At 54.4% G+C, this 56,672-nt stretch carries 56 protein-coding genes (2 of these 56 cut by a window edge); 22 read left to right on the top strand and 34 right to left on the bottom strand.

Annotated elements, in window-relative coordinates; genetic code table 11:
- Both LF95_RS00270 and LF95_RS00275 read left to right on the top strand, forming a co-directional pair.
- Window positions 1–1,065, top strand: the 3' portion of a protein-coding gene (locus LF95_RS00270) for an MFS transporter (RefSeq protein ID WP_073953155.1). It extends 357 nt beyond the left edge of the window; the window shows 1,065 of its 1,422 coding nt (coding positions 358–1,422); its start codon lies off the left edge, out of view; it ends in the stop codon at window positions 1,063–1,065.
- Between the two features lie 30 nt (window positions 1,066–1,095).
- Window positions 1,096–1,650, top strand: a complete 555-nt coding sequence (locus LF95_RS00275; RefSeq protein WP_073953156.1) for a DUF3833 domain-containing protein — start codon at window positions 1,096–1,098, stop codon at window positions 1,648–1,650.
- Here the strand turns inward: LF95_RS00275 and LF95_RS00280 are convergent.
- The 3 genes from LF95_RS00280 to LF95_RS00290 are packed head-to-tail and all read right to left on the bottom strand — an operon-like array spanning window position 1,616 to window position 3,680.
- Entirely contained in the window at window positions 1,616–2,068 is a 453-nt protein-coding gene (locus LF95_RS00280) for a nuclear transport factor 2 family protein (RefSeq protein WP_073953157.1), read from the bottom strand. The two genes, LF95_RS00275 and LF95_RS00280, sit on opposite strands and share 35 nt — an antisense overlap.
- Complete coding sequence (locus LF95_RS00285; protein ID WP_073953158.1) at window positions 2,065–2,841, bottom strand: SDR family NAD(P)-dependent oxidoreductase; 777 nt, start codon at window positions 2,839–2,841, stop codon at window positions 2,065–2,067. Before LF95_RS00285 ends, LF95_RS00280 begins: the two co-directional genes overlap by 4 nt.
- Window positions 2,838–3,680 (bottom strand): DUF6134 family protein, encoded by an 843-nt coding sequence (locus LF95_RS00290; RefSeq protein ID WP_252509606.1) that lies wholly within the window; start codon window positions 3,678–3,680, stop codon window positions 2,838–2,840. The genes LF95_RS00285 and LF95_RS00290 overlap by 4 nt, the downstream gene beginning before the upstream one ends.
- 276 nt (window positions 3,681–3,956) lie before the next feature.
- Here LF95_RS00290 and LF95_RS00295 point away from each other — a divergent pair, with 276 nt between their 5' ends.
- Window positions 3,957–4,748 (top strand): RluA family pseudouridine synthase, encoded by a 792-nt coding sequence (locus LF95_RS00295; protein ID WP_073953159.1) that lies wholly within the window; start codon window positions 3,957–3,959, stop codon window positions 4,746–4,748.
- On the opposite strand, the gene LF95_RS00300 is transcribed toward LF95_RS00295, so the two are convergent.
- Window positions 4,674–5,600 carry an AEC family transporter gene (locus LF95_RS00300; RefSeq protein WP_073953160.1) on the bottom strand — a complete coding sequence of 309 codons (927 nt, stop codon included), beginning with the start codon at window positions 5,598–5,600 and terminating at the stop codon, window positions 4,674–4,676. The two genes, LF95_RS00295 and LF95_RS00300, sit on opposite strands and share 75 nt — an antisense overlap.
- Before the next feature lie 68 nt (window positions 5,601–5,668).
- The gene (locus tag LF95_RS00305; protein ID WP_073953161.1) at window positions 5,669–6,115 is read right to left on the bottom strand and encodes a methylglyoxal synthase; all 447 of its coding nucleotides are present in this window, start codon (window positions 6,113–6,115) and stop codon (window positions 5,669–5,671) included.
- Between the two features lie 150 nt (window positions 6,116–6,265).
- On the opposite strand from LF95_RS00305, the gene LF95_RS00310 reads away from it, so the two are divergent.
- Window positions 6,266–7,498 (top strand): glycosyl hydrolase family 8, encoded by a 1,233-nt coding sequence (locus LF95_RS00310; protein WP_073953162.1) that lies wholly within the window; start codon window positions 6,266–6,268, stop codon window positions 7,496–7,498.
- 41 nt (window positions 7,499–7,539) lie between these two features.
- Here the strand turns inward: LF95_RS00310 and LF95_RS00315 are convergent, their stop codons facing one another.
- Window positions 7,540–8,478, bottom strand: coding sequence for a LysR family transcriptional regulator (locus tag LF95_RS00315; RefSeq protein ID WP_073953163.1), 939 nt, complete (start codon window positions 8,476–8,478; stop codon window positions 7,540–7,542).
- Window positions 8,479–8,610: 132 nt separating this feature from the next.
- Here LF95_RS00315 and dctP point away from each other — a divergent pair, with 132 nt between their 5' ends.
- From dctP to LF95_RS00345, 6 genes are all read left to right on the top strand, one after another.
- Window positions 8,611–9,624, top strand: a complete 1,014-nt coding sequence (gene dctP, locus LF95_RS00320; protein WP_073953164.1) for a TRAP transporter substrate-binding protein DctP — start codon at window positions 8,611–8,613, stop codon at window positions 9,622–9,624.
- 32 nt (window positions 9,625–9,656) lie between these two features.
- Complete coding sequence (locus tag LF95_RS00325) at window positions 9,657–10,169, top strand: TRAP transporter small permease (protein WP_073953165.1); 513 nt, start codon at window positions 9,657–9,659, stop codon at window positions 10,167–10,169.
- A gap of 14 nt (window positions 10,170–10,183) precedes the next feature.
- A complete protein-coding gene (locus tag LF95_RS00330) occupies window positions 10,184–11,464 on the top strand; it encodes a TRAP transporter large permease (protein ID WP_083607430.1) in 1,281 nt (426 codons plus the stop codon).
- Window positions 11,465–11,480: 16 nt separating this feature from the next.
- Window positions 11,481–11,834, top strand: a complete 354-nt coding sequence (locus tag LF95_RS00335) for a hypothetical protein (protein ID WP_143181900.1) — start codon at window positions 11,481–11,483, stop codon at window positions 11,832–11,834.
- A complete protein-coding gene (locus tag LF95_RS00340) occupies window positions 11,831–12,820 on the top strand; it encodes an alpha/beta hydrolase (protein WP_073953167.1) in 990 nt (329 codons plus the stop codon). Before LF95_RS00335 ends, LF95_RS00340 begins: the two co-directional genes overlap by 4 nt.
- A 155-nt stretch (window positions 12,821–12,975) precedes the next feature.
- Window positions 12,976–13,896 carry a glycosyl hydrolase family 18 protein gene (locus LF95_RS00345; protein ID WP_073953168.1) on the top strand — a complete coding sequence of 307 codons (921 nt, stop codon included), beginning with the start codon at window positions 12,976–12,978 and terminating at the stop codon, window positions 13,894–13,896.
- Window positions 13,897–13,912: 16 nt separating this feature from the next.
- On the opposite strand, the gene LF95_RS00350 is transcribed toward LF95_RS00345, so the two are convergent.
- The 10 genes from LF95_RS00350 to LF95_RS00395 all read right to left on the bottom strand — a co-directional run bounded on the left by LF95_RS00350 (window position 13,913) and on the right by LF95_RS00395 (window position 26,773).
- On the bottom strand, window positions 13,913–14,257 hold the full coding sequence (locus LF95_RS00350; protein WP_073953169.1) for a type II toxin-antitoxin system RelE/ParE family toxin: 345 nt from the start codon (window positions 14,255–14,257) through the stop codon (window positions 13,913–13,915).
- Window positions 14,258–14,260: 3 nt separating this feature from the next.
- Window positions 14,261–14,533, bottom strand: coding sequence for a type II toxin-antitoxin system ParD family antitoxin (locus tag LF95_RS00355; RefSeq protein ID WP_073953170.1), 273 nt, complete (start codon window positions 14,531–14,533; stop codon window positions 14,261–14,263).
- A 165-nt stretch (window positions 14,534–14,698) separates the two neighbouring features.
- Window positions 14,699–16,105 (bottom strand): dihydrolipoyl dehydrogenase, encoded by a 1,407-nt coding sequence (lpdA, locus tag LF95_RS00360; RefSeq protein ID WP_073953171.1) that lies wholly within the window; start codon window positions 16,103–16,105, stop codon window positions 14,699–14,701.
- 24 nt (window positions 16,106–16,129) lie between these two features.
- A complete protein-coding gene (gene odhB / locus LF95_RS00365; RefSeq protein ID WP_073953172.1) occupies window positions 16,130–17,407 on the bottom strand; it encodes a 2-oxoglutarate dehydrogenase complex dihydrolipoyllysine-residue succinyltransferase in 1,278 nt (425 codons plus the stop codon).
- Between the two features lie 104 nt (window positions 17,408–17,511).
- A complete protein-coding gene (locus LF95_RS00370) occupies window positions 17,512–20,433 on the bottom strand; it encodes a 2-oxoglutarate dehydrogenase E1 component (protein ID WP_073953173.1) in 2,922 nt (973 codons plus the stop codon).
- Window positions 20,434–20,502: 69 nt separating this feature from the next.
- Window positions 20,503–21,378, bottom strand: a complete 876-nt coding sequence (sucD, locus tag LF95_RS00375; protein WP_073953174.1) for a succinate--CoA ligase subunit alpha — start codon at window positions 21,376–21,378, stop codon at window positions 20,503–20,505.
- Between the two features lie 2 nt (window positions 21,379–21,380).
- Entirely contained in the window at window positions 21,381–22,610 is a 1,230-nt protein-coding gene (gene sucC, locus LF95_RS00380; protein WP_256359945.1) for an ADP-forming succinate--CoA ligase subunit beta, read from the bottom strand.
- 148 nt (window positions 22,611–22,758) lie between these two features.
- On the bottom strand, window positions 22,759–23,709 hold the full coding sequence (mdh, locus tag LF95_RS00385; RefSeq protein ID WP_073953176.1) for a malate dehydrogenase: 951 nt from the start codon (window positions 23,707–23,709) through the stop codon (window positions 22,759–22,761).
- A 735-nt stretch (window positions 23,710–24,444) separates the two neighbouring features.
- Entirely contained in the window at window positions 24,445–25,572 is a 1,128-nt protein-coding gene (gene zapE, locus LF95_RS00390) for a cell division protein ZapE (protein ID WP_073953177.1), read from the bottom strand.
- Between the two features lie 211 nt (window positions 25,573–25,783).
- Window positions 25,784–26,773, bottom strand: coding sequence for a CorA family divalent cation transporter (locus LF95_RS00395; RefSeq protein WP_073953178.1), 990 nt, complete (start codon window positions 26,771–26,773; stop codon window positions 25,784–25,786).
- Between the two features lie 279 nt (window positions 26,774–27,052).
- Between LF95_RS00395 and LF95_RS00400 the strand changes: the two genes are divergently transcribed.
- Window positions 27,053–29,683, top strand: coding sequence for a DUF3772 domain-containing protein (locus LF95_RS00400; protein WP_252509607.1), 2,631 nt, complete (start codon window positions 27,053–27,055; stop codon window positions 29,681–29,683).
- Window positions 29,684–29,802: 119 nt separating this feature from the next.
- Here the strand turns inward: LF95_RS00400 and LF95_RS00405 are convergent, their stop codons facing one another.
- The 4 genes from LF95_RS00405 to LF95_RS00420 form a co-directional block, all read right to left on the bottom strand.
- Window positions 29,803–30,216 (bottom strand): NUDIX hydrolase, encoded by a 414-nt coding sequence (locus LF95_RS00405; protein ID WP_073953180.1) that lies wholly within the window; start codon window positions 30,214–30,216, stop codon window positions 29,803–29,805.
- Between the two features lie 370 nt (window positions 30,217–30,586).
- Window positions 30,587–31,030 carry a hypothetical protein gene (locus tag LF95_RS00410; RefSeq protein WP_073953181.1) on the bottom strand — a complete coding sequence of 148 codons (444 nt, stop codon included), beginning with the start codon at window positions 31,028–31,030 and terminating at the stop codon, window positions 30,587–30,589.
- Window positions 31,031–31,099: 69 nt separating this feature from the next.
- Window positions 31,100–32,371 (bottom strand): hypothetical protein, encoded by a 1,272-nt coding sequence (locus LF95_RS00415; RefSeq protein WP_073953182.1) that lies wholly within the window; start codon window positions 32,369–32,371, stop codon window positions 31,100–31,102.
- 5 nt (window positions 32,372–32,376) lie between these two features.
- A complete protein-coding gene (locus LF95_RS00420; RefSeq protein WP_143181901.1) occupies window positions 32,377–33,273 on the bottom strand; it encodes a CsgG/HfaB family protein in 897 nt (298 codons plus the stop codon).
- A 259-nt stretch (window positions 33,274–33,532) separates the two neighbouring features.
- Here LF95_RS00420 and LF95_RS00425 point away from each other — a divergent pair, with 259 nt between their 5' ends.
- Window positions 33,533–34,213: a helix-turn-helix transcriptional regulator gene (locus tag LF95_RS00425; protein ID WP_073953183.1), complete on the top strand. Its 681-nt coding sequence runs from the start codon at window positions 33,533–33,535 to the stop codon at window positions 34,211–34,213.
- A gap of 134 nt (window positions 34,214–34,347) precedes the next feature.
- Complete coding sequence (locus LF95_RS00430; protein ID WP_143181902.1) at window positions 34,348–34,884, top strand: hypothetical protein; 537 nt, start codon at window positions 34,348–34,350, stop codon at window positions 34,882–34,884.
- A gap of 226 nt (window positions 34,885–35,110) precedes the next feature.
- Here the strand turns inward: LF95_RS00430 and LF95_RS22570 are convergent, their stop codons facing one another.
- From LF95_RS22570 to nadA, 4 genes are all read right to left on the bottom strand, one after another.
- Window positions 35,111–35,806: a response regulator transcription factor gene (locus LF95_RS22570; RefSeq protein ID WP_083607432.1), complete on the bottom strand. Its 696-nt coding sequence runs from the start codon at window positions 35,804–35,806 to the stop codon at window positions 35,111–35,113.
- A 566-nt stretch (window positions 35,807–36,372) separates the two neighbouring features.
- Window positions 36,373–37,107, bottom strand: a complete 735-nt coding sequence (locus LF95_RS00440) for a LuxR C-terminal-related transcriptional regulator (protein WP_073953185.1) — start codon at window positions 37,105–37,107, stop codon at window positions 36,373–36,375.
- A gap of 710 nt (window positions 37,108–37,817) precedes the next feature.
- Window positions 37,818–38,657: a carboxylating nicotinate-nucleotide diphosphorylase gene (gene nadC / locus LF95_RS00445; RefSeq protein WP_073953186.1), complete on the bottom strand. Its 840-nt coding sequence runs from the start codon at window positions 38,655–38,657 to the stop codon at window positions 37,818–37,820.
- Window positions 38,658–38,775: 118 nt separating this feature from the next.
- A complete protein-coding gene (gene nadA, locus LF95_RS00450; protein WP_215905638.1) occupies window positions 38,776–39,810 on the bottom strand; it encodes a quinolinate synthase NadA in 1,035 nt (344 codons plus the stop codon).
- Window positions 39,811–40,060: 250 nt separating this feature from the next.
- On the opposite strand from nadA, the gene LF95_RS00455 reads away from it, so the two are divergent.
- Window positions 40,061–40,303: a type II toxin-antitoxin system ParD family antitoxin gene (locus LF95_RS00455; protein ID WP_073953187.1), complete on the top strand. Its 243-nt coding sequence runs from the start codon at window positions 40,061–40,063 to the stop codon at window positions 40,301–40,303.
- Window positions 40,296–40,583 carry a type II toxin-antitoxin system RelE/ParE family toxin gene (locus LF95_RS23670; RefSeq protein WP_073953188.1) on the top strand — a complete coding sequence of 96 codons (288 nt, stop codon included), beginning with the start codon at window positions 40,296–40,298 and terminating at the stop codon, window positions 40,581–40,583. The genes LF95_RS00455 and LF95_RS23670 overlap by 8 nt, the downstream gene beginning before the upstream one ends.
- 46 nt (window positions 40,584–40,629) lie before the next feature.
- Here LF95_RS23670 and LF95_RS00465 read toward each other — a convergent pair whose 3' ends face one another.
- From LF95_RS00465 to fsa, 8 genes are all read right to left on the bottom strand, one after another.
- The gene (locus tag LF95_RS00465; RefSeq protein WP_073953189.1) at window positions 40,630–42,018 is read right to left on the bottom strand and encodes a glutamine synthetase family protein; all 1,389 of its coding nucleotides are present in this window, start codon (window positions 42,016–42,018) and stop codon (window positions 40,630–40,632) included.
- 5 nt (window positions 42,019–42,023) lie between these two features.
- The gene (locus LF95_RS00470) at window positions 42,024–42,515 is read right to left on the bottom strand and encodes a class I SAM-dependent methyltransferase (protein WP_073953190.1); all 492 of its coding nucleotides are present in this window, start codon (window positions 42,513–42,515) and stop codon (window positions 42,024–42,026) included.
- Window positions 42,516–42,971, bottom strand: coding sequence for a fosfomycin resistance glutathione transferase (locus tag LF95_RS00475; RefSeq protein ID WP_073953191.1), 456 nt, complete (start codon window positions 42,969–42,971; stop codon window positions 42,516–42,518).
- A gap of 11 nt (window positions 42,972–42,982) precedes the next feature.
- Complete coding sequence (locus LF95_RS00480; RefSeq protein WP_073953192.1) at window positions 42,983–43,588, bottom strand: glutathione S-transferase; 606 nt, start codon at window positions 43,586–43,588, stop codon at window positions 42,983–42,985.
- Window positions 43,589–43,767: 179 nt separating this feature from the next.
- The gene (locus LF95_RS00485) at window positions 43,768–44,061 is read right to left on the bottom strand and encodes a YrhK family protein (RefSeq protein WP_073953193.1); all 294 of its coding nucleotides are present in this window, start codon (window positions 44,059–44,061) and stop codon (window positions 43,768–43,770) included.
- 100 nt (window positions 44,062–44,161) lie between these two features.
- On the bottom strand, window positions 44,162–45,133 hold the full coding sequence (locus tag LF95_RS00490; RefSeq protein WP_083607433.1) for a tyrosine recombinase XerC: 972 nt from the start codon (window positions 45,131–45,133) through the stop codon (window positions 44,162–44,164).
- Entirely contained in the window at window positions 45,112–45,801 is a 690-nt protein-coding gene (locus LF95_RS00495) for a DUF484 family protein (protein WP_073953194.1), read from the bottom strand. The genes LF95_RS00490 and LF95_RS00495 overlap by 22 nt, the downstream gene beginning before the upstream one ends.
- Window positions 45,802–45,908: 107 nt before the next feature.
- Window positions 45,909–46,565: a fructose-6-phosphate aldolase gene (fsa, locus tag LF95_RS00500; RefSeq protein ID WP_073953195.1), complete on the bottom strand. Its 657-nt coding sequence runs from the start codon at window positions 46,563–46,565 to the stop codon at window positions 45,909–45,911.
- A gap of 136 nt (window positions 46,566–46,701) precedes the next feature.
- Here fsa and LF95_RS00505 point away from each other — a divergent pair, with 136 nt between their 5' ends.
- Window positions 46,702–48,915 carry a primosomal protein N' gene (locus tag LF95_RS00505; protein WP_073953196.1) on the top strand — a complete coding sequence of 738 codons (2,214 nt, stop codon included), beginning with the start codon at window positions 46,702–46,704 and terminating at the stop codon, window positions 48,913–48,915.
- 19 nt (window positions 48,916–48,934) lie between these two features.
- On the opposite strand, the gene LF95_RS00510 is transcribed toward LF95_RS00505, so the two are convergent.
- Complete coding sequence (locus LF95_RS00510; protein ID WP_083607434.1) at window positions 48,935–49,735, bottom strand: substrate-binding periplasmic protein; 801 nt, start codon at window positions 49,733–49,735, stop codon at window positions 48,935–48,937.
- A 288-nt stretch (window positions 49,736–50,023) separates the two neighbouring features.
- On the opposite strand from LF95_RS00510, the gene LF95_RS00515 reads away from it, so the two are divergent.
- The 6 genes from LF95_RS00515 (at window position 50,024) to atpC (ending at window position 55,734) form a co-directional block, all read left to right on the top strand.
- Entirely contained in the window at window positions 50,024–50,284 is a 261-nt protein-coding gene (locus LF95_RS00515) for a nucleoside triphosphate pyrophosphohydrolase family protein (RefSeq protein WP_073954729.1), read from the top strand.
- A gap of 515 nt (window positions 50,285–50,799) precedes the next feature.
- A complete protein-coding gene (locus tag LF95_RS00525; protein ID WP_073953198.1) occupies window positions 50,800–51,357 on the top strand; it encodes a F0F1 ATP synthase subunit delta in 558 nt (185 codons plus the stop codon).
- Window positions 51,357–52,889, top strand: coding sequence for a F0F1 ATP synthase subunit alpha (gene atpA, locus LF95_RS00530; protein WP_073953199.1), 1,533 nt, complete (start codon window positions 51,357–51,359; stop codon window positions 52,887–52,889). The genes LF95_RS00525 and atpA overlap by 1 nt, the downstream gene beginning before the upstream one ends.
- A gap of 32 nt (window positions 52,890–52,921) precedes the next feature.
- Entirely contained in the window at window positions 52,922–53,818 is an 897-nt protein-coding gene (locus LF95_RS00535; protein WP_073953200.1) for a F0F1 ATP synthase subunit gamma, read from the top strand.
- Window positions 53,819–53,869: 51 nt separating this feature from the next.
- On the top strand, window positions 53,870–55,288 hold the full coding sequence (gene atpD, locus LF95_RS00540) for a F0F1 ATP synthase subunit beta (RefSeq protein ID WP_073953201.1): 1,419 nt from the start codon (window positions 53,870–53,872) through the stop codon (window positions 55,286–55,288).
- Window positions 55,289–55,329: 41 nt separating this feature from the next.
- Entirely contained in the window at window positions 55,330–55,734 is a 405-nt protein-coding gene (gene atpC / locus LF95_RS00545; protein WP_073953202.1) for an ATP synthase F1 subunit epsilon, read from the top strand.
- Between the two features lie 130 nt (window positions 55,735–55,864).
- Here the strand turns inward: atpC and LF95_RS00550 are convergent, their stop codons facing one another.
- Window positions 55,865–56,672 carry the 3' portion of an SDR family oxidoreductase gene (locus tag LF95_RS00550; RefSeq protein ID WP_371440794.1) on the bottom strand. Its footprint extends 17 nt past the window's final position, so only the last 808 of its 825 coding nucleotides appear in the window; its start codon lies off the right edge, out of view; its stop codon occupies window positions 55,865–55,867.

Below are 56,672 nucleotides of genomic sequence, written 5' to 3' on the forward strand. Positions count from 1 at the left end.
ACGATGTTTCAGGTGCCTTATCTTGCCTGGGGGGCCGAACTTTCGGGCGATTATGACCAGCGCGGCAATATTTCCGCCCTGCGCGAAGGCACCGGGCTGGTGGGCATTTTGCTGGCGGGCGCGGTGCCGGTTGTGGCGGGTATTAACGCGCCATTGGCGCAAACATCCCTGCTTGGGAATGTCACCCTTGTTGTCGGGGCGCTTGGCGTTTTGATTTTGGCGCTGTTTGTGCCCGATATGTTGCGCAACAAAAAGGGTGTGCAGGACGGTGGCCTGAAATCGGCCCTTGCAGCCGGCACCCGTCAGGGTGATCAAAAGGCTGAAAAATCCCTTTCAAAGGTTGGTCAACTCCGTGCAGGTATCGCCGGTTTGTGGAAAAACCGGCTGTTTGTGCGGCTGTTATGTGCCTGGATGATTAACGGGCTGGCCAACGGTTTGCCTGCGGTGTGTTTTCCGTTGTTCATCCGTTATGGCTTGGGACTCAATTCGGCGGATCAGAATATTTTGATCCTGCTTTATTTTGCGCTCGCTGTTATCGCCATGCCGGTTTGGGTGATGCTGGGCGGGCGGTTTGGCAGGCCCGTCATTTGGTGCTGGGCGATGATTGCGGCCATTGTCGCCTTTGTCTTTGTTCCTTTTTTGGGGCAGGGTGATTTTATTGGTTTTGCCGTGATTTGTGCGGTCACGGGTGCTGCCCTTGGCGCTGATCTGGCTTTGCCACCTGCCATTCAGGCCGATGTGGATGACTGGGACCAGTACCGCTTCGGTAAATCCCGCACCGGCCTTTTGTTTGCCTTGTGGAATATGACCAACAAGCTGGCCCTGGCGCTGGCTGCGGGTTTTGCGTTTCCGGTGTTGGGGGCGGTGGGGTTAACCACCATTGGCGTGACAGAGCAAAGCGGGGCCAGCACAGCAAATGAATGGGCTGTGGGTGTTTTGGTGGTGATCTATGCCGTTGTCCCCGTCGTACTGAAAATTATGGCTGTTGCGATGATGTGGCGTTTCCCCCTGGGGCGGCGTCATCAACTGGCCCTGCGTCGGCGTCTTGACCGTCGCATGTCGTGATCTTTGCGATTGAAACAAAGGAATATCAACATGCTGCGGACAGGGCTGCTTTTTCTGTTTGTTATATTCGTCGGTGGATGTTCGGCAATGAAGCCCCAGGATTTTGCCCACAAAGAACCCGTTTTTGATGTCTATGCCTATTTTCAGGGCCATAGCCGTGCCTGGGGCATCTTTGAGGACCGATTTGGCAAGCTGCGCCGCCAGTTTACCGTGGATATTCATGGCGAAGTCAATGACGGGGTCCTGGCCCTGACCGAAGATTTTGTCTATGACGATGGCGAGACCGAACAGCGCATCTGGAAAATTCACAAAACCGGCGACCATACCTATGAAGGTACATTTGGCGATATTGTGGGCGTTGCGCTGGGCGAACAATATGGCAATGCGCTGAATTGGAATTACGAAATGGACCTGAAGGTTGGTGATGGCACCTGGCGGGTCAGCTTTGATGACTGGATGTTTTTGCAGCCCAATGGTGTCTTGGTCAATCGGGCGCGGGTGCGCAAATGGGGCCTGGAAATTGGCGAGGTCTCGCTGTTTTTTGCTAAGCCTAATGCGCCACTTTTTTCGCAAGCTGCCGAATAAACCAGCGGAGTACCGGAATTTTGGCATAAAATTCCGTGCCGGAATCCCAATGGTCCTTGTGGGTGGCAATCAAGGTGCCATCCGCGTTAAATGTTACCTCGGACATGCCGGTAAATTCCCACAGGCCGATGACGGCGACTTTGGCCGAAAAATGCCAGCGCAAAAATCCCATGTCCTTACATACCATTGAATGGGTGATGGCAAATTTGGCGCCCTTGGCACCTTCAAACATTTTCCCCATATAGTCACACAGCGCATCCTGCCCGGTGATGGTGGTAAACGGGTCGGTAAAGCAGATGTCGCGGGTGGTGACTTTTTTTAAATCTTTCAGGGTATCAGGGCTAAGCTTGGCATAAATCCCGGCATAGCGATCCAGCGTCTGCTGGCGTGTTTCATCTGTGTTATGGGTGGTATTCATTTTTGCATCACCCGTTCAATCATTTTGAAATACCAGCGATAGGGCAAAATCCGCCCGATTTTAAGCTGCCGGACAAAGGGCGGGGGAAAGGCGATTTCAAAATCGTCATTCTTGCGCAAACCGGTATAAATGAAGTCCGCGGCCTGTTCCGGGGTTTGCAAATAGGGCATTTCAAAATCGTTTTGTTCGGTCAGCCGGGTTTTGACAAAACCCGGGTTAATCACCCGCATGACAACCCCGGTGCCGCTTAATTCCTCGCGCAGGGTTTCACACAAATTGATTAAGGCGGCCTTGGTCGGGCCATAGGCCCCGGCCTTGGGCAGGCCACGATACCCCGCGACCGAGGCGGTAATGGCAATTTCGCCGGATCCGCGTTTGCACATTTTGTCCAGAAGCGGTTCCAGGCAATTCACCGCGCCCTGATAGTTGACGGCAATATGTTTGGCGATGGTGTCGCGCGAAAATTCAGCCACCGGCATGGGTTTGTAAAATCCTGCGCAATAAACCACCAGGTCGGGCAGGCCATGCTCGGCCTCGATCTGTGCCAAGGCATCGTCAACGGCTTTGGGGTCGGTGACATCGTAGGGGATGCTTGTGACGCGCGGGCTGCCTGCAGCAATTTCCCGTAAACTATCGACCGAGCGGGCGGAAATGATAATCTTTGCCGTATCGGTGTCGGTGGTTTCTTGAATGAACTTTTGCACCAGGGCCGCGCCGATCCCGCTGGAGGCCCCGATGATCCAGATGATTTTCCAGGATTTGTTGGTGCTCATTGCGGGCTCCTGTCGGTTTTGGTGCAGGTCAGGCAGCGGTAGATGATTTTGGACCCGTCACGCGCCTTGAAGGACAGACCAACCCAGCGCCCCCGGGCATCATACCAGGCATCGGTATTAAGTTCGCCCTCATAGCGGATATGGGTTGCCGTGATGGTGGCGGCCCCGCCATTGCCTGCCACAATTTTCTCTGTCCCAAGATTGGTGATTTTTACGTCGTTTTCATTGCCTGTCAGGGTGTTTAACACCGTCGAATGGGACAAAATACCGCAATGCCAGTGATTGGTGGGGAATATATCTTCCGGCAGCGGATGGGTACCATTCGGGCCTTTGACGACAAGTTTGCCGGTTGTTGTATCTTTTTGTGCCGAAATGGCGGTTTTATCGCCATCGTCATCCACCGTAACCGCCAGTTTTGTCAGTTCGTCCTTTTGCCACAGGGCTTCGGAGCGATAGACAAACTGATAGGCGCTAAACCCTAAAAAACTGACCCTGATGTCGCTTTCGGAAATCACCTGCAAACCGTCACGCCCCTGATGAAAGGATACATGATGGGTGCCGACCGGCGATCCTTCGCGGCGGATTTGAAAGGTCCAGTCCGCGCCGCCATAAAGTTTGATCGGGTCCGGGTTGCTGCAATTGGCATCAGGCAAGATGGCAGCGGCGGTGTCTTTATCCTTGCTGGAAGGTGATGCGGCATGGGCTATGTCAGTTAAGCACACAGCCAGCAAAAGGGCCATCAGTGCCGAAACCGGCATGAGATGGGCGAACCCCGCCTTTATGGGTGTGTTGCGCAAGGGAAGGGACGAATGCCGGTGACCAAAACCATAACCTGTCATTTTTATCATCTTTGTCATAAGGGGTTTATCTGCCAGAGCATCTTTTTTCAAATCGTGTCCGGTTGCATTTTTCATCGTTTTGTCGCTACCCTGATCCTGAATGAAAGGGGGAACACACGGGCGCATTTTTGCCGATTTAAGGGGCGCGATGACGAACCTGTTAATGACTCTGCGCTTTAATCCATATATTCCCTACGCAAATTCCTTGGTGCCAGATCAGAACAGCCAGGATCTGTTTTGTGATTTGGCCGTCACCGCCGGGCGGAAAGCAGTTTTATGACCCATCCCATCGCGCAAGACCTGATCGCCTGCATTTTGCACCGCGATTCCAATATGATCATTATCAACAAGCCGCCGGGGCTGGCATCGCATGGCGGGCCGAAAACCTATTTTCATGTCGATGCCTATTTGCCCGATATGACTTTTGGCATTGCCTCGATCCCGACACTGGCACACCGCCTGGACCGTGATACGGCGGGCTGCCTGCTGTTGTGCCGCCATGCCAAGTCATCCAAGCGGATTACGCGGCTGTTTACCGAAAAGAAAATCGAAAAGGCCTATTGGGCGGTGGTGCGCGGCGAGATGCCCGATGATCACGGCTTTATCGATGCGCCGATTGCCAAGCTGAATGACGAAAGCGGCTGGCGCATGACGGTCGATGATAGCGGTCAGGAATCGCGTACCGAATACCGGGTATTGGGCCGCGCACCGGGCAAAACCTGGCTGGAACTCGTCCCCCATACCGGGCGCACCCACCAGTTGCGTGTGCATCTGGACCATATTGGGTTTCCGGTACTGGGTGATCCGTTTTATGGCACGGGCGAAGCGCCGGTATTTGGTGCCCCGCCGACATTGCATTTGTTATCGCGCCATCTGGTCGTGCCGTACCATGCCGACCGCGAGCCGGTGATTGCCGATGCCCCGCCGCCCGAATTAATGCGCGATGCGCTGGTGGCTTGTGGCTATGAGGGTGAATTTACCCCGCACCGCAGCTCAATTGACCGTCAATATGGCAGCGAGGACGGAGATACTGACAGCCGAGAGCAAAGTTTCGACAGTGACGATTGACGCCATTACATCGGCATCCCCGCCAAGCTGGCGGGCGAGGATATAGGCATTGCCGGCGCAGGGCATGCCCGCATACAAAACCCCCATTGCCAGCACCATGCCGTCAATCCCGGCAAGGTGCAGGGCAATGCCGGTGGCAAGCGGCAAAAACGCCAGCTTGATGACATTGCTAAAGGCAATCGCACCAAGCGAACGCCGGTCGAGAATAAATTTAAGACCCGCCCCGACCGAAAGCAGGCTGAGCGGCAGGGCAGCGGTTTTCAGCAGGGAAGCGGTGTTTTCAATCGGCAGGGGGATGTGGATATGGGTGACATTCATAATCGCCCCGGCCCCGGCGGCCAGAATGATGGGGTTTTTGGCAAGGCCAATGGCAATACGTTTGAAATTACCACCCCGGCCATTGAGCGCATTCAGCACCACAACGGCCAGAATATTGGTGGTAATCACCATAACGGCGATAAACACAATCGCCAGTGCCAGCCCGTCACTGCCAAAAAGGGCCTCGGCCACGGCCAGCAGCACATAGCTGTTATAGCGCACTGACCCCTGAAAGATGGAGGTAAAAAGCGGTGTGTTGGGCGTGATGACGCGGCGAAACACCAGCAGGACCGCTGCCAGGCCCAGGGTGGCCGCCATCGTGATCATCACGGCTTTGCCGGCATGGCCGGTGCTGAAATCAGCATGGTAAATGCCAATCATCAGCAGGGCCGGTAACAGCAGGTAATAGGTCAGCCGGTCGATGCCCGCCCAGACCTCGCCACTTTGGATCAGGTATTTTTTCAAAACCGCACCGATAATGATGGTGGCAAAAATCGGAAAGATGGCGGCGATCAGGGTATAGGCAAAGGACATGGGGCGCCTATTGGTTGGGTTTTGTCAGGTGGGGCCGTGACGGGGATCGGGCGTGTTTGCCCGATGACCTAAAGTTTGCGATTGGTGTAATCGGCAAAGGCCTGTTCGGGGGAATGGCCGCGATATTGCTCGCAGATTTCCTCGAATTTCGGATTGCTGATCAGAAGGTCGGCAGTGCTGCGGTTACACGCAATCGGCACTTCATACATGTTTGCCAGCCGGATCAGGGCGCGCACATCCACATCGTGGGGTTGGGGCGTCATCGGGTCGGTAAAGAAAAACATCGCCTGCAATTCACCATGTGCAATCATGGACCCCAGTTGCTGGTCCCCGCCAAAAGGCCCGCTTTTTAACGGTACGATATTCAAATTGGGGAAACGTTCCAAAAGCACGCGCCCGGTGGTGCCGGTGGCAAAAATCCGGGCTTCGGCAAACTGGTGTTTGTGGGTTTCCAGCCACTCTGCCATTTCGCGTTTGCGACGGTCATGGGCAACAAGTCCGATGGATAGGGTCATGGCAAAGCTCCCGCTTTAAAGATCGATACACGTATCCTTATTAAGCATATAATGCGGCAAATGGTCACGCGGCATTGCAGATTGAGGCTTAAAATGACGGCTGGTTTTATCACTCGATTTGCAAGGAGTATCGTTATAACCGGGGCGTGGATGGTTTCGGGGCTCACCCTCGCGGTTGCCGCACAGGCCAATGAAACCGCGATGCGGCCCTTTCCCCAGCATCAGGCCTATGTGCAAGGGGCGCTGTTGCCATCGCGCTGGAGTGCGGCGGAGCGCGATGCCGATGTACTGGCCTTTTACCGCCAATGGAAGGCCGATTATGTGCGCAAGATTGCCGGGACAACCGGCGATAACGTCCAATATCGGGTAACATTTGGTCATGATCAGCCAGAGCGGACCGTGTCCGAAGGGCAGGGATATGGCATGATCATCATGGCGGTGATGGCTGGTGCAGACCCTGATGTCACCCCGGACGCCAAAGACCTGTTTGACGGGATGTGGCGATTTGCCCGTCACTGGCCCAGCGATGGTGATGTCCGGCTGATGGGCTGGCAAATTCCGCCCGATGCCAAAGGCAATGACAGTGCCTTTGATGGCGATGCCGATATTGCCTTTGCCCTGTTACTGGCCGCCGATCAGTGGCAAGACCCGGCCTATTTGCAAGGGGCCCACGATGTGATTGCGGGCATTGCAGAAAGCACGATTGGTCCGGACAGCTTGCTGCCGTTGCTTGGCGACTGGGTGGACCCGACGGGCGAGGAATATGACCAATGGGGCACACGCCCGTCCGATTTTATGCCGGGTCATTTCGCTGCCTTTGGCCGGGCAACGGGGAATCCTCTTTGGATGAAAGTACGCAAACGGGTTCTGGATGTTGCCAGTGCCCTGCAAAACGAGGTGTCGCCGCGTACCGGCCAGTTGCCCGATTTTGCCATTGTTGAACCCGATGGCCTGGTTCATGCTGCACCCCCCAAATATCTCGAGGGCTATTATGACGGGGCCTATTATTTTAATGCTGCCCGCGTGCCCTGGCGCATGGCAAGTGACGCCCTGCTGGAAAATGACGAACAGGCGGCAAAAATCGCCCGGCGTATGGCGGCGTGGATGCGCACGCGGGCAAAGGGGGACCCGGGCAAAATTCAGTCGGGCTATTTGTTAAGCGGCCTGCCGTTGCCCTATGAAACTGAAAACAGCACCCTGTTTGTTGCGCCGATGGCAGTGGCCTCCATGCTGCTGCCAGCCCCTGACGGGCAGGACTGGCTGAACGACATGTATGCCAATATTCGCGACCGGCATATGGACTATTACGAAGATACGGTCACGTTATTGTGCCTGCTGGTTTTGTCGGGGAATTTCTGGTCGCCATCGGGGGCCGTGGATTAAGCCTTAAAGGTGGGCTGGTATGATGGCGGAACGAAGAAAGGTTAGGTCTGGCTGGTTGGCCAGGTGCCCGAACGGATCAAATCGGCGCTGACAAGTTTCATTTCTTCGACCACACGGGCAACAATGGGATTTTGCATTTTGATGCGGCGAATCCCCAGCGAAACCTGACGCGACAGGCAGGGCGCAAGCGGTATGGCGCGAACTGTATTTTGTGCCAGTTCGTCAGTAACCGCGCATTTTGCCAAAAGTCCAAACCCTTCGCCAGCGGCAATCAGCTTAACTAAATGCGTGCTGGCATCGATCTCCATGCGAATGTCCAGGCCCTTGCCTGATGCGGCAAAGGCCTCTGCCTTGCCACGAATACCGTGAATACGCGATGGCAGGATCAGGGGGAATTTGTAAAGATTGTCGGGGGTGATTGTATCAGGCGCGTTTATAAGCAGTTTGGAATTGCCGATCAGAAACAGATCCTCCCGGCATAGGGGCTGACAGACAATTTCGGGGATCGAGACCCGGTCAAATGTGACCGCAACGTCAATGTTTCCGTCCTGAAGCCAGCTCCATAAATAGCCGGAAAAGGTTTCAACCACCCGCAGCGATACTTTGGGCAGGGATTTACGCAGGTGTTTGATCAGCGGAACAGCCAGCACCATCGAGGTTGCGGCTGGTAAACCGATGGCGACTTCCCCTTCTGGATCGTCATTGACCGTGCCGATTTCATCCAGGGTTGCTTCGGCAATACCCAGCATTTCATAAGCACTTTTTAGCAGAACCCGGCCTGCAGGTGTTGGCACAGACCCACGGGCATGCCGGGTGAGAATTTGCACACCAAGGTCATCTTCGATTTTTTTGATCATAGTGCTTAGGGCTGGCTGGGCGATGCCCAGGCGATGTGAAGCCTTGCTCAGGCTGCCTTCTTCGCAAATCGCGACAAAAGCGGCCAATCGGGGCAGGTTCAAAAGATGCTGGGCGTGCTTCATCGGTCTTCTGCTGTTAAGGTATATATTTTATGTATAGGACGTTTGAAATAATATATTACTCTCTTAATGGCTGAGGTGCTAGCGTCCCGATGGCTTAGAACAACAATAGCCACGTCAGGAGGGAACATAACCATGAAAATTTCAGCTTTATTGACCGCCGTTGCGTTGATTGGGGCGACATTGTTGCCGCAGGCGCATGCTGCAGATTACACCATTGATGTATCGCTCGATACGTCACCCAATCATGTGCGTAATCGCTCGTTTCGCAAATTCGCCGAAGCCCTGAACGAAAAGTCGGGCGGGCGGCTTGAAATGCGGGTTTTTGATTCTGCCTCGAAATACAAGGGGCCGATGGTGGCAACCGCAGTTGCCCAGGGCGCGATTGATATGGCAGCCCCGGCCCATCAGCATCTTTCCAAATATGTTCCCGAAGCAGGCATGTTGCTGCTGCCGATGTTTTACGGGCAAAGCAAAGACGTGATTTACAAAATTGTCGATGGCGATATTGGCAAGGAACTGAACCAGCGTATCGAAGACAAGCTGGGTGTGGTTGTGCTGGGTCGCCCGTTTGACCTGGGTTATGGCACCGCCTTTACCACGGATGTTCCGATTAAATCGCCCGATGATTTTAAGGATAAGGTTGTGCGTGTTCCGGGTGGTGCGGCGACACTGGCGCGGTATCGGGTGTTTGGGGCCAACCCGGTTCAGATCGCGTGGTCTGATGTGCCCCAGGCACTGCAGACCGATGTCGTTTCGGCCATCTGGGCAACCCAGGAATCGGTTGCCAGCTCGAAACTTTGGGATGCCGGCATTAAATATGCCTATGAAGACAAGCAGGCCTTTATTGAATATGTGCCGATCATCAGCCAGGCAGCATGGTCCAGGTTGCCGGAAGATTTGCAAAATCTGATGCGCGATACCTGGGAAAACATGGTTGACCAGGTGCGTACCGTTGCGGCGGATGCTCAGATTGATGCCCGCAAGATCAATGCGGAGCACGGCATTGAAACCATCGATGCCAAGCCCGAAGACCTGGCAGTGATGCGGGTAAAATTAATGAAGGCCCAGCCGGAAATCGTTGATGAGCTTGACATGGACAAGGATTTCATCGCGCGCGTTTCCGACGCCATTGCCGCAGCACAGTAACCATTGAACCGGTGACGGAGAAGAACGTGACTATGGTAAATTTCGTTAGCCGGGTTTCGAGCGTTCTTGGATGTGCTGAAAAATTCCTGATCGGGATAATGGCCGTTCTGGCGATTATCCTGATCGTGGGAGAGACGGTATTGCGATATCTGGCCCCCGCATATTTGCCCGATTGGGGGGCGGAAGTAACCGTCTATCTGGTGGGCTGGGCCACGATGCTCAGTCTGCCGTCGCTGGTGGCACAGGACAACCACGTTCGCGCCGATCTGGTGGTGGACCAGTTTTCGCGCCGCATGCGCAAAATACTGGAAATCGTTGTATTGCTGGTCGGGGCCGGTTTTTGTGCGGTCATTTTTGTGGCCGGTATTCAAATGGTGCAATTCGGCCTGCGATTTGGCGAAATCAGCGACAGTTCGCTGCGTTTCCCGATGTGGATTTTCTATCTTGCAGTGCCGTTTGGTTACGGGTTTTCGATGCTGCGTTATGTGATGCTGCTCATCAAACGTCTGACCGAAAGCCGCGCGTCTTCTGTAAGCGCTGATTAACGGACAAAATTCCCATGATTATCTGGTTAATGCTGGCGCTGTTTTTCATCATGCTGCTGGCCGGGGTACCGATTTATCTTGTGCTGGGCTGCCTGGCGGTCATTGGCTGGCTGGTAGATGGCGTACCCCTTATTTCGCTGGCACAGCAATTTGCCAATGAAATGAATTCGCAAACCCTGGTGGCGGTGCCGTTATTCGTGATTGCCGCAACCTTTATGGAACGCGGTGGGATCACCCGTGCCCTGATCAATTTTGCCGGGACCATTGCCGGGCGTAACCGGGGTGGTTTGGCGATTGTTTGTGTGATTGCCACGACGTTTTTTGCCGCCATTTGCGGATCATCGGTGGCAACGGCAATGGCAATGGGCACCGCCCTTATTCCGACGATGGCCAGCAGAAACTATCCGGCCAGCTTTTCGGTCGGGACGGTGGGGGCTGCGGGCACGCTGGGCATTTTGATTCCACCAAGCCTGCCGCTTTTGATCTATGGTCTGATTGCCGAGGCATCGGTGCCGCGCCTGTTTTTGGCCGGCGTGATCCCCGGTTTGCTGCAGGGTGCGCTGTTTGTCGCCTATATCATTTGGTATTCGCGCAAAAACAAATTGCCGCTTGAAGACCGCATGTCTTTTGCCGAAATGCTTACTTGTTGCCGCGAGGCGATACCGGCCCTGTTTATTCCACTGGTGGTTCTGGGCGGTATTTATACGGGTTTTGTGACTGTCTCCGAGGCTGCGGGTGTGGCCGCCTTTGCCGCCATTATCGTAAGTGTGTTCATTTATCGCGAAGTTCCGTTGCGCGACATTCCCGATGTGCTGTCCGAAGGGATTCGTCAGACAGCGGTGATTATCGTGATTATTCTGTCCGCGCTTGCATTTGGTCATTGGCTGACCAGTGCCGGTGTCACCCGGTCGATTGCGGCAATGGTGACGGAATGGGGGCTGAATGACTGGCAGTTCCTGCTTTTGGCGAACCTGATCATGTTTGTGTTGGGCATGTTCCTCGAGGTGATTTCGGTCATCCTGATTTTTGTGCCGCTGGTCCTGCCGATTATCAGCCATCTCGGTATTGACCCGGTGCATTTCGGTCTGGTCGTGGTTCTGAATATGGAACTGGCCCTTCTGACCCCGCCGGTTGGCCTTAACCTTTTCATTCTCAAGAACATTTCAGGTGAACGGATGGCGACCGTCATTCGCGGAACGCTGCCTTTTGTCCTGATCCTGATGTTGCTGCTTATGATTGTGACTTTTGTGCCGCAAGTCAGCCTTTGGCTGCCTGAACTGGCCTATGGTCGTTAACTGGAAAATTCGCGATATGCCTATTTTAACCCTGACGGTCAGCCCTGCGCTGGTCGAACCGTTGACTTTGGTGGCAGATGACGTTGCCGACCATTTGTTGGGAATTATCCGGGAACATCTGGCCCCGCGTGCCGGTACCGAACAGATCATGTTTGTTCCGGCACTGGGGGTGGTGCGGGGATGTGCGCTGCTGGCAAAGCTCGAACATCGGGCATCTGAAAGCCGGTCGATGGAAATTCGCAAGGCTTGTGCCGATGCGATTGCCCATTATCTGGCACAGAAATTTGCCACCTCGGTGCGTGTTCGCCTGATTGCGCTGGACCCGCAAAATATTGGGGCCTCGGATATTGGTGTGGAGGCAGGATTATGAATGTGCCCTTGTCCAAAATTGCCCAGCAGAATGTGACCATTTCGGAAATCGCCAGCTTTCATATTGGGGGCGATACCGTTGAACTTAGCAACCAGCCCCGCCTGATGATGCGGGTTGCCGGGGAAGGTATGGCGCGCGAAGTTGACCTGAACGGTTCTTATGTGACCGGTCAGCTTTATGCCAACCATGTTAAACTGGCCGCACCACGACATGCTGAACCGGTGATGTTTTGGCATGGCGGGGCCATGACGGGTGTGACTTGGGAAACCACACCGGATGGCCGCCCTGGTTGGCAGTGGCTGTTTTTGCAGGCGGGCTATGATGTGATCGTGACGGATGCGGTCGAACGTGGCCGGGCATCGTGGTCTCCTTTTCCGCAGATTTATGATACCGGGCCGGTTTTCCGTACCAAGGAAGAAGCCTGGAGCATGTATCGGGTGGGGGCGCGTTCTTCTTATGCGGCGCGCGAGCCTTATCAGGGGCAGCGTTTTCCGGTTTCGGCCTTTGATGCACTGGCGGCCCAGCTTGTTCCGCGCTGGACCACCCATGATGACATGACGCTTGATGCCTATCAGGCGTTGCTGGAGAAGGTTGGGCCGGTGCATTTAGTGGCGCATAGCCAGGGGGGATGGTTTGCCCTCAATATGGTGCGCCGGGTGCCGCATCTCGTGCGGTCGGTTGTGGTGATTGAACCTGCCGGTGCGCCGCGTTTGGCCTCCGAGGATGTCGCCTGCATGGGCGACATTCCACATTTGTTTATCTGGGGCGATTTTATTGAAGACGTGCCGTCGTGGAAAAAATACCGCGCCGCCACCGACCAGTATCGTGAGGTGCTGGCCGCAGCCGGTAAACAGACCCGCGAGATGGATTTGCCCGCGATGGGCATTCGTGGCAATAGCCATGTGCCCATGATGGACGATAACAGTGCCGATATCGCAGCCCTGGTTACGGACTGGATGGCGCAAAATCCTGGTTCGGCAACATAACTTTTGCACCCGTGCAGATTCCAAAAAAGGGGATATGGCAGCGGCTGTATCCCCTTTTATATTGGCGGTTTGCCGCCGCTTGATCAGGAGACTTTGATCACAAATATGCAGGCGTTACGTCGATAGGCACTGATTTCACATGAAAGGCCTGATCGATGCAAACACTTCAAAACGTGATGTATACCGATAATGGTAATGCGCCGGTTTCCAAACTGGTGGGAACAGCCTGCACCATCGGTATCCAGAGCTTTATTTCAAATGCGTGTTTTAAAGACGGGAAATGCAATCTTGAAATGGACTGGCCGCTTAAATCCGCGATCGATAATAAAGATATTGTTCCGGCCAAAGAAGGCGGGAAGCGTAAAATTCTGGTAGCGGTTGGTGGCGGAAGTTTTACGACAGCATCTTGGCAGACCTGTGTGACAAACTTTGATGCTTTTGTTGAGGCGTTGATCGAATTTGTCAAAGAATATAAATTTGACGGCATTGACATTGATTGGGAAGACACAGCCAACTTGGCCAATGTTGCGCAGCAAAACGGTGGCTATGATGCGGTGGCCTTCCTGGTCAATCTGACTAAAAAATTGCGGGCCGGATTGCCTGCGCCGCAATATATCATTACCCACGCACCACAACCGCCCTATTTTGACCATGCTTTTTATGGTGCAACCTATATGGAGGTGATGCGGCAGGCGGGTGACGCAATCGATTATCTGAATATCCAGTATTACAATAATCCCGATTATGTTGGGGATGATGGCAAAGAGCAGGCGGCGAAGGTGGCAGGAACCATCGGCACGCCATCTTATCGGACAAGTATTGTTGGTTTGGTCGAACAGGGTTTGCCGGTGGAAAAGCTGCTGGTGGGTAAACCAACCACACCGGATAACGCCGGGACGGGTTTTTTGCCGACCGATGCGTTTTGCAACGATGTTGTGGCCCCGCTGGTTGCCAAATACGGGAACAGTTTTGGTGGCGTGATGGGCTGGCAATTGGCGCAGTCGCCAGAAAGTACCGAACTTGAATATAACTGGATCAGCACGGTTGCCGATGCGCTGACGGGGAAGACCGGATAAGCGCCTTGGCATTCGGTCACATATGGCGGGTGGGGTCCATGCTCTCATGCAACACGCGGATGACCTCGATAATGCCAGATCCTGTGGATCGGTAAAAGATGACATGCACAGGGCGGCCAAACGGCTGTTCTGTGCTTTCGAAGCGACTATGGCGAATATGAAAGCAGCGGATGTCTGAACGTAAATCTGTACGATCAACTGTCAAATTTCCGTTAGGGGCATTTGCGATCCGTTTTAGTGCTGCAAGGATCAAGTCGGCGTAACGACTGCGTGCATCCTGTCCATGCCGGAATGCACTTTCGCTCAGAACCTTGGCAATGTCGGCTTTGGCCGATGCTGTAAGCCGATAGTGTGCTGCCAAATGTTATGCTCCTGCCGGGGTGCCCGTTCCGGCAAGCCAGGATTCAAGCCCTGCGTCATCCATATCGTCGTAATTGCCGTTTTCAAGGTCCGCCATGCCGCTATCAATGCTTTTGCGTAATAGCTCGAGCTTAAGTTCGTCTTCTCTCCAGCGTTGCTGCAATCCGCGCACGGCATCGCGCATGGCTTCACTGGCGTTTTGATATTTGCCAGATTTCACCATTTCCTCAACGAAGGCATCCTGATCGTCGGTCAAATTGACATTTCTGGTGGGCATGTCGCACCTCCTTCTGATCGGGTAAGTGTAGCGTTATTGGCAAAGATTGCCAATTTCTGTTTGGTTGCGGCGAACTGTATGGAAATCGCTTCGTCAGGGGGAGACAAAAACAAAAACGGCCGCCCCGAAAGGAGCGGCCGTTTGGCTGACAGGATATGTCAGAAATTACATGTGGATGGCGCGGCCATCGGCGGCGAGGGCCGCTTCCTTGACCGACTCACCCAGTGCCGGATGGGCATGGCAGGTGCGCGCGATGTCTTCGGCAGAAGCGCCATATTCCATTGCCAGAACAACTTCGGCAATCAGGTCGCCAGCAGCCGGGCCGACAATGTGGCAACCGACGACGCGGTGCGTTTTTTTGTCTTCCAGGATTTTGACGAAACCTTCGGTACTTTCCATTGCCTTGGCACGGCCATTGGCGGTGAAGGGGAATTTGCCAACCGAATAGTCGACACCTTCGTCCTTAAGCTGTTCTTCGGTTTTACCAACCGCCGCCACTTCCGGCCAGGTGTAAACAACACCCGGGACCTTGCCGTAATCGACATGGCCTTCTTCACCGGCCAGCATTTCGGCCAGGGCAACGCCGTCTTCTTCGGCCTTGTGGGCCAGCATCGGACCAGCAATGGCATCGCCAATGGCGAAAATGCCCTGAACGTTGGTCTGGAAATGCTCGTCGGTTTTAACGCGACCACGTTCGTCCAGCTCAACGCCCGCATTGTCCAGGCCAAGGCCGGTGACAAACGGGCGACGCCCGATGGCAACCAGAACCACATCGGCCTTGATTTCTTCGGCATCGCCACCCTTGGACGGCTCAACCGACAGCTTCACGCCGCCCTTGGTGGTTTTCGCGCCGGTCACTTTGTGACCCAGTTTGAATTCCAGGCCTTGTTTAGCGAAAATGCGCTGGGTCTGTTTGGCCAGTTCGCCATCCATGCCCGGCAGGATACGGTCAAGATATTCAATAACCGTGACTTCCGACCCAAGACGACGCCAGACCGAACCCAGTTCCAGGCCGATTACGCCTGCACCGATCACAACCAGCTTTTTCGGAACCGAAGAAAGTTCCAGTGCGCCGGTGGAGGAGACGATCTGCTTTTCATCAATTTCCACGCCCGGCAGCGGGGTCACTTCCGAACCGGTGGCAATGACGATGTTTTTGGCAGAAAGGGTTTCTTCACCGCCATCAAGCAGATCAACTTTCACCTCGGTTGCCGAGACGATTTCGCCCGCACCCTTGATGTAAGTCACCTTGTTTTTCTTGAACAGAAATTCGATGCCCTTGACGTTGGAGTCAACCACCTTGTCCTTGCGGGCCATCATCTTTTCAAGATTGACCTTCGGGCTGTTGATTTCGATGCCGTGGGTATCGAAATGCTCGTTGGCTTCTTCAAACAGGTGCGACGAATGCAAAAGCGCCTTGGACGGAATGCACCCGACATTCAGGCAGGTGCCGCCCAGGGTGCCGCGTTTTTCAACGCAGGCAACCTTGAGGCCAAGCTGTGCGGCGCGGATGGCGCAAACATAACCGCCAGGTCCGCCGCCGATCACGACAATATCGTAGTTCTCGCTCATGAGTTCTTTGATCCTTTTGTCTGATCAGATATCGAGCAGGATGCGTTCCGGATTTTCGATACATTCCTTGACGCGGACCAGGAACGACACCGCTTCGCGGCCGTCAATGATACGGTGGTCATAGGACAGGGCCAGATACATCATCGGGCGGATTTCAACCTTGCCATCAATGGCAACCGGGCGCATCTGGGTTTTGTGCATGCCCAGAATACCGGACTGCGGCGCATTGAGGATCGGGGAGGACAGAAGCGACCCGAAAACACCCCCGTTGGAGATGGTGAACGAACCGCCGGTCATTTCATCCATGCCCAGCTTGCCGTCGCGTGCACGCTTGCCGAAATCGACAATGGTGCTTTCCAGATCGGCAAAGGTTTTCTTTTCAGCCGAACGGATAACGGGAACCACCAGACCCTGCGGGGTACCAACGGCGACGCCGATATCGCAGTAGTTTTTATAGATGAAGCTATCGCCGTCAATTTCGGCATTCACCGCCGGCCATTCGTTCAGCGCGGTGGTGCAGGCCTTGATGAAGAAGGACATGAAACCAAGTTTCACGCCGTGTTTCTTTTCAAAGCCGTCCTTGTATTTGTTCCGGCAGGCCAGAAGGTTGGTCATGTCGACTTCGTTATAGGTCGTCAACATGGCTGCCGTGTTCTGGGCTTCTTTCAGGCGGCGCGCAATGGTCTGGCGCAGCTTGGACATTTTGACACGTTCTTCACCGTCGCGCAGGTCACGCTGCGGTTTCGGACCGGCAGGTGCCGCCGGTGCCGATGCGGCGGCGCGCGGTGCAGGCTTGCCACCTTCCAGATAATCCAGAACGTCGCCCTTGGTCAGGCGGCCGTCTTTGCCCGATGCCGGAATTTTCGAGGCATCAAGATTATTGTCTTCAACCAGCTTGCGCACGGCCGGGGCCAGCGGATGGTCGGTATTGGCGGTCTGGGTTGCAGGCGCACTGGCCGCAGCCGGTTTTTCAGCTTTCGGCTCTTCTTTTGCCGGAGCAGCTTCTTCCTTGGCCGGGGCTTCTTCTTTGGCAGAAGAATCTTCCTTGGAAGCGGACCCTTCAGCCCCTTCGTTAATCATGGCGATCAGGGCGCCAACTTCGACTTCGTCACCTTCGCCAACAACCAGTTCAGCGATGGCACCGGCAACCGGCGCATTGACTTCGACGGTTACTTTGTCGGTTTCAAGTTCGACAATCGGTTCGTCAGCAGCAACGGCGTCGCCGACTTTTTTGTACCATTTGGCAATCGTCGCTTCGCTAACAGATTCGCCCAGTGCGGGAACTTTTACTTCAGTCGCCATTTTTTCCTCGACCGTTTTTAAAAAGGCAATGTGGGGTTGCCGATTTCAAATAAAATTATGTTGTGACCAGACAGGCAGGGAGGGGTCCCTGCCTGTCTGTGTAATCATTTTACGCTCAGTGCGGCGTCAACCAGTTCCGCCTGCTCGCGCAGGTGAACCTTGAGAAGACCCGTTGCCGGGGACGCTGCCGTGGCGCGACCCGCATAAACCGGACGCGACGTTTTGTGTTTGATGCCGGTCAGGACTTTTTCGATACGACGATCGACAAAGTACCACGAACCCATATTTTCGGGTTCTTCCTGACACCAGACCACATCGGCATTGCTGTAACGCGAGAGCTGTTCACTCAGTTCCTTTTCCGGGAACGGGTAAAGCTGTTCGACGCGCACGATGGCAACATCTTCGATGCCGCGATTTTCGCGCTCTGCCAACAGGTCATAATAAACCTTGCCCGAGCACAGAACGACACGTTTGACCTTTTTGTCTTCAACCAGTTTGGCCGTTTCGGCCAGAACAGGCTGGAAGGTCGTGCCGGCTGCAAATTCGGACAGGTTCGATACGCACTGTTTGTGACGCAGCAGTGATTTTGGCGTCATCAGGATCAGCGGCTTACGGAAACTGCGGCGGATCTGACGGCGCAGGATGTGGTAATAGTTTGCAGGGGTGGTGCAATTCGCCACCTGCATGTTGTTTTCACCACAAAGCTGCAGATACCGTTCCAGACGGGCCGAGCTGTGTTCCGGACCCTGGCCTTCAAAGCCGTGCGGCAGCAGCATGACCAGACCGGACATACGCAGCCATTTGGCTTCACCAGAGCTGATAAACTGGTCGATGATCACCTGGGCACCGTTGGCAAAGTCGCCAAACTGGGCCTCCCACAAAACCAGCGAGTGCGGTTCGGCAAGGGTGATGCCATATTCAAACCCGAGAACCCCGGCTTCGGACAAGGGCGAGTTGAGGACCTCAAGCTCGGCCTGGCCGGTGCGGATATTGTTCAGCGGGGTGTATTTGGCTTCGGTGGTCTGATCAACCAGTTTGGAATGACGCTGTGAAAACGTCCCGCGCTGGCTGTCCTGACCGGACAGACGAACGGGGGTGCCTTCGCACATCAATGAACCAAATGCCAGGGCTTCTGCCGTGGCCCAGTCGATCCCTTCACCGGTCTCGAACATTTTGGCCTTGGCTTTAAGTTGGCGCAGGATTTTGCGGTTGATGTCAAAATCACTGGGCGGGGTTGAAAGCGCCCGGCCAATTTCCTGCAACAGGTTTTCGTCAACCCCGGTTTCACCGATCCAGTCCGCATCTTCGCCGTGGCTGGATGCCAGCCCCGACCATTTGCCTTCCAGCCAGTCCGCCTTGTTCGGGCGGTAGTTTTCGGACGCCTTGAATTCCTCATCCAGATGGTTGTGGAATTTTTCAATGCGTTCCTTGACCTGATCGTCGGTGAAAACACCTTCCTTGATCAGCTGCTGGGCGTAAATGTCCTTGGTGGTCGGGTGTTTGCCGATCACGTCATACATTTTGGGCTGGGTGAATGCCGGTTCGTCGCTTTCATTGTGGCCAAAGCGGCGATAGCAGAACATGTCAATCACGACATCCTGCTTGAATTCCTGGCGGAATTCGGTCGCGATGCGCGCTGCATGAACAACGGCTTCGGGATCGTCGCCATTGACATGGATGATCGGGGCCTGAACGACCTTGGCGATATCCGAGCAATAGGGCGAAGAGCGCGAATCAGACGGTTTTGTGGTAAAGCCGATCTGGTTGTTGACGACAAAGTGAATGGTACCACCGGTGCGGTAGCCCTTCAGATGCGACAGATCGAAGGTTTCGGCAACAAGGCCCTGACCGGCAAAGGCCGCGTCACCATGCAGCAGAATACCCATGACCTGTTCGCGGGCGGTGTCCTTGCGCTGGGCCTGTTTGGCGCGAACCTTACCCAGAACAATGGTGTTTACCGCTTCCAGGTGCGAAGGATTCGCGGTGAGCGACAGGTGAACAACGTTGCCGTCAAATTCGCGGTCGGCCGAGGTGCCAAGGTGATATTTCACGTCACCCGAGCCCATGACATCGTCCGGCTTGGACGGATTGCCCATGAATTCCGAGAAAATCGCCTGGAACGGTTTGGACATCACGTTGGCCAGAACGTTCAGACGGCCACGGTGCGGCATCCCGAAGACCACTTCGCGAATGCCAAGCTGGCTGCCGCGCTTGAGAATCTGTTCGAGGGCCGGAATAAGGGCTTCGCCACCGTCGATACCAAAACGCTTGGTGCCGACATATTTGGTGTGAAGGTAGTTCTCAAAACCTTCGGCTTCGATCAGACGATCCAGAATGGCCTCTTTGCCACGCTTGGTAAATTCGGTCTGATTGCCGATGGTTTCAATCCGCTGCTGAATCCATGCTTTCTGTTCAGGTTCCTGAATGTGCATGAATTCAATACCGATTGAACCGCAATAGGTTTTGCGGGCCATCGATACGATCTGGCGGATGGTCGCCGTTTCAAGGCCAAGCACATTGGCGATGAAAATGGGGCGGTCCATATCGGCTTCGGTGAAGCCATAGGTTTTCGGATGCAGTTCCGGATGCGGATCACGCGGGGCAAGACCCAGCGGATCAAGATTGGCTTCCAGATGACCCCGCACACGATAGGAGCGGATCAGCATCAGGGCGCGAATTGAATCGTTTGCAGCCGCCCGGATGGCATCGGAATTAACGGCGCCACCCTGGGCTGCGGGTGCTTGCGCAGCCGCGACCGGGGCGTAACCGCCATTGACCGGACGTTCGCTGTATCCCTGGGATACGTCGTAACCTTCCATGCCGCCCACAACCTTGGTTTCCCGTGGCTGCCAGGTCGGACCGCGCATTTCGGCGAGGAGGTCGGATGCGTCGTCCTGCAACCCTGCAAAAAAGTCAGCCCAGCTCTGGTCTACCGACTGGGGGTTTTCCAGATACCGGGCGTAGAGTTCCGCGATATAAGTTGCATTCGACTCGGTTAGAATCGTGTCAATATCTTGAGGTTTCATTTGTGGTCGTGGAAGGCGTCCACCCCAAAGGGATTACGCCTTCCTTTGCCTTTCCTCTGATTACCCTGATTACCCTTTCAAAGCCTTGAGCATGGTCGAGCCAAGGCTTGCCGGGGAATCGGCAACGTGAACACCAGCGCTGCGCATTGCTTCCATTTTCGCCTCTGCAGTGCCCTTGCCACCGGAAATGATCGCACCGGCATGGCCCATGCGCTTACCCGGAGGGGCGGAAACACCGGCGATGAAGCCAGCTACTGGTTTCTTTACTTTGGAAGCCTGGAGGAATTCGCAAGCCTCTTCTTCGGCAGAACCGCCAATTTCACCAATCATGATGATGCCTTCGGTTTCCGGATCCTTCAGGAACAGGTCGAGGCAATCGATGAAGTTGGTGCCATTCACAGGGTCGCCACCGATACCGATACAGGTGGACTGGCCAAGGCCGGCTGCCGTGGTCTGGGCAACGGCTTCGTAGGTCAGCGTACCGGACCGTGAAACGATACCGATTTTGCCACGGCGGTGAATGTGGCCGGGCATAATGCCGATTTTGCATTCATCCGGGGTAATGATACCCGGGCAGTTCGGGCCGATCAGGCGGGTATTGGAACCCGACAGGGCGCGCTTGACGCGCACCATGTCCGCAACCGGAATACCTTCGGTGATGCAGACAGCCAGTTCGATGCCGGCATCAATGGCTTCCAGAATGGCATCCGCTGCGAAGGGCGGCGGCACATAAATGACCGATGCGTTGGCTTCGGTCACGTGCTTTGCTTCGGCAACCGTGTTGAAAACCGGCAGGTCAAGGTGCTTGGTGCCACCTTTGCCCGGGGTGACGCCACCAACCATTTTGGTGCCATAGGCAATGGCCTGTTCGCTGTGGAACGTGCCCTGCGAACCGGTGAAACCCTGGCAGAGAACTTTGGTGTTTTTATCGACGAGAACAGCCATGGTTACGCGGCCTCCTTCACAGCTTTGACCACCTTTTCGGCGGCGTCGGCAAGATTGTCGGCCGACACGATCGGCAGGCCGGATTCTTCAAGGATCTTCTTACCGAGATCAACGTTCGTGCCTTCAAGGCGCACGACCAGCGGAACATTCAGGCTGACTTCGCGTGCCGCAGCAACCACACCATCCGCAATGACGTCGCAACGCATGATGCCGCCAAAAATGTTGACCAGAATGCCTTCGACATTCGGATCAGACAGGATCAGCTTGAATGCGGTGGTGACACGTTCTTTGGTGGCGCCGCCGCCAACGTCAAGGAAGTTGGCCGGTTCGCCGCCATAAAGCTTGATGATGTCCATGGTTGCCATAGCAAGGCCAGCACCGTTGACCATGCAGCCGATGGTGCCATCGAGCTTGACATAGTTGAGGCTGTGCTTGGCAGCTTCGAGTTCGGCGGGGTTTTCTTCGTCTTCGTCGCGCAGGGCTTCGATGTCCTGATGACGGAACAGGGCGTTGTCGTCAAAGTTCATTTTGCAATCGAGCGCGATGATGTCGCCATCCCCGGTCACGACCAGCGGGTTGATTTCAACCATCGATGCGTCGGTATCGAGGAAGCAGTTATACATGGCGGTCATGAATTTGACAGCCTTGGAAACCTGCTTGCCTTCGAGGCCCAGGGCGAAAGCCAGCTTGCGGCCGTGGAAGCCTGAGAAACCGGCAGCCGGGTCGATGTCAACGGTGACGATCTTTTCCGGGGTTTCGGCAGCGACTTCTTCGATGTCCATGCCGCCTTCGGTCGAGGCCATGAAAATGATGCGCGAGCAGCCACGATCCACGAGAACCGAGAGATACAGTTCGCGTGCGATGTCGCAACCTTCTTCGATATAGACGCGCTTTACTTCCTTGCCGTCCGGCCCGGTCTGGTGGGTAACCAGGGTCGCGCCCAGCATCTGGCCTGCATTGGTGCCGACTTCTTCGACACTTTTAACGACGCGAACGCCGCCTTTGTCACCGGCAGTGGCTTCCTTGAAGGTGCCTTTGCCGCGGCCACCAGCATGGATCTGGGACTTGACGACATAGACGGGGCCCGCAAGGGACTGAGCCGCTTCGGTGGCTTCCTGTGCGGTATAGGCAACCTTGCCGTTCGGCACGGTCACACCGTATTTGCGAAGAATTTCTTTCGCCTGGTACTCATGAATGTTCATGTTCGGTCGCTTTCTTGCCTTCCGTACGATTTCCTGTGGGTCAGAAATCGTGGTTTCAATGTCCCGCTTGCAATAGGGACGTTGTTGCGATCCGCGCGGCCATTACCTTGAAAAATTCCAATCAGGGCAATGACAGAAAAACGGGCCAGTTGGTAAAAACCGGCCCGTTCCGCGTTTCTTACAGCATGCCCTTGGCGGCGTCGACAAGACCGCGAACGGCCGCCACAGACTTGTTGAAGTTCTCTTGTTCTTCGGAATCGAGATTGATCTCGACAACGCGTTCAACACCGCCAGCGCCCAGAACAACCGGGACACCGACATAAAGGCCGTCAACGCCGTATTGGCCGCTCAGGTAAGCTGCAACGGGCATCACGCGCTTCTGGTCTTTAAGGTAGCTTTCAGCCATTGCGATGGCCGATGCTGCCGGGGCATAGAATGCCGAACCGGTTTTGAGCAGGCCAACGATTTCGGCACCGCCATCACGGGTACGCTGAACGATCTGGTCGATCTTTTCCTGCGTGGTCCAGCCCATTTTGATCAGGTCGGGAACCGGGATACCGGCAACGGTCGAATAACGGATCGACGGGACCATCGTGTCGCCGTGGCCGCCCAGAACGAAGGCGGTAACGTCTTTGACCGATACCTTGAATTCTTCGGCGAGGAAGTAACGGAAACGGGCAGAGTCCAGAACGCCGGCCATGCCGACAACTTTTTTCGGATCAAAGCCGGTTGCCTGCTGCATCACCCAGACCATCGCATCAAGCGGGTTGGTGATGACAATAACAAACGCGTCCGGGGCATGTTCTTTGATGCCCTGACCAACCTGGGTCATGACTTTGGTGTTGATGCCGATCAGGTCGTCACGGCTCATGCCCGGTTTACGGGCAACACCTGCAGTGACGATAACAACGTCTGCACCGGCGATATCAGCATAGTCGCTGCTGCCCTTGAGGTCGGCATCGAACATGTCGACGGGTGAGGATTCAGCAATATCAAGCGATTTGCCCTGCGGCATGCCATCAACGATGTCGAAAAGGACGACGTCGCCAAGCTCTTTCAGGCCAGCGAGGTGGGCCAGAGTACCACCGATATTGCCAGCGCCGACGAGCGCGATCTTGTTGCGGGCCATTCCGTTACCTTCTTCCCTATTGCGCTTCCGGAGTATTGAAAACTTAACTGGGGAGCGCGATTGAAAATGTAAACCTGCGAACGCGAAACATTCGGTCGCAAACACCGAGTGTGGTAAACCGATTCGTCCCGTTTTACAAGGGGAAACGCCGTTGTTTTGACGCGGAAAACCGCCAGTTCGGCGAATGTTGCGACTATTGTCTAAACGCTTAAAAAGCGATCATGTTGCGCGTGCGAAACAAGCGCAAGGCGTGATAAACACTGGCGCTCTATGTTGCAGAGCACTGCCTAACAGTTTGGCAGTGACACAAATTTAAGATGTTTCACCTTGTAAAACTTCCAAGGTTTGCGCGAATTGGGGATCAGCCATGCGACCAGCGGGACGTTAAATCAATCAATCTGATAAAATATTCTGCTGTTTTTGCCCCCTGTAGATTGCTTTTGCGCAAGATTCTATCTTAGGCGGGCGTGTCTGGGTTGAATTGTGGGGTAGCCCGGTCAGCTATTGGTCTTGGAGTCGTAAATTGCTGGGCGATTCTGTATCGTGTTTGGCGCCAAACCGATGAAAACACGCGATGTTACCGGTATCATTCTGGCCTGATAAACGAAAACCGCCCGTGCGGGCCAAGGGATGCTGTTTGCAGCGATTGGGCGCTACCGGGCGGTTTTGTTCTGGCGGCGGATGGTTACCTTTGGGCCAAGGAACGGCGTGTAACCATCGCGATAGGGGGGGGGATCAGGTCAGGTGGTGCTGGTCCAGATATTCCTGGCTGCGCATTTCCGTCAGGCGGGAGACCGTGCGCTGAAATTCAAACGAGAAATCGCCATCGGTATAAAGGTCTTCGGGTTTGCTTTCCATTGCGCAGATCAGGTTGGTTTTATGTTCATACATGGCGTCAATCAGCGTGTTGAAACGCTTGGCCCAGTCACGCCGGGAGGCAGGCATTTGCGGGATCAGGTCAATGACGATGGTATGGAAATGGGTTGCCAGCGCAATATAGTCGCCCGGGCCAAGCGGGCGGGTACAAAGTTCCTCGAAACTGAAACGCGCAACACCCGCACCTGCGGCGCGAATGGCAATATCGCGGCCCTTGACCCGCAGGCTGCTGGCTTCTACCCGTGCGCCTTCGGTCACTTTGGCAAACAGCTCGTCAATCCGGGCCGGGGTTTTATCATCGGCGGGATAGACAAAAACGTCGGCCGCCGTCAGGTGGCGCATGCGATAGTCGGTGCGGCTGGCAAGTTCCAGCACATCAAGTTTTTCCTTGATCATGTCGATGAAGGGCAGGAAGTTCTGGCGTTGCAGGCCATCCTTGTAAAGATCATCGGGCACGCGGTTTGATGTGGTAACAACAACCACCCCCTGATCGAACAAGTGTTCAAATAGCCGGCCGACAATCATGGCATCGGTAATATCGGTGATCTGCATTTCGTCAAAGCACAGCAGCCAGGCTTGCTTTGCCAGGTCTTTGGCAATTGGCGGAATGGGGTCAGATTCATTGTCGCTGCGGGTTTTGCGAAATTTGTGCAGTCGGTCATGCACATCCTGCATGAAATCATGGAAATGCACCCGGCGTTTATGTTCAACCGGTGCTGTTTCGTAAAACAGATCCATCAGCATGGACTTGCCGCGCCCGACTTCGCCGTAAATATATAATCCCTGGGGCGGCTCCGGGTCGTTACGGCGTTTTGCCAGGCCAAACCGTTCAAACCAGGTGCCTTTGCCATTATTGGGGCGATAATCACGCAAGGCGTTAAACAGGCTTTGCAGTTTTTCGGCGCAAAGTTCCTGCATGGCATCATGGGTGAGTTCACCATCGGCAATTTTTTTGCGGTATCGGGATAGCGGGCCGTCAGAAGACATTCGGTCACTTTCGCTCAGTAGCGATATGCGGCATGCGGGTTATGCAAAGCTGGCATATCTTTGCCCTGAAAATACCCTTTCATATCGGCGGGGATATTTGGCCGGGCAATGAAAAATCAAGTTTCACAAACTAAAAAGACATAAAACATCGCCTTGGTGCATTGCAATAAGCGCGATGCTGTTCTGCTTGCAAAATCTGGGGAACGGGCGGTCAGATCAGGCGCATTTTTTTAAACAGCCAGATTTCCACACCCACTAGCAACGCCAGAATGATAGACACGGCCCAAAAGCCCCAACTGGTGTTTGCCGCAGGAATGCCGCCAACATTGACGCCCAACAGGCCGGTGACAAAACTGATGGGCAGGAAAAGCCCGGCAATGACGGTCAGCCAATACATGGTGCGGTTCATGCGCTCGGTTTCAACGGCCATCAGGCTGTCATTGGCGATCTGGATGCGTTCGCGCAGGCTGTCGAGCTCTTCGACCATGCGGGTGACGCGGTCGGTCAGGGTGCGGGCCCGGCGTTTGTGGATTTTGTCATCCCAGGTTGGTTTTTGATCGTAAAATTTGGCGAGGGCATCGCGCTGCGGGGCGATATGGCGCCGCAGGCGCGATAAACGATGGCGCATATCGGCGGTTTTCAGACGCAATGGCAGGGTTCTGGTTTCCGGCACTTCCTCAATCTCGTCTTCAAGGTCATCAAGATTTTCCTCGATCGCGCGAATTTCGGCGTCGATCCGGACATTCAGCCGTTCTGCAACCGTCAGAACAAAGGAATCGCGACAGGTTGGGGCCGCGCCCTGGGCAATGCTGGTACGAATATCATCGAAGGCAAACATATGCTGATTGCGTAATGTGATCACCAGCCTGTCGCCACACCAGATGCGTACCGAAATCATGTCGGCAGGGTCGGATTCCTGGTTCAGGTTGACCCCGCGCAAATTCATGGAATAGCCATGATCGTAAAACAAAACCGTCGGCCGGGTCCCCCGGGTGGCTAGGGTGTCAACAATACTGGCTTCCAGCCCGGCCTTTTCGGTCAGCCATGCGACAACACCCTGTTCCATCCAGTCAAGGTGGACCCAGATATATTCTCCCTCCTGCGCTAAAGGAAACGATGTGGCAAAATCCTCGCCTGAAAGGGCCGTTCCCTTGCCGGTCCGGTCTATCCGGAAGGCATTTATCAGTGCTTTTGGTGTCATTGGCGTGGGTCCGTGGCGCTGTGATGACGGGTAAGGGTGGCTTGTTAAGATTTTATCGTTAACAACCAATGTTTAAAGGCATCTGTGTGACAATATGTTCCCTTCGATTGCAAAATGCCATGTTTGCCGGTCCTGGGTGGGATGGTCATTTGGAGGCGCATGACATGAGACGGGAACGATAAGGTGACTGGATCGTTTGATCTGTCATGTCAAATCGGGCAGAAAACGCATACCCTGCTGGATGATAGAAAATTTACGATGGTTCGGGAAAAGATGAACATGTTTCGCCGCGTATTGATGCTGGTTCTGTTTGGCCTGTTTGTGGCATCGGCGAGCGCGGGTCTTGCGGGGGGAGCCTGGGCACAAAGCAATGGCGATGGCAATGAAGAAGCCAATGTGCTGGAAAACTCGCAAAAGACACTGGCACACTGGAACAAGACTTTCGATACGGTCGAGAAGCAACTGTCCAATTCAAGTGTGAGTGGGCGGGAACTGGCCGATAGCCGGTCGGATTTGGAGCGCGCGATTGATTCTACCCGCGATCTGGAAACCCTGGCGCAGGAAAAGCTTGAACGTTTGAATGCAGCCCTTGGCAAGCTGGGGCCCAAACCGGAAGGAGATGCGTCGGAAGTACCGGCGGTGACAGCGGAGCGGGACCGGTTAAACAAGGAAATCGCCCGGGTTAGCGGTATTCAGAAACAGGGGGAGCTGGCGGCCTTCCGGGCTGGTGAATTGCTGGACCAGGTTGGTCGTCTGTCGCGTGAACGCTTTACCCGCCGTATTTTCAGCCGGGCCGATGTGCCGTGGGACCCTGCCGTTTGGCAAAAAAGCTGGGCCGAGGCGATGCGCCTGCCCGAAGTGGTGCGCAGCCGTTATTCCGATGTCAATCTGGCCGACCATATTGGTGACCGTCTTGAAGATGTGGCCCCGGAGCTGGTGTTTTTGCTGTTTGCCATTGCCGCGGCTCTGATTGGTGGCGAGGTCGTGGTATTCCGGCTTTTGCCGCTGCGCTGGCGGCAGGCCAAGGGCGATGACAGGCTGGCCCTGATATCGGGCATACGTTTCACGCTAACGGCGATTGTGCCGGGCGTGTTGCTGTTTGTGTTTTATCGCATTATTGCCTCCCAGGGCGATTTGATGGAAGGAAGCGGCGGGGAGCTGATTACACAGTTCTTTTTTGCCGCCTTGTTCCTGCTGTTTGTCGGGGCGTCCGTTCGCAGTGTGTTTTCGCCTTTTGCCCCGCAAATGCGATCTGCAGGCACGACGACGACCGGTGCCCGCGTGGTGGGCATTTCTGCCCTGTTTGCTGCTATTGTGTTTGCCTTTGACATTGTGTTGCTGCAAGGCGCGACAACGATTGGCGCATCGCTGGATCTTGCGCTTGTGCAAAGCTTGAGCAACATGACCCTGATTTGTGCTGTGATGTTTATTGCAGCCCTTGGTGTCTGGTGGGAACATGATGCGATTGACGAACAGCAAAGCTGGTGGCGCAAGATCGAACGGCGCTGCCGCCGGGTTGTGCTGTTTGTGTCGGTTATTTTGCCGTTTCTGTCTTTTGTCGGCTATGTAGCACTAGCACGGTTTGTGCTGGAAAACATGATGCTGGCGCTGGCCTTTACCACCAGCTATTGGATATTGCGCGAGTTTTTGCGGGCGCTGGTTCATATCTATTTGATCAAGCCAGACGCCGAAAAGGACGAAAACGCCACCGATGCTGTGCATGGCACCCTGTATTTCTGGTTGCGGGTGACGATTGATGCCATGATGCTGATTATCGCGGTTCCCACCGCGATCATGGTGTTTACCGACATTGCCTGGACGGATTTGATCAGCGCGGTCGAGACGGCGTTTGTTGGCATCCAGATTGGCAGCATCAATTTTTCCCTGCGTGCCATTTTAATTGGCGTATTCCTGTTCCTGCTGCTGTTAAGCCTGATGCGGTTTTTCCAGCGGATGCTCAATACCCGTGTGCTGCCCAATACCAAGCTGGATCAGGGTTTGCAGCATTCGGTGTCGGCCATATTCGGCTATGTCGGCATTGGCCTTGCGGTGCTGATTGCGGTGTCAGCTGCCGGGGTTGACCTGTCAAACCTTGCCATTATCGCCGGTGCTATTTCCGTTGGTATCGGTTTTGGCATGCAGAGTATTGTGAACAACTTTGTATCTGGCCTGATTTTGCTGATCGAACGGCCCATCAAGGTGGGCGACTGGATTGTGGTTGGGGCAGATCAGGGCTTTGTGAAGGATATTCGCGTTCGCGCAACCGAGATCGAGACCTTTGATCGTTCATCGGTGGTGATCCCCAATTCCGAACTGATTTCAAACCGGGTTCTGAACTGGACGCTGAAGGAACGGTCGGGGCGTGGCATTGTGCCAATTGGCGTTTCCTATAGTGCGGATGCCAACCAGGTGCGTGATATTTTACTCGAAATGGCGGATAAACGCCGTGAAATTCTAAGCTATCCGGCACCGCAAGTGGTGTTTATCGGTTTTGGCGAAAGTTCACTGGATTTTGAATTGCGTTACTTCCTGCGCGATATTGGCGATGTGCTGGCGGTGGCAAGCTCTATCCGGTTCGAGGTGTTAGAGCGGTTCCGCGAAGAAGGCATTGAAATTCCGTTTCCGCAGCGTGACGTCAATTTGCGCGATATTGACCGCCTGGAAGATGCCATTCGCAGCCTTGCCCGCCAGAATGGCAGCAAGAAAGATCAGGCGGATAATCATCCGCCTGAAGCAGAGGCCGATAGGGAACTGGTTGAGGGTGGCAAAACGCCACCAGCCGATGGCGCGGGTGCGGCGGGTCCCCAGCTCGATAAATCACAAACGGCGATCCCGTCAGATTCCTCGACATCCGAAATACCGGGCAGTGCCACCCCCGCGACCCGGGAACTGCCAGACGGAGACCGTTAGCATGTCGTGAGGTGATGAGCGGTCTTGGAGAATGCCGGTTGGTAAAACTGACTGGACCAGGAAGGCTGGCTCAGATGAACTGGAAATGGAGGAGGTGAAATGTTTAGGCCTCCTTCATTTTATAGGCGGGGTGTTTCACTTGCTGTATCAGCGGCCAGTTTGGCGGTGATTTTTTGGCCCATCGGTGCCATCAGGTGGCGTTCATCCTGGCCAAGCCAGCGCATTTCGGCAATTTCGCGCGACGGGGCCAGGGTGCCGGAATAATCGGCTTGAAAACAGGTCATGTGGACCTGGGTATCATCGGGCATGTTATGGCCGTGCCCGGAAAAAATGCCGATTTCCGTGATGGTGTCGGACACCAGTTCCACACCTAGTTCTTCGCGGATTTCCCGTTTCAGGGCGATGATCGGTGTTTCCCCCGCATCGATTTTGCCGCCAGGCAGGTAAAACCTGTCGCGCCCGTGGGTGCGGACGGAAAGTGTGCGGCCGTCTTTTTGCAGGATCCAGTTAACGGTCTTGATTGTTTTGGTCATGGTGGGCTTACCGGTTTTTGATGCAACCAACCGGATAAAAACCGGCCAGGTGACGAGGTTGTATTGGGTGCGTTCATGTATGTTTATGATCGAACCATAACCTAATCTATCCCGGCTTGTGCGAGCAAGGGCAAGGCGCAGGCGATTGATGGGAAATGAGGGGATTTGTAGCGTAAGTAAGGTGTGTGCCAGTGGGCAAGTGAAACTGCGCAAACCGGCATTTATCACGATATAAAAAGCCCGGCCCGAGGGACTATGGGGAGTTGTGCGGGCCGGGAGGGCGTTCCGGATTGGGGTCAGAACGAGCATGAGTACCGCCACGGGATGTTTGGGGTGCGGGCGGCATCCGGCATCGTTAATTGATTGATTATTAGTTGCCGGACAGGTTTTCGAGCGCATCGCTCAAATTCGTGGTGTTGGTTTGTGTATTTGAATTTGCGGTTTGATCCCCGACGGAATCCTGCCCGGTATTCACCGTGCCGTTGGAATTATTCAGAATGACGCAGGAGGAGTTGGCTGTCGCACTTGCTGTTCCGCCGCCACCACCACAGACCAGTTGGGTAAGACTGTTTGTGCCGGAAGATGCGCTGCCAGTGCCATTTCCGCTGAGCATGCCTGATTCTGCCTGTTTCATGACCACTGCCAGAGAGGCGCGGTTCTGAACAGGGGCAGACCAGGGTTTTTCAAACATTTGTGCCTGTGCCGCAAAGGACCCCAATGCCGTGATGAAGGTAGCAAGGACGAGTAATTTTGCCACCTGCCGGGAACGGGGATGCCGGCGTAAGGCCGGTTGTGACCGGGAGACCGTAAACATCGGAATTTCCTTTTGTCGGATATGAAGGGAAAGAGAGGGCCTTGGCCCTCTCTTTGACGGCAGGTATTATCAATTGTTGATCGCAGGAGCCCCAACCTTGATCGACAGGTTGTTGCCGATGGCGGACGCAGCACCATTGATCACGGGCTGATCAAGCTTGCCAAGGTTGGTATAGTTGTTCAGGTTGACGTTGTAGATGTTGCTTGAGGCCGAAACATCGGCATAAGCGAACTGCGTAACGTCGGCAATGAGAGCAACATCAGGCTGGATGCCGTCATTGTCGTCATCGCCGCCATAGTTGCCGCCACCGTGACCGGGGAAGAACGCCGTCGACATGGATGGGGTTTCATCGGTCGGGGTTTCGGTTTCGGTTGCCGTAACAGGCTTGACCGAAATGTTCATGTTGTTGGCAAGGGCCGTTGCGGCGGCATCAACCGAAAAGTTGTTGATGTTGTAGGCATTGGACGTTGCCGTTACCGATGCAGGCGCAATGTCGCCATTCAGGGCCAGCATGGTCAGACCCAAAGCACCGGAAAGGTTGGTGTTGGGGCTGGTTTGTGAACCCATACCATAGCTGTTCGTTGCCGCATCCCCGCCACCCGAGGACTGGCCGTTGCCGTCAGCCGCATTGAAGTTGAATTGCCCGGCGTGAACATTGACCATTCCTTCACCTGAAATGGAGGAGTTGTTGGCCAGTGCGGTTGCCGTGGCATTGAGCGAAGGCAGTTCCGTGGTCGCATCATAGCTGTCGGTCGGCTGGATATTGTCGACCGTTACGGTAAAGATAACACCATCGGTTTCACCGTTACCAACCCCGTCAGCGGCGAACGGATCATATACCGCACCGGTAACCTTGATGTCCGCGCCATCAAAGGCACCACTGGCTGATGTCACGCCACCTTCGGAATCCGCGCTGTTGCCCGCCGGACCATTGGCGATGCCAAAGGAAGACGGGTTGGTGCCCTGGCCAGCAGCAATGCCATCGACATTGCCAGATGTGGTTTCGCTAAAGTCGGCCACATCCGGGTCAAGGCTGGTTGAGGAACTGTTTGCCCAGGCTTCGCCTTCAAAGGTAAAGGTGCCGGATTGTTCGGTCATGATCGGCTGATTGTTCTTCACATCATGGACGTTCGATGAAGCCGAAGTGCTGCCGAGTTTTTCCTGCAAAATTTCGACCATTGAAAAATTGGCAGGATCGTCAATATTAAGGTCAATATCGACATTGGTGTCGACTTTGCCGTTCCAGGACCATTCGACATTGTCAAACGCATAGGCCGGCACCCCGGTTGCCAGTACACCTGCCGTAATCAGGGTCCCCAGCAACAGTTTTTTCTTAAGCATTTCGCTCACTCCTGTTGATTTGCTTTGTGGTCTTTGGATAAAGAAGAAAACCGCTCTAGATGCGCACTCATGTCATTGGCTTTGGAAAGTGCACATTCCGGTGTTTGCGGCAGCCCCAAGAAATCTGTCATGATTTGATAGACCCCCATTTCTGCAACCGCTCTGACGCCAAGCTGTAGCGGCTCGTTCCGGATGCGCCCGGCGTCAAATTCGACAAGATTTATTCCGAAGAAACGAAACACGCCGGCACTGACCTCGTAGCCCATGATCTGCTTTTGCAGCGAGCTGACATAGCGGACGGCGAATGATTTTGAATCGATGACCCGAAGATCCATTGCCACATTGATAACAACGGTTCGGCCACCCCCGCCAATGCCGCGCACATAAAGCTGCGCACCTTCGCTGAGGATGTTGTAATTGAGTTCCGTTACTGCCCCGACGAGGATGAAATCCGATGCGGGGATTTTGCCATATTGTTCGATATTGCGGGTTAAACGGCCCTGTTCGGAGAGGCGGACTTCAGCAAGCGGAATACGCAAATCAAAGCGTTCCACCAAATTTGCCCTCCCCGACTTATAAAGGGCGCTCATGACCATTTCGCTGACACCCTGGGAAACGGCGTGGCCGTTTTCGTCGTAATTGAGCTGACCGGTTTTGTCGGCAATTTCGCCAACAGCAAAAATCGGAAGCCGGTTTGCCGGTACATCTTTGAGTTCGCGCAGACAGGCGCTGTAGGGTGTTTCGTTGTCAGTAACCGGAAAGGAGATCATGGGATCAATGCGGTTCTGTGAATATGAACCGGGTCCCGGCGCGCAAGCTGCGAGGCTTGTCGCGGCCAATGCGGTTGCTGCTAATTTGCGAAGCATTTTTCCTGTCCCTGCTGAAGTCTTCCCCAAAGTCAAACGGCGTTTTGATTGGCGTTTGTCTTTGGTGACTATGACACAGTGGGATTTATGTTCTAGTCTACATAAGTGATTATTGGATGGGTAAAATTGATTAGCAATATTATATCAATTTTGTTCATTTTTTATTTTTAGGTATTGCGATAATTATTTCGAGATACCCCATTTTATATAGGAATATGCTATCGGGCGTATTGCCATGTCGGCAGAAAGTGCATTGAATCAAATAGCTTAACTTTCTGCAGGAAATAATATCGATATGAGCATGTCCCAAGAAATTCACGATACAGATCGCCAGATCCTGGCTATCGGTTTTCATGCCGCAGATATTGAATTACTGATCGGTAATAATACGGGGTGGCGCGCGGTGGCAGACCCCGATTTTCGATTGGCCTGGCGTGGTGAAGGGCAATATTGTGCCGCATTGATTGCCCAGGGACATAACGAGTTATTAAGCCATTCGCAAATGCGGTATCTGTCGCATGTTGCGCGACAAATTCCCCTGATCACTTTTATCCCTGACGGAAATTATATTCCCGGAAGGCGCTTGGACCGGGCCAGTTCAGCCCTGATGTTTTCGTCAACCGCGTCTTTGTTAACAGAAATATGCGAACTCGCACGCGAGGATTGCTGGATTTTACCGGGTAAAATGGACAGCGTTTTTTTGTTGCTGGGCGATAGTGCCGAGGGAATGGCGGCGCGATTGTCCGATCGTGAGTGGTATTTGCTGCATGAAATTCAGGATGGAAAAAGCAATGGCGAAATCGCCCGGGATGTCGGCAGCAGCGAGGCCGAGGTAAAGGCATGGCTTGTTGATGTGTTTGGTGTCTTGGGGGTGGCAACCCGCACCCAGGCCGCGATTGTATCGTTTTTTATCGAAAGGCATTTGCGTGATGCGCCTGGTGGGGGCGTTCGTATTGCCTGTGAGGATGGGGAATGATGGGGCGCTGCTACCGACGTTGGGATGAGTTCCGGGGCATTGGTATTATTGAAGCATTTAGTCCTGACTTTGAGCGTAAAGCAGACCATATCGATTTTAAGGGACGCAACCTTTTGTAAAAGGATGACGATATCATGAATAGGTTTATGACGTTCAAAAAGGTCGTGCGGTGCTATGGTTTGCCCGTGCTGGTCAGTGTGCTGTTTACGGTCGGGTTTTCAGCCGACGGACAAGCACAGTTCAATAATAAACCCTACTCATTTAATACGCCAACCGGCGCACCGGGCATGAGCCGGGCGGCGCGTCAGGCGATTATAAATGACCAGATTTATAACATTCGCCCTGACAATATGTTGCGTGATGCGAATGGTGGATTGCTGTCGATTGAAAAAAGCAAGGGGGGGACGGCGATTGTTCGCACGGCCGATGGCCAGGTCCTGCCCGGCTTTAGAGGAACATCGATTTCGGGCGGCGGTGTCTCGGTTGGTGTTTTTAACGCCTACTTTATGGCCGCCGACAGTGATCGTCGTTATGCACCTCTGCAAAGCATGGCAGCGACTTACACGATCAATGGCTGGATAAACCTGTTGGGGCGTGATGGCCGGTCATTCATTCCGCCGGTAACAGCATCGCCTGTTGATGGCTGGACCTGGATGGTTTCGGGGCTTTGACCGCTGCCGGATGATGTGTCGGCCGGTTTATGATCAATCCCCCTAAAAAGGAACGCCCCGGTCATGATGGACGGGGCGTTAATCCGGGGTGAAAGAGCGTTGGCAATACGAAGGAACCTGGTCTTTGCATGCCTGTTTGCTTTTACGAGAGGTTTGTTTTTGCAAAATAGCGAATAGCTTTCGGTTTATGTGTTGCAACCAGAGAGGTCACACCGTGTGCATTTTTTTAGCTGAGGGCCGCGCTGTAACCATGATGGCGGGGTTGGCTGCGTAATGCCCAGATCGCAGCCTGGGTGCGGTTATCAACTTTGATTTTGCGCAGAATGCTTTTGACGTGCACTTTAACGGTTGCCTCGGAGATATTCAGCCGAATGGCAATGCGCTTGTTGGAATCTCCGCTTGAGAGGCATTCGAGAATTTCCTGTTCGCGGGGGGAAAGGTCGATACCGAGAATATCGATGGAATCCAGTTCAAGCGACGACATGAAGTGGAAGCGCTCCATCATGATCGACGCCAGGTTTGACGGGTAAATCTTTTCGCCTTCGGTAATCAATTGGAACGCCAGTTCTATGGCTGTTTGGGAAACATCGTCCAGCAGAGCACCGTTTACACCCAGATTAAACAATGCAAATAGGTGTTCTGCGTCATATTCATGCGCCAGAGTGATGATTCTGACTTTGGGATTGCTGGCACGAAAAGCGGCAAGAGATGTGATCTGGGCCTGGAAATCGTCGATGCTAACCAGCACGACATCAATGGTGCGATTGGGGGGAGTTACGGAAATCAGGTCGTCGAGATGCGGGGCATTGATGGTTTCCGTATTTTTGCTATGTGTCAGTAGGCTGGTAAGGCCTGTTCGTAACAAAAGGCTGGAATGAACAACTGCAACGAGTGTTTTTGCAGTTCCATTTGTCGTCTGCATTGGTTTTGTTCCCTGTTTGGCTGTTCTTTGTTTTGCCGGAATAGACGTTTGCAAGATAAATCCTTCCGGCCGGACTAACTGCTTATATTTTTTGAGTAAAATTTGGCGCTTTTGGATGAGATTCCTGCGCTTCTTAATCAGAATATCTGTCTGATGCCCTTAAATCCATTCTCCTGTAGGGTTATATTTTCTTTTTGACTATCTATTGTGGGTAATATTTAGGGCGTTTTGTCATGATATTTTGGGTTGTGGTTTTTCTTTTCTATGAATCCGGTTGTTTAGAACAAGAAGCGTGTATTCCTCCGCAACGTTAGCGGAGAAAATTTTCGGTGCGGAAGCAATGAGCTTGATTTTCAAAGGCGCTGGTAAAATGAGGTCATTGCGGCATCAGTGTGCCAGTGTGTGACGCACTGATGCGACAGAGGACATGATTCCAGACAGTGAGGACTGTAAAAACCGTCTTCCATGTGGTTTACGGGCGGCGAACCGGGCCGTGCTGACGGTAGAAGGCTGCACCTTCATTTTTTCCAACGGTGGTTTTACAACATGGAATTGTGCCTGCGCCGTCAAGCGGTAAGCTGGTTACAGCGGTGCGGAGGCTTGTCTTGCATGATGAAAAAAGGCTGCCCTGAAAGATTTGCCCTTTGACGTAGAGACCAGATGGCCGCCTGGGTCCTGTTGGAAACGCCGATTTTTCTCAGAATGCTTTTGACATGTACTTTGACCGTTGCTTCGCTGATATCGAGTTCATTGGCGATGGCCTTGTTGGACTCGCCATGTTCCAGGCAATACAAAATTTGCTGTTCACGCTGTGACAGATTGACATCTTCGTCATTCAGGTCCGGTGACGTGGCGGCGCAAGGTGAATGAATGCGCGAAAGCAGGATTTGCGCCATATTAGATGGAAACAGCTTTTGGCCTTCTTCAAGCAGGCGGAAGGCCAGTTTCAGCGTTCGTTGTGAAACATCGTCAAGTAACGCGCCGTCAATATTCAGCTCGAATAAAGCAAATAGCTCTTCGAGTTCATAACGACGCGACAGGGCGAGAATTTTGGTTTTTGGATAGCGGGCACGCAAGGATGCAAGTTTTATTGTATCCTGTTTGATATCATCAACGTTGAACAGAATTAGATCTATTCGGTCGTTTTTTGGAACACGTTTGCAAAGCTCATCAAGAGACATTGCATCAGTTACGAAGATGTCCTGGAAATCCGCAAGAACTTTTTGTAGTGCATGTCGCATCAGCTTGATGGGATGCACAATGGCAATATATTGAATGTTGCCTTCTTCCATTAACGTCATGGTTCCCCCAAAGTAATAGTAAGTGCTTCGTTCCTTGTTAGAGTGATCCGTGCTTCTTTTTTTATTTTGGGAGCTAGTCTTGTTGAGAGTTCGCTACCCTTTTCGCCTTGATAGGTTATGCGGTGACTTGTGATCGATCCATAACTATAGGGAGTTAAAGCGTGCCGAGTTTGCCCCATTGTGGGTAGAGAGCATGAGTCTTTTTTTTCTTTATTTCAGGCATATACGTAAGGATATGTTTTTTGTGTGTTTAAAAAATACATTAGTTTTTCTAAATAAATGAGTGCAGTTTGCATTCGTTTAGAATCGGCGCTTTTTAGTTTCTTTTGCCGGATTCTGTTAAATTTCATTTAACTTCATGTATTTAATGGGGTGCTGGAATGGAATATTGCGATTTTAAGTCTTTGTTTCAGTATTATTTTCAGCCCTATACCGAGAGGTTGGAATATTCCTGGTGATATACTGATTGCGTCCCATTGCTGTACTTAAGGTGAATTTAAACCTACCCTAAAGAGACGTCATCTGGCCGGATGTTTTCGTGTGGTTAGCCGCAAAGAGCGCCGATTCTTCCGGTTTTGGATCAAAATAGGTAGGGCTATCAACGCATAAGTATTAGCCCCGCTGAGGCAGGTTTTGGGGAGTTGACCCAAAATTTTTCCGCTCAGACAGGGCTTTGGAGAAATGCTTTACCGTTTTTGGTCAGGAATGGTTTAGATAATGGCGACGTCCAGGCCAATATCAACTGCCGGGGCACTTTGAGTAATACGTCCGACGGAAACATAATCCACGCCGGTTGCGGCAATATCGGCGATGGTATCCAGCCGAACACCGCCGGATGCCTCGGTTTTGCTGCGGCCATCGACAATGGCAACCGCCTTGCGCAGCATATCCGGGCCCATATTATCCAGCAGGATGATATCCGCCCCGGCATCGACAGCTTCGCGCACCTGATCGAGGGTGTCGCATTCCACCTCGATTGTTGGTAGGTTGGCAGCCTTTGCCATTTCCACGCATTTGGTGATCGAACCAACCACGCCAATATGGTTGTCCTTGATCATCACGCCATCATAAAGGCCCATGCGGTGGTTTTGCGCGCCGCCCATGCGGGTGGCGTATTTTTCCATTTTACGCCAGCCCGGCAGGGTTTTGCGGGTATCAAGCAGCTTGGCCGATGTTTTGCCCATTGCCTGCACATAGGCGCAGGTGGTGGTGGCAATGCCCGAAAGATGCTGAAGGGTATTAAGGGCGGTGCGTTCGGCAGTCAGTATACCGCGCGCCGGACCTTCGATCACGGCAAGGATCGATTTGGGGTTCAGCGTATCACCGTCATTACATTTTTTGTCGATTTTGGCATCGGGCACCATCTTGCGAAAACATTCCAGCGCAATATCAAGCCCCGCAACCACAATGCTTTCCCGGGTTTCAAGGGCAACGCGCAGGCGGGCCTCTTTGGGAACGACATTGTCTGATGTGATGTCACCTGTGCCGATATCCTCGGCAAAGGCACGGTCGATAAACTCGGAAATTTCGCTTTGGGTCAGGTCGGTCATGGGGGCGCCGTATTTTGGATCAGACAGGGATCATGCAAGGTAGTATGACTGGATGCGGTGTGTGCCGTGCTGCGAAAAAACAGGCCCTGCAGGATATGCAGAGCCTGAATCTTCTGGCTCAAACAGCGGGTTCGGCTGCAGCCTCTTTTTTCAGCGGAATACCTTTTGACAATTCCAGCATCCGTTCCAGCGGTTTAACGGCCTGAAGGCGCAAATCTTCGGGCATGACGATTTGCGGGCCATTATTGACCAGGCACAGATACAGCTTTTCAAGCGTGTTCAGTTCCATGAATGGGCAGTTATTGCACGCACAGCTACCATCTGCCCCGGGAACCGGGATGAAGGTTTTGTGCGGGGCTGCCTTTTCCATCTGGTGGATGATGTGGGGTTCGGTGGCGATCAGATATTTCTGGTCGGGACCATCAATCACATATTCCAGAATGGCGCGGGTGGAGCCGATCTGATCAGCATGGCGCAGGATGCCGTCATGGCATTCCGGGTGGGCGGCAATTTTGGCATCGGGATGCTGGGTTTTCAGGCGGATCAGTTCGCGTTCTGAAAACTGTTCATGTACGATGCAGGATCCCTGCCACAAAACCATATCACGGCCGGTTTTCTTGGCAAGATAGCTGCCCAGATGGCGGTCCGGGGCCCACAAAATCGGTTGGTCCAGTGGGATCTGGTCGATAATTTCAGCCGCATTTGACGAGGTGACGATAATATCGGACGCGGCTTTTACCTCAGCCGAGCAATTGATATAGGTGATCGACACATGGTCCGGGTGCTGTTCGCGGAATTTGCGAAAGGCCTCTGGCTGGCAGGAATCCTCAAGCGAGCATCCTGCCTTTGAATCGGGCAACAGAACGGTCTTTTCCGGGCTGAGAATCTTGGCGACTTCGGCCATGAAACGCACCCCGCAAAACACAATGACATCGGCATCGGTTGCCGCCGCCTTGCGCGACAGGTCCAGGGAATCGCCAACAAAGTCGGCCAAATCCTGAATTTCGCCATCCTGATAATAATGGGCCAAAATGATCGCGTTCTTCTCTTTCTTGAGGCGTTTGATTTCGGCCTCAAGATCCAGCGTCGGATCAATCTGGGTTTCAGACATTGCACCGGCATTTGCCTCGGCAATGGTGGTAATCTGGTTCATGGCGTTGTCTCATCTCGCCTTGTTGCAATCCGGAGGTAAGCAACGGGACCGGATATTGCAAGTTGATGACTGTTTGAGAACCTGAATATCGTTATTGGGCCGCGATGGCAAGGGAATGGGGGAATTATAGAGGATCTGGCCCTATTGGGAATTCGCCAAGACAATCAGGTAATCTTGTATCTGATAAATCTTTCATCTGACCGGTTTTTTCCTTATGATTGTGTTAATTATTAATACAGGAGTTTGCATCATGCCACGGACAACAAGCGTGACAATTGGATCGCAACTTGACGAATTTGTGGGGGAGCTGATCCAGTCCGGGCGTTATGGCTCGACCAGTGAGGTTGTGCGTTCTGCTTTGCGATTGCTCGAACGTCGTGAAAAACAGATGCAGTCTTTAAGAAGCGCGATTGAGGCCGGCGACAAGAGTGGTGAAAGCGATTTGTCGTTGCGTGATATTGCCGCACAGGTGAAACAGAAGCACGATGTATAGATTATCGGCTCTGGCCGTCGACGATTTCAGAGCGATCTTTGAATATACTTTGCTTAATTTTGGTATGCCCCAGGCAGATAGGTATGTTGATGATCTTGAGAACATTTTTGCTCTGTTGTCAAAATCGCCGCATATCGGAGCTGAACTTGCCGACATTTCTGTCGGATTGCGCCGTCATCCTCATAAACATCACACCGTTTATTATCGTAAAACCAGGGATGGCATCTTCGTTGTAAGGATCCTTCACCAGCACATGGACGTTGATCCGTCCTTGTTGTAAATGTGAAAGCGGTTTGCGGTCAGGGTTTAGAGTTTTGGGTTTAAGATCAAACCGTAAACCCATAAATATCCCATTCCGCGCGGCTGACTTCCTGGATCATCTGTTCATATTCGGCGCGTTTGATGGCGGCAAAGGCGGTATGCAGGCAATCGCCTAGCGCATTGCGGGCAAAGGCGGATTGATCAAAGCGGTCAATGGCCTCCAGCCAGCTTCTTGGCAGGTTGGACGGGACCTTTTGCGCATCCATTTCAACCTGGCAGGGCGCGCCGGGGTCGGTTTTGTTTTCAATACCATCCAGTGCGGCAGCAAGCGTTACGGTCGCGACCATATAGGGGTTGGCATCCACGCCCGCGACGCGATGTTCAAAATGGCGGGTTTTGCCGGGCTGGCCGGGCACGCGAATGGCGACATTGCGGTTTTCCACCCCCCAGTCATCAGACGCCGGGGAATAAACCGTGGAGGCAAAACGCCGCCAGCTATTCAGGAACGGGGCCAGAACCAGCATGGTATCGCCCACCGTTTGGCGCAGGCCGCCAATGGCGTTGAGCATCATGGGGCTTAAGCTGTCATCGGGTTGATCGGCAAACAGGTTGCTGCCATTTTCATCAGCCATCGACAGATGCAGGTGCATGCCCGATCCCGGCTCCGTGCCAAAGGGTTTTGGCATGAAGCAGGCTTCCATGCCAAAACGCCGGGCGCAGGTGCGGATCAGGCGTTTGGCAATAATGACATCGTCGGCAGCGTGCAACAGGTCACGATAACGAATGGTCATTTCATACTGGCCGGGGCCATATTCGGAAATCACGGTTTCCAGCGTGATGCCCAGATGCGCGGCCCCGTCATAGATCGCATCAAACAGCGGCGACATTTCATCAAGCTCATCGACCGACATGGTGTTGCGCAACAGACTTTGGCGTTTGGTTAGGGCATAGGGGGCGGGAAGATAGCGCCCGTCGGGTGTTGGATTGGGATCAACCAGATAGAATTCCAGCTCAAACGCGCCCATCGGGTTTAGGCCCATTGCCTTGGCCCGGTTGATTTGTCGCAGCAGGGCCGGGCGCGGTTCGCCGTCAACCGGGGTGCCATCGTCGTTGAACATGGTAATCAGCAATTGCCCCCGTTTGGTATGGGGCAGATAGCCCAGCGTGCCGGGAATGGGCCAGCAGCGTTTATCGCCGCCCCCCGCCGTCATCACCAGACCTGAGCCATCGACATCCACACCGCGCACATCCTGCCCGAAAAGTGACAGGGGCAGGGCGCGGCCCGATGTGTAAATCCCTTCAAGTTCATGGCGACGCACGGTTTTGCCTCGGCCAATGCCGTGGCAGTCGGTCAGAAACACGTCGATTGCCTGAAGGTCGGGATATTTTTTAAGGAATGCCTGTGCCTCGGCAAGGTCGGCACCAGTTGGGGCAATTTGCGTGTTTCGTGACATGGTCTTTATCCCTGATAACGCCGGAAGAAATAACGGTCCTGCGGCACACCTTCGGGCAGGGGTTCGGCGATGGTGCCGGGCACGTCAATTTTCTGGTCGGATGCGACAATCGCCCCTTTCATCAGGGCAGGCGGCAGCGTTTTGCCGATGAAGGACGCGATTTTGGCGTTCAGCGCCTCGTCCCCGGTGCCAACATCGGAATGAACCAGGGCAACACGGCCTTTAAACTGTTCGACAGCCTGCGGCAGGGTTTCAAAAATATCGCCTAGAAACAGGTGATTATCACCGGGGATACATTTGGGATGGGCGTTAATCTGCCGGTCAAAAACATAAATTTCCCGGTCCGGCATAATTTCGCGCAAGTGATCAAAGGTGCGGCCATTGCCAAGGCCGATTTCAAGTACAAGACCATCCAGATCCTGGATCATGACGGCAGAGGCATTCAGGCAGTCGCGCTGGGCCTGAAGGCGGCGAATAACACTGTTAAGGCGGGACATTTATTTCTCCGTTTGGGGCGAGGCATCCGGGACGATGGGTGTTTCGACAGTGTCGTAAAACACCATGCCCGGCGGTGGATTCTGCCGGTAATGATCCAGCCGGGACTGCCAGTTTCCTTCATGAAGTTCAAGGCGATGGCCATCCGGGTCCAGAAAATAGACAGACGCCCCTTCGCTGCGGTTTGTTTTCCATTCCCGGGCACCGGCATCGTGCAGTTTCTGGCGCATGGCGGCAAAGTCGGCCGGGTCAACATCAAAGGCAAGATGGGTATAGCTGGTGGCGGGTGGCAAGGATTGAGGATCAAGGCTAAGACATAACCATACATCGCCTAGCAACAGATAAGCCCCTTCGTCCCAGCGTGCCAGGGGACGTGCCCCCAGAACGCCGGTATAAAAGGCAAAGCTTCCCGCAAGGTCGCGGGTGGCAAAGGTGATATGATTGAGCCCCCTGATCACGGTTTGGGCGTTCAGGCCAGCGGGTCGGTGGCGTCAAAGGCCGGAACAAGCTTGCGGAAATCATCCAGCCAGCCTTGCAAAACCGGATATTTTGCCCGCCATGCGCCATCAAAGCGCAGGTCAAGATAGCCCAGCGCACAGGCCGTAGCGACATGACCAATGGTAAGATCATCAGACAGTGACGGCGGATTGGCAGCCAGTTCATCAAGCGCACGGCGCACTTTTTCGGATTGATAGGTCAGCCATTCCTGATGGCGTTTTTCTTCCGGGCGCATCCGGGTTTCGTAAACCTGCAGGATTGACGCATCGACAATGCCATCCGCTAGCGCCTGAAGGGTCAGCGCCTGCCAGCGGGCATCGCTTTCGGTCGGATGCAGGGTTTTGCCATCGGCAAGGGAGTCCAGATATTCGCAGATCACGCGCGAATCATAGATTTTGCGGCCATCATCCAGGATCAGGATGGGAATTTTACCCAGCGGGTTTTGCTGGCGAAGGGTATCTTCCGGGTTTTGGGTATCGGCAGCTTCGACGGTAAGCTGGTCGTAAATGCCAAGATATTTTGCCGTAATTTTGACTTTGCGCCCAAAGGGAGAGGCAGCGGAAGAACGAACGATCATGGGGCGGGCCTTTCTGTGCCAACAAAGATTATTGGCGCAGTGTAAGGGGAAAAAGCGGCTTGATGGAAACCAAATTTCCGCTCCGGCCCGTGATTGTCGGGCTTGTGGTAAATCGGGCAGGGTTTTGCTCTAAGCAATTGAAGCCGTTGGGGCCCCCAGACAAAACGCGGTTTCACGCATCAGGACGAATAACTGCGTTCGGCTTCGGGGTTTTCGGCTTCATTGCGCGACAGGGCAGCAAGGTGCAATTCGCGCAGCATGCGCACGCTGGGACGCAGGGCAAAAAAAACGCTCCCCACCAAAAACAGCCATGTCCCTGCTTCCATCAGGGATTTGTAAAAGAAAAGGATCGAACCAACGATAAAGGCAATGGCGGCCAGTAGGTCAACCGCTGAATAGATCAGCTCGTATATGCTGTAGACTTCACGGTGGCGCGGCGTCTGGTCGAACCGACGGGCACGGAACAGTTTCATGCGGGATCTCCTGCAAAGAGGGGGCTTCACAGGAATTGAACGCAATTGAGGCAGAATTGTTTCGGCAAACTGTTGATTTTATGTCCTTTGTTGCCAGATTTCATCGCGCACGGGGATGGGCACCCCGATAAACTGCCATCAGGCGTTCGCTATCGACCGAGGTGTAACGCTGGGTCGTGGACAGCGAAACATGGCCCAAAAGGTCCTGAATGGTGCGTAAATCACCGCCGCCTGCCAGAAGGTGGGTGGCAAAGCTGTGGCGCATGGCGTGCGGCGTTGCCGTTTCCGGCAGATTGAGCAACGCACGGATGCGGCGCATTTCGCGCTGGGCGACCTGGGCAATCAGGCGTTTGCCCCGTGCGCCCAAAAACAGCGGATCATGGCCGGTTTGGGTGTAGGGGCAGGCAGTAAGGTAGTCGTCAATCGCCTCGATCACGACGGGTAACACCGGCACCAGGCGTTGTTTGTTGCCTTTGCCGGTAATGACCAGCGATGAGCCTTGCGGGCGCTGGTCGTAATTAAGGCTTAAGGCCTCGGCAATACGCAGGCCACAGCCATAAAGCAGGGTAAACAGGGCCAGGTTGCGCTTTGCCAGCCACGGGTCGTCCTGAAAGGCTCCGGCATTGTCGATCACGGCCATTGCATCTTCGGGGGTTAGCGGTTTGGGAACCGATTGTGCCTGCCTTGGATTGCGGATGGTGGTGATGGCGGCATTTTGCCCCCGCCCGGTGCGGTCGAGAAAACGATAGAAATTGCGCAGTGTTGAAAGGGCGCGTGCGGTGGATGATTTTGCCATATCCGCGGCATTGCGGTGCGCAAGCCAGCTTCGGAAATCGCGCGGGGTGAGGGATAATAGCGTTTCCAGTGTGGGCGCACCGCCGCGATGCTGGTCGATAAAGGCGAAAAACGCATACAGATCGACCAGATAGTTTTCGGTGGTGTGATGGGAGGCCCGCCTTTCACTGCGCAGCCATTGCAGCCAGGCATCCACGGTTTGCCGGGTATCGGTGGGCAGCGTCAGGGCGGTTAGCGCGCTTGAGGGTTTGTCTTTCAGGCCGGGTTGGTCAGCCATCGGCGCACACCAAATTCAATAACGGATGACAGAAACAGGATCAGATCCGCCCCCTGTGCCGGGCTGAAATAGCCGGGTTCGGCAACCCCAAAGGCCACCAGCCCGACCGGATCGTCGTAAAACGGGGCCAGGCGAACAAGGGCGGCGGAATTGACAATATCGGCCTTGGGGCCAAAAATGGCCTCGTCGCCCGCATGTTCGGGCACCAGCCAGACATCGTGATCTTCGCCCAGCACCTGGTCAACGGCACCCTGTGTCAGGCGGCGCACCCGCCCGCCACAGCGCGGTACCGGGTTATCGGGATGTTCTTCAAAACAGATGGAAATGCAGTCCAGATCCAGAAGTTGCGGCACCAGATCCTGCAGGGCCTCGACAAAGGTTTCAAACCCGCGTGCATTGAGCAGGGCCAGAACCGCCCGGTGAATGCGCTGCTGGGTTTCGAGGTTGGATTTGGAGATATTGATCAGCTCGCTGGTGGCACCGCGCAGCCGGTCGCTTTCGGCGCGCAGGCGTTCAACAATATATTGCTGCATGTCGGCGACACCGGACCCATGATGGCGCACCGGCATTTCCAGACTGTCGAGAAGTTCGTGGCGGTGTTTGAAAAAGTCAGGATTTTCTGCAAGATATTCGGCGATATCTTCTGCGCGCAAAGCAGTTTTTTCCATGTGTCCCGGCAGTTTGTTGTCATATTAAAAAACCCGGCTGCCACAATGCGGGCAACCGGGTTAAATGCTGATTAAAGGCGGCTTAAAAATTGTCCGCCGTTCAATCCTTACAGGATCGACTGACCGGTTTTTTCCCAGTCGGCCAGGAAGGCTTCGAGGCCCTTGTCGGTCAGCGGGTGTTTGAACAACTGACCCAGAACCTGCGGCGGAATGGTGACGACATCTGCACCCAGACGGGCCGAATCGACAACATGCTGCGGGCCGCGTGCGGATGCGACCAGCACTTCGGTTTCCCAGTTCGGGTAGTTGTTGTAAACTTCGCAAATGTCGGCGATCAGCTGCATGCCATCGCTGGAAATGTCGTCCAGACGGCCAACGAACGGCGAAACGTAGGTTGCACCGGCCTTGGCAGCCAGAATGGCCTGACCAACCGAGAAGCATAGCGTGACGTTGGTTTTAATGCCTTCGTCGGTGAAGGTGCGGCAGGCTTTCAGCCCGTCCGGGGTCAGCGGCAGTTTGACGACGACATTGTCGGCAATTGCGGCCAGCTTGCGGCCTTCGGCGATGATGGTGTCATAGTCGGTCGCGGCGACTTCGGCGCTGACCGGGCCATCAACAACGTCGCAAATTTCCTTGATCAGGTCGATAAACGGGCGGCCAGCCTTGGCAACCAGCGACGGATTGGTGGTGACGCCGTCTACCAGGCCAGATTTGGCAAGTTCGCGAATGGCGTCGATGTCGGCGGTGTCGATGAAGAACTTCATTATAATTCCTGCTGATGAAGACCGTTGTTCGAGGATGCAGATTACTGCTATTGGCTGTGGGACCGTATTTTACCGGCTAAACCGGACCTTGTGCGGTTCGGATCACGCCAGCCTATCGTGACGGGGTTTATAATATATGTGCGCCGCAAAGGCCATAACGGGAAATCTGTTTGAACGTCGCACGGTGTCCGTGCTGCCGCCCCTGCCATTGGCGGGGCCTTATGACTATGTCGTTCCCGAAGGCCTGGATGTTGCGCCGGGCGATTTTGTCGAAATTCCCCTGGGACGTCAAACCCAGCGTGGTGTTGTCTGGGGTGATGCCACAGGCGAGGTGGACCCGGCCAAACTGCGCGATATTTACGGGGTGCTGCCTGCCGCCCCGATGCCCGCGGTAACGCGTCGCTTCATCGATTGGGTATCAGCCTATACCCTCAGCCCGCAAGGGGCCGTTTTGCGCATGGCGATGAGTGTGAGTGACGCACTCGACGCACCAAAGCCGGTTTTTCGCTTTGGTCTGGCGCATGGCGCGGTCGAGTCGCAGGCCCATATCCGTATGACCCCGGCCCGCAAACGCATTTTATCGCTGCTGGCCGATCACCCGTCGCTGGAACAGGCCGATATCTTGCAGGAAACCGGCACCACTGCCAGCGTGCTTAAGGGGCTGGTCGAGGCAGGCGTGGTGCGGCGCGAACAGGTTGCCCCGCCATCGCCCTTTGCCCTGCCGGATTTATCCATTCCCCGCCCGAACCTGTCGGAAGATCAGGAAAAGGCGGCCGATTTTTTATGTGACAAGGTCGACGCGGGCGGATTTTCAACCATTTTGATTGACGGTGTGACCGGGTCGGGCAAGACCGAGGTGTATTTTGAAGCCGTGCGCGCCGCCCTGGCCCTGGGCCAGCAGGTTATGGTGCTGCTGCCCGAAATTGCCCTGTCGGCCCAGTGGTTGCAGCGGTTTCGCGACCGGTTTGGCGTGGAACCGGCCCTTTGGCATTCCGAGGTTGGGCAGGCGCGACGGCGCGAAACCTGGCGGGCGGTGGCTGATGGTTCTGCGCGGCTGGTGGTTGGCGCGCGATCGGCGCTGTTTTTGCCTTATCGCAAGCTTGGCCTGATAGTGGTCGATGAAGAACACGAACATGCCTTCAAGCAGGAAGATGGCGTGATTTATCATGCCCGCGATATGGCGGTGGCGCGCGGGCATTTGGGCAAATTCCCGGTGATGCTGGCTTCGGCCACGCCCTCGCTTGAAACACTGGCAAATGTCGAGGCAGGCCGGTATGAACGCGTGGTGCTGGGCCAGCGCCACGGGGTGGCCGTGCTGCCCCGTGTCGAGATTGTCGATATCCGCGTGGATAAGCCCGAACGACAACGCTGGATCACCCCGACCCTGAAACAAAGACTGGTGGAAACCTTTGAAGCCGGTGAACAGGCGATGCTGTTTTTGAACCGGCGGGGCTATGCGCCGTTAACCCTGTGCCGCGCCTGTGGTCATCGTTTTCAGTGCCCCAACTGCACGGCCTGGCTGGTGGAGCATCGCGCCTGGGGCAAGTTGCAGTGCCATCATTGTGGTTATTCGGCCAAAATTCCCGATGCCTGCCCGGCCTGCGGGGCAGAGGAAAAACTGGCCCCCTGTGGCCCGGGGGTGGAACGCCTGTATGAAGAAGCAATCCAGACCTTCCCGGATTTGAAAGTCGAGGTGGCAACATCGGACAATATTGCCGGGCCAAAGGCGGCTGCGGCCCTGGTGGACCGGGTGCATAACCATGAAGTTGACCTGCTGATTGGCACGCAAATTCTTGCCAAGGGGTATCACTTCCCGATGCTGACGCTGGTGGGCGTGATTGATGCCGATTTGGGCCTGGCGGGCGGCGATTTGCGCGCTGCAGAGCGCAGTTATCAGCTTTTGACCCAGGTGGCAGGGCGTGCCGGGCGGGGGGAACGACCCGGCACGGTGCTGTTGCAAACAGCAGACCCGAATAACCGGGTGATTAAGGCGATTGCGGCGGGCGACCGTGATGCCTTTGACAAGGTAGAGCTCTCGGAACGGATGAAATACGGCATGCCGCCGCATGGGAAGCTGGCCGCATTGATTATTTCCGGGAAAAAGGAAAACGAGGTCGATGAAGCGGCCTGGCGCATTGGCCGCGTGGCCCCGCGGGGTGATGGCATTGTTGTGCTGGGACCGGCCCCGGCACCGCTATCGTTATTGCGCGGGCGGTTCCGTCGGCGGTTTTTGCTGCGTACCGATAAATCGGTCAAGGTGCAGGCGGTTATCCAGGACTGGCTCAGCCGGGTAAAAACGCCGGGCAGTGTGCGGGTGCAGGTCGATATCGATCCCTATAGTTTTATGTAGGTGTCATACGTTTTGCCCATTATCTTGTGCTGGTTTGAGGGCTTGCGAGGGTGACGTGTTCCCCGTCAATGCCATCCGGCCCAAGATAACGTGCAACGATTGCCTGCAAACGGCCATCGTCGCGCATCTTGCGGATGATGTTGTCATATCGTTTGAGGAACAGGCCTTTGTCCGGATAAACCGAGGCACGGCTGAAGGGGTTATAGTAGGGTGCGCGCCGCAAGGGCTGTGTTAAAAACGCAATTTTGTCGCGTTGGCCCTTTTGCAAGGCACAATAAACGGTTGTCAGATAATTGACCGGCACCACATCGACCCGTTTTTCCAGCAGCATCGGGATCAAAAGGTCGTTGCGGGCAACAGTGATGATGTCGAGGCCCGACTTCCAAAAGGCTGGCGTATAGGAATATCCTGCCGCTGCCCCAATGCGGTAGGGGGCGAGGTCGTTTAGTGTCTTATAATGAATATAGTCCCGGTCCGAGGCGCGAACCGCAAACCGCCAGTCCAGCGAGAGATGTGACTCCTCGGGATATAAAAGATATTTCTCCCGTGCTTCATTGCGCGAGAGGCTCATGACAATGTCGGATTCTCCGGTTTCGGCATTGCGCAGCAAACGCCGACCACTATCGACAAAGCGAAAGACATAGTCGCTGATGCCCATTTCGCCCAGCACTTCGCTCAGGATATCAACGTCAATGCCCTGGGGTTTTCCGAAGCTGGACCATTTGAGCGGGGGTTCTGTCAGGCCTTCGATAACAAGCGTATGCGCATAGCCTGCGCGCGGGAGCAACATAAAGCAGCCCAAAAGGATCATGGCCATCATATGGAAGGCGCATCTTTGTAAGGTGATGTCGTCGAACCCGTCTATCACAATGGTCGTTTCCGGTTTTTAGTGAACTGGTAGTGAACTGGATATCTCCTATACTTTTAGAGTAATTGAGGCGCAAAAGTATTAAGAATCGAAGGAATTTGACGATTAATGTGCGATTGCGCGTCGTTATTCCGTGCCAGGGCCGGTTTGATTGGGTTGGCGAAAGGGGGCGGGGACAAGGCGCATATTGCCTCTATGGCAATGATTTCCGCCGAAGAAAGAGCGTTTTACGGAGACAACATGGAACAAGAAAATCAGACCACCATTTGCCAATGGGCAGAGGAAACTTTTGGTCAGGTGGCCGACCCGGTGGCGCTGGTGGATCGCGCCATGATGGAAATGCAGGAATTGCGTGCGGCGGTGGTGAGCCAAGACGTGGACGAGATTGGCAGGGAAAGTGCCGATGTGATGATTTTGCTGTATCGCCTTGTTGATCAGTTCGGGCTGGATTTGCTGATGCAGACCGATGCCAAGATGGCGATCAATCGCAAGCGCGTCTGACAGGCCAAGGGCGATGGCACCGGGTCGCATATCTGATTGTGTCTGCGAGCATGTGACGGGATGGTCTCACAGAAGGCGGTTACGGATTCCCCGTCACGAAACTTTTTGAAAGGAATCGACCAAGGGTGCGTTTGATTTGGTAAATTTTTCCCGTTCCGGTTGGAAATCCTGTGTGTTCGTTCACACTTGCGCCAAGGTTGTTTGCCGCGAATGGCTTAATTTTGCCTGAATCTTCGAGATTCGCGCTGAACAGGTCGCGCATTGGGCAAAAAAGCACGATTTTCAGGGGCCGGAACGATGCCGCGTGACGGGCAAAAAGCCGCGATTTTTCAAGGATGATGGCCGCAGACTCAAATGAGTTGCCAAACTCGTCACAATTGCGGTTGCGCGGGGGTTGCTCCTTACTGGGACATGTGCTACCAAACGCTCGCTTCCCGAAGGGCCATCTCTTCGGGGGATCATTTTTTTATATGTATCCGAGTCGTTCTCATAACCAGAATTGAGGGCTTTCACCGGTGTCCCAAAATACTGCCGCGACCGGGCTGCAAGGACGTTATGCAACTGCACTGTTTGAGTTGGCCAATTCGGCTGACCAGCTTGATGTGGTTAAAGGCGATCTTGAATTGCTCGACCAGGCCATCGTCGAAAGCGATGATCTGCGTAATGTGCTCCGTAGTCCCGTGATTTCCCGGGACGTGCAGGCGAATGCTATGGCAGCCCTTCTTGACAAGTTCGGTGTTTCCGAGCTGACCAAGAAAACGGTTGGCCTTCTGTGTCAGAAACGGCGCCTGTTCGTCCTGCCGGGCGTAATCAAAGCTTACCTTTCCATGCTCTCCGCCCACCGTGGCGAAGTGACCGCTCAGGTGACTTCGGCTACCGCGCTGAAGGACGAGCAGATCGAAGCCGTTACCGGCGCTCTTAAGGAAGTAGTCGGTGCCACTGTTAAAGTGGACCTGAATGTCGATCCGGCGGTTCTTGGCGGCCTTGTCGTCAAGGTCGGTTCCCGGGTTTTTGATGCCTCGCTTCGTACCAAATTGCAGAAGCTCGAGCTCGCTATGAAAGGGGTTGCGTGATGGAAATCCGCGCCGCGGAGATCTCCGCTATTCTCAAGGATCAGATTGCCAATTTTGGCGCTGAAGCCGAAGTGGCCGAAGTCGGTCAGGTTCTTTCTGTTGGTGACGGTATTGCCCGTGTTCATGGCCTTGACAATGTTCAGGCTGGTGAACTGGTCGACTTCCCCGGCGGAATTAAGGGCATGGCCCTGAACCTGGAAGAAGACAATGTCGGTATCGTTATTTTCGGTTCTGACCGTACGATTAAAGAAGGCGACCAGGTAAAGCGTACTGGCGCCATCGTTGACGTGCCGGTTGGCAAGGAAATGCTGGGCCGCGTCGTTGATGCGCTTGGTAATCCGATTGACGGCAAAGGCGAGATCAAAACGACCGAGCGTCGTCTTGCTGACGTCAAGGCGCCGGGCATCATCCCGCGTAAATCGGTTCATGAACCGGTTCAGACCGGCATCAAGTCGATTGACTCGCTGATTCCGATCGGGCGTGGCCAGCGCGAACTGATCATTGGTGACCGTCAGACCGGTAAAACCGCCATTATCATCGATACCATTCTGAACCAGAAGCCGGTGAATGACGCTGCTGCTTCGGACAGCGACAAGATGTTCTGCATCTATGTTGCCGTTGGTCAGAAGCGTTCGACCGTTGCCCAGGTGGTTAAGGTTCTCGAAGAGCGCGGCGCGATGGAAAACACCATCATTGTCGCAGCAACCGCTTCGGACCCGGCACCGATGCAGTTCCTGGCACCGTTCGTTGCCTGTGCAATGGGTGAATATTTCCGCGACAACGGCATGCACGCCACCATCTTCTATGATGACCTGTCCAAACAGGCTGTGGCTTATCGTCAGATGTCGCTGCTGCTCCGTCGTCCGCCGGGACGTGAAGCATTCCCGGGTGACGTGTTCTATCTCCACTCACGTCTGCTGGAACGCGCAGCAAAGATGAATGACGAAAACGGCGCTGGCTCGCTGACCGCTCTGCCGGTTATCGAAACCCAGGGTAACGACGTTTCGGCCTTTATTCCGACCAACGTGATTTCGATCACCGACGGTCAGATCTTCCTTGAAACCGACCTGTTCTATAAGGGCGTTCGCCCGGCTGTGAACGTTGGTCTGTCGGTTTCGCGTGTGGGTTCCTCAGCACAGATCAAGGCAATGAAACAGGTTGCCGGTTCGATCAAGCTGGAACTTGCCCAGTATCGTGAAATGGAAGCATTCGCCCAGTTTGCATCGGATCTTGATCCGGCAACCCAGAAGCTCCTGGCCCGTGGTGCGCGTCTGACCGAGCTGCTCAAGCAGCCGCAATACTCGCCGCTTAAGGTCGAAGAGCAGGTTGTCGTGATTTATGCCGGTGTTAAAGGCTATCTCGATGCGATCTCTGTTTCGCAGGTCCGTGCGTTTGAAGAACAGTTCCTTTCGGAAGTTCGTTCTGCTGGCGCAGACATTCTCGATGCCATCCGCACCGAAAAGGTCCTGTCGGCTGACAGCGAAGCAAAACTGAAGGCGTTCCTCGACAAGTTCGCGAAAACCTTCGCGTAAAAGTCTGAACTTTAGGCGAAGGAGGAAACGCAATGGCTAGTTTGAAGGACTTGCGCTCGCGCATTGCCAGCGTCAAATCGACGAGGAAGATTACCTCGGCGATGAAGATGGTGGCCGCGTCCAAGCTCCGTCGCTCGCAGGATGCTGCCGAAGCAGCCCGTCCCTATGCTGAACGCATGGGGACGATGCTGGGACGGCTTGCAGCTGCGGTTGGTGGTTCACAGGGAGCACCGAAACTGCTGGCCGGGACCGGCAAGGAAGACACCCACCTGATGGTTGTTTTCACGGCTGATCGTGGTCTTTGTGGCGGTTTTAACGCTTCGATCGTCAAGGCGGCCCGTGCGAAAATTCGCGCACTGAAAGCTGACGGCAAAACGGTCAAGATTATCTGTGTTGGCCGCAAGGGTGCCGATGCCCTCAAACGCGACAATGGCGATGCGATTATCGCGCGCTATACCGGGATTGAAGGCAAAAAGGGAATTGATTTTTCCGAGGCATCCGCGGTTGCAGACAAGGTTCTGGAGCTGTTCGAGGCCGGTGAATTCGACGTATGCACGATTTTCTTCAACAAATTCGTGTCGGCGATTTCGCAGGTTGTGACTGAACAGCAGCTGGTTCCCTTTGCCGGAGAGGCAGAGGAAAACAACCAGGAAGCTGGCGGAAACGGTGCGTCGGCGGTTTATGACTACGAACCGTCGGAAGAAGCCATTCTGGCAGACTTGCTGCCACGTAATGTTGGCGTCCAGATTTTCGGGGCCATGCTGGAAAGCAGTGCTTCGGAACACGGTGCGCGGATGTCCGCAATGGATAACGCAACCCGCAATGCCGGCGACATGATCGACCGACTGAGCATTCAGTATAACCGCTCACGTCAGGCGCAGATCACCAACGAACTGATTGAAATCATTTCCGGCGCCGAGGCTTTGTAAGCGGGTCGCAGGAACTAACGGATAGATTTGTCCGAGCAGGAGACAATACCTATGGCGAACAAGAAGGCGGGGAAAATTTCCCAGGTAATGGGCGCCGTCGTCGACGTTAAATTCGACGGCGAATTGCCGCCCATTCTGAACGCGCTGCATGTTGACAACAACGGTCAGCGTCTGGTTCTCGAAGTTGCACAGCATCTTGGCGAAGGTGCCGTCCGTACTATTGCTATGGACACCACCGAAGGCTTGCAGCGTGGTCAGGAAGTCGTTGATACCGGCGATGCGATCTCGGTTCCGGTTGGTCCGGAAACCCTGGGGCGTATTCTGAACGTTATCGGCGAGCCAGTTGACGAACGTGGCCCGGTCAACGCCAAGAAGACCTCCCCGATTCACCGTGAAGCGCCCGAATTCACCGAGCAGTCCACCGATACCGAGATCCTGGTTACCGGCATTAAGGTCATCGACCTGATCGCGCCGTACACCAAGGGTGGCAAGATTGGTCTGTTCGGCGGTGCCGGTGTGGGTAAAACCGTTCTCATCATGGAACTGATCAACAACGTGGCAAAAGGCCACGGTGGTTATTCGGTTTTCGCTGGTGTGGGTGAACGTACCCGTGAAGGTAACGACCTCTATCATGAAATGATGGAATCAGGCGTTATCAACCTTGAAGGGGATTCCAAAGCCGCACTGGTTTACGGTCAGATGAACGAGCCCCCCGGAGCCCGTGCCCGTGTTGCGTTGACCGGTCTGACTTTGGCAGAATATTTCCGTGACGAAGAAGGTCAGGACGTGCTGTTCTTTGTGGACAACATTTTCCGCTTCACCCAAGCTGGTTCGGAAGTGTCCGCACTTCTCGGTCGTATCCCGTCGGCAGTGGGTTATCAGCCCACACTCGCAACCGACATGGGTGCGCTGCAGGAACGTATTACCTCGACCAAAAAAGGTTCCATTACCTCGGTCCAGGCCATTTACGTCCCGGCCGACGACTTGACCGACCCGGCGCCGGCAACCTCGTTTGCCCACTTGGACGCGACCACCACGCTGAACCGTCAGATCGCCGAGCTCGGCATCTATCCGGCCGTGGACCCGCTTGACTCGACCTCGCGTGCGCTTGATCCGAGTGTTATCGGTAAAGACCACTATGAAACCGCCCGTGAAGTTCAGCGTGTGCTGCAGACCTACAAGAGCCTGCAGGACATCATCGCCATTCTCGGCATGGACGAACTGTCTGAAGATGACAAGCTGATCGTGGCTCGCGCCCGTAAGATTCAGCGTTTCCTCTCGCAGCCCTTCCATGTTGCTGAAGTCTTCACCGGTACTCCGGGCGTGTTCGTTCAGCTCGAAGACACCATCAAGGCATTCAAGGCGATTTGCGCTGGTGAATACGACCATCTGCCGGAACAGGCATTCTACATGGTTGGCACCATCGAAGAAGCCATCGAGAAAGCCAAGAAGATGGCCGAAGCTGCCTAAGGCAGCTTCGGTCCCCCTCCGGGTAAGGAGCGAGGACTGTCATGACTGATACGACTGTACTGGAACTTGTTTCACCGTCTGCCCTGCTCAAATCCGAGCCGGTCGAGATGGTTGTCGTTCCGGGCACGGAAGGGAACTTTGGTGTATTGCCCAAGCATTCGCCGCTGATCTCGACCATTCGTCCGGGCGTCATTGACATCTATACGGGTGGCAAGGTTTCGGAACGCATTTTTGTAGCTGGCGGTGTTGCCGAGGTTAATCCCGAGCGTTGCACCATCCTGGCGGAAGAAGCCGTTTCGATTGCCGACATCAAGGCAGACGAAGCACAGACCCGTCTGGAAGCTGCAAAGGCTGCTTTCGAGGCTGCAAAGACACCTCACGAAAAGGCAAATGCCGAACGTGATGTTGAAATTGCCGTTGCGCTGATCGCCGCTTTGACGAACTGATCTGCTGCATTGTTATTAAAAAGGGCCGCTATCAACCGATAGCGGCCCTTTTTTTTGTTTGAAGGAAACAGGAGAAGGCCCCATAGCGCGCCTTGCGGGAACATCTTGTTTCCCTTGAACATGCCTGTTCCTAGAGGTCGCGATCAGCGGAGTAGGCGATATCTTTTTGGGCTTCAAGTTCTGACAGGCGTTCCTGCAGAGCCGCATGGATGGAGTGATAGGCTGAACTGCCAAGTGTGACGCGGCGGGGAGCAGGAGTTACATCGACGGATGCCACCATTGCCTGGGCGGTGCGGATGGCATCGCCTTTGATCACAAAGTTACCGTTGGCAATGGCATTGCGCACATCATGGGCCGGGGTGCCCTCATAGGCATCCATTAGCGGCGGGCTGACCAGACCAGCGCCAAAGCCCGTTTCAGTCGGGCCGGGTTCGATGATTGTACAATCAATACCGAAACCGGCAATTTCCTGACGCAGGGATTCAATGAAGCCTTCAATCCCCCATTTGGTCGTGTGATAGAGGCTGAAATTCGGATAGGCGATTTGTCCGCCTTCGGATGAGACCTGCATGATCCGCCCGTTTCTCTGAAGCCGCAAATGGGGTAAGGTCGCGCGGATCACCTGGATCGACCCGATGATATTGGTGTTGATTTGATCAATAATCTGATCATCGGTCAATTCTTCGGCCGCACCAAACAGGCCGTAACCGGCATTATTGACGATTACGTCAATCGGTCGTTCGGCAAAGGCTGCGTCTACCACACGCCGGACCGCGGCGGTGTCGGTGACATCAAGTTGATGAATTGAAAGCTGGGCGGGATATTTTGACGCAAGAGCGTCAAGCACGCCTTTTTTGCGCAGGGTGGCGATAACGTGATCGCCGCGTTCCAGCAGGATTTTGGTCATTTCCAGACCGAGGCCCGACGATGTGCCGGTA

This window comes from Thalassospira sp. TSL5-1 (assembly GCF_001907695.1).
GTDB lineage: Bacteria > Pseudomonadota > Alphaproteobacteria > Rhodospirillales > Thalassospiraceae > Thalassospira.

What these genes read in the sequence shown, in the direction of transcription:
- LF95_RS00280 (WP_073953157.1), bottom strand. Translation starts at nt 2,068, where the DNA reads ATGAATACCACCCATAACACAGATGAAACACGCCAGCAGACGCTGGAT.
- zapE (WP_073953177.1), bottom strand. Translation starts at nt 25,572, where the DNA reads ATGTCTTCTGACGGCCCGCTATCCCGATACCGCAAAAAAATTGCCGAT.
- LF95_RS00300 (WP_073953160.1), bottom strand. Translation starts at nt 5,600, where the DNA reads ATGTCCTTTGCCTATACCCTGATCGCCGCCATCTTTCCGATTTTTGCC.
- LF95_RS00505 (WP_073953196.1), top strand. Translation starts at nt 46,702, where the DNA reads ATGTGCGCCGCAAAGGCCATAACGGGAAATCTGTTTGAACGTCGCACG.
- LF95_RS00485 (WP_073953193.1), bottom strand. Translation starts at nt 44,061, where the DNA reads ATGAAACTGTTCCGTGCCCGTCGGTTCGACCAGACGCCGCGCCACCGT.
- mdh (WP_073953176.1), bottom strand. Translation starts at nt 23,709, where the DNA reads ATGGCCCGCAACAAGATCGCGCTCGTCGGCGCTGGCAATATCGGTGGT.
- LF95_RS00465 (WP_073953189.1), bottom strand. Translation starts at nt 42,018, where the DNA reads ATGTCACGAAACACGCAAATTGCCCCAACTGGTGCCGACCTTGCCGAG.
- LF95_RS00305 (WP_073953161.1), bottom strand. Translation starts at nt 6,115, where the DNA reads ATGACCCTATCCATCGGACTTGTTGCCCATGACCGTCGCAAACGCGAA.
- LF95_RS00310 (WP_073953162.1), top strand. Translation starts at nt 6,266, where the DNA reads ATGGTTTCGGGGCTCACCCTCGCGGTTGCCGCACAGGCCAATGAAACC.
- odhB (WP_073953172.1), bottom strand. Translation starts at nt 17,407, where the DNA reads ATGGCGACTGAAGTAAAAGTTCCCGCACTGGGCGAATCTGTTAGCGAA.
- atpD (WP_073953201.1), top strand. Translation starts at nt 53,870, where the DNA reads ATGGCGAACAAGAAGGCGGGGAAAATTTCCCAGGTAATGGGCGCCGTC.
- LF95_RS00490 (WP_083607433.1), bottom strand. Translation starts at nt 45,133, where the DNA reads ATGGCTGACCAACCCGGCCTGAAAGACAAACCCTCAAGCGCGCTAACC.
- LF95_RS00470 (WP_073953190.1), bottom strand. Translation starts at nt 42,515, where the DNA reads ATGTCCCGCCTTAACAGTGTTATTCGCCGCCTTCAGGCCCAGCGCGAC.
- LF95_RS00330 (WP_083607430.1), top strand. Translation starts at nt 10,184, where the DNA reads ATGATTATCTGGTTAATGCTGGCGCTGTTTTTCATCATGCTGCTGGCC.
- lpdA (WP_073953171.1), bottom strand. Translation starts at nt 16,105, where the DNA reads ATGAGCGAGAACTACGATATTGTCGTGATCGGCGGCGGACCTGGCGGT.
- LF95_RS00515 (WP_073954729.1), top strand. Translation starts at nt 50,024, where the DNA reads ATGGAACAAGAAAATCAGACCACCATTTGCCAATGGGCAGAGGAAACT.
- LF95_RS00455 (WP_073953187.1), top strand. Translation starts at nt 40,061, where the DNA reads ATGCCACGGACAACAAGCGTGACAATTGGATCGCAACTTGACGAATTT.
- LF95_RS00440 (WP_073953185.1), bottom strand. Translation starts at nt 37,107, where the DNA reads ATGACGTTAATGGAAGAAGGCAACATTCAATATATTGCCATTGTGCAT.
- LF95_RS23670 (WP_073953188.1), top strand. Translation starts at nt 40,296, where the DNA reads ATGTATAGATTATCGGCTCTGGCCGTCGACGATTTCAGAGCGATCTTT.
- LF95_RS00290 (WP_252509606.1), bottom strand. Translation starts at nt 3,680, where the DNA reads ATGACAGGTTATGGTTTTGGTCACCGGCATTCGTCCCTTCCCTTGCGC.
- LF95_RS00370 (WP_073953173.1), bottom strand. Translation starts at nt 20,433, where the DNA reads ATGAAACCTCAAGATATTGACACGATTCTAACCGAGTCGAATGCAACT.
- nadA (WP_215905638.1), bottom strand. Translation starts at nt 39,810, where the DNA reads ATGAACCAGATTACCACCATTGCCGAGGCAAATGCCGGTGCAATGTCT.
- LF95_RS00325 (WP_073953165.1), top strand. Translation starts at nt 9,657, where the DNA reads ATGGTAAATTTCGTTAGCCGGGTTTCGAGCGTTCTTGGATGTGCTGAA.
- LF95_RS22570 (WP_083607432.1), bottom strand. Translation starts at nt 35,806, where the DNA reads ATGCAGACGACAAATGGAACTGCAAAAACACTCGTTGCAGTTGTTCAT.
- atpC (WP_073953202.1), top strand. Translation starts at nt 55,330, where the DNA reads ATGACTGATACGACTGTACTGGAACTTGTTTCACCGTCTGCCCTGCTC.
- atpA (WP_073953199.1), top strand. Translation starts at nt 51,357, where the DNA reads ATGGAAATCCGCGCCGCGGAGATCTCCGCTATTCTCAAGGATCAGATT.
- LF95_RS00495 (WP_073953194.1), bottom strand. Translation starts at nt 45,801, where the DNA reads ATGGAAAAAACTGCTTTGCGCGCAGAAGATATCGCCGAATATCTTGCA.
- fsa (WP_073953195.1), bottom strand. Translation starts at nt 46,565, where the DNA reads ATGAAGTTCTTCATCGACACCGCCGACATCGACGCCATTCGCGAACTT.
- LF95_RS00415 (WP_073953182.1), bottom strand. Translation starts at nt 32,371, where the DNA reads ATGCTTAAGAAAAAACTGTTGCTGGGGACCCTGATTACGGCAGGTGTA.
- LF95_RS00395 (WP_073953178.1), bottom strand. Translation starts at nt 26,773, where the DNA reads ATGACACCAAAAGCACTGATAAATGCCTTCCGGATAGACCGGACCGGC.
- sucD (WP_073953174.1), bottom strand. Translation starts at nt 21,378, where the DNA reads ATGGCTGTTCTCGTCGATAAAAACACCAAAGTTCTCTGCCAGGGTTTC.
- LF95_RS00355 (WP_073953170.1), bottom strand. Translation starts at nt 14,533, where the DNA reads ATGCCCACCAGAAATGTCAATTTGACCGACGATCAGGATGCCTTCGTT.
- LF95_RS00410 (WP_073953181.1), bottom strand. Translation starts at nt 31,030, where the DNA reads ATGTTTACGGTCTCCCGGTCACAACCGGCCTTACGCCGGCATCCCCGT.
- LF95_RS00480 (WP_073953192.1), bottom strand. Translation starts at nt 43,588, where the DNA reads ATGATCGTTCGTTCTTCCGCTGCCTCTCCCTTTGGGCGCAAAGTCAAA.
- LF95_RS00340 (WP_073953167.1), top strand. Translation starts at nt 11,831, where the DNA reads ATGAATGTGCCCTTGTCCAAAATTGCCCAGCAGAATGTGACCATTTCG.
- LF95_RS00285 (WP_073953158.1), bottom strand. Translation starts at nt 2,841, where the DNA reads ATGAGCACCAACAAATCCTGGAAAATCATCTGGATCATCGGGGCCTCC.
- LF95_RS00275 (WP_073953156.1), top strand. Translation starts at nt 1,096, where the DNA reads ATGCTGCGGACAGGGCTGCTTTTTCTGTTTGTTATATTCGTCGGTGGA.
- LF95_RS00335 (WP_143181900.1), top strand. Translation starts at nt 11,481, where the DNA reads ATGCCTATTTTAACCCTGACGGTCAGCCCTGCGCTGGTCGAACCGTTG.
- LF95_RS00535 (WP_073953200.1), top strand. Translation starts at nt 52,922, where the DNA reads ATGGCTAGTTTGAAGGACTTGCGCTCGCGCATTGCCAGCGTCAAATCG.
- LF95_RS00345 (WP_073953168.1), top strand. Translation starts at nt 12,976, where the DNA reads ATGCAAACACTTCAAAACGTGATGTATACCGATAATGGTAATGCGCCG.
- LF95_RS00295 (WP_073953159.1), top strand. Translation starts at nt 3,957, where the DNA reads ATGACCCATCCCATCGCGCAAGACCTGATCGCCTGCATTTTGCACCGC.
- LF95_RS00430 (WP_143181902.1), top strand. Translation starts at nt 34,348, where the DNA reads ATGAATAGGTTTATGACGTTCAAAAAGGTCGTGCGGTGCTATGGTTTG.
- LF95_RS00425 (WP_073953183.1), top strand. Translation starts at nt 33,533, where the DNA reads ATGAGCATGTCCCAAGAAATTCACGATACAGATCGCCAGATCCTGGCT.
- LF95_RS00405 (WP_073953180.1), bottom strand. Translation starts at nt 30,216, where the DNA reads ATGACCAAAACAATCAAGACCGTTAACTGGATCCTGCAAAAAGACGGC.
- LF95_RS00400 (WP_252509607.1), top strand. Translation starts at nt 27,053, where the DNA reads ATGTTTCGCCGCGTATTGATGCTGGTTCTGTTTGGCCTGTTTGTGGCA.
- nadC (WP_073953186.1), bottom strand. Translation starts at nt 38,657, where the DNA reads ATGACCGACCTGACCCAAAGCGAAATTTCCGAGTTTATCGACCGTGCC.
- LF95_RS00510 (WP_083607434.1), bottom strand. Translation starts at nt 49,735, where the DNA reads ATGATGGCCATGATCCTTTTGGGCTGCTTTATGTTGCTCCCGCGCGCA.
- LF95_RS00315 (WP_073953163.1), bottom strand. Translation starts at nt 8,478, where the DNA reads ATGAAGCACGCCCAGCATCTTTTGAACCTGCCCCGATTGGCCGCTTTT.
- dctP (WP_073953164.1), top strand. Translation starts at nt 8,611, where the DNA reads ATGAAAATTTCAGCTTTATTGACCGCCGTTGCGTTGATTGGGGCGACA.